Origin of the sequence: Sphaerisporangium perillae, from assembly GCF_023276435.1 — a bacterium.
In the GTDB taxonomy this organism is placed as follows: domain Bacteria; phylum Actinomycetota; class Actinomycetes; order Streptosporangiales; family Streptosporangiaceae; genus Sphaerisporangium; species Sphaerisporangium perillae.
The window spans coordinates 1-57,671 of record NZ_JALLPO010000051.1 but is presented as its reverse complement, the minus strand read 5'-3'; the positions used below and the strand labels follow the sequence as shown (position 1 = coordinate 57,671).

Genomic DNA, 57,671 nt, shown 5'->3' with positions numbered 1-57,671 from the left:
GCAGCACCGGTTCTCTTCCCTGGCGCCGGAAGCCGTCACAGTCGAGGAGGAAGACGCCGTGCGGTTCCGCCGGCTGCCACAACAGGTTCCGATAGGAGATGTCCCCGAGCACGATGCCATGCTTATGCAGCAGTTCGACGAGCTCGGTGGCCCGCATGGCAATGTGCAGCCGCTGCTGGATGCTCGGCTGGTACAGGTTCCGCCAGGCCTGGCCGGGCTTGTACAGCAGGTACTGCAGCTCGACGAGGCGGACGGCCCTGCCGATGGTGGCCGAGAAGTGTCGTGGTACCTCCGGCATGAGAAAGCCGGTGACGCGGTTACCTGCGACGACACGGGCAACCGGCCACGCGCACTGCCTCAGCACAGTCTGCTGGTCGGTAGCTGGCAGGGAACGTCCGAAATCCACGATTTCGGCAAGCGCTCTGCCGTCGACTGTGCCGGCCTGCGGCATGTACTCCTTGTAGACCAGCTGCTGCGGGCCGCGAAGCCGCTTGACGACGCCCTGACCGCCCGAACCCAACGGCTCGGGTTCCAGGTCGAGCGAGTCGCGCTGCCGGTCCAGCTGGTGCGGCACGAATGACATTCACACCATCCACACGCAGATCGCGGTCCGGTCGTCGTCATGCGACTTGGCCCGGAAGCGCATCTGCCAGAAGAACGTCGGGAGTGAGGGTGCGGCGGGCTGACCCCACCAGGCGGCGAGCTGGGCCTGCACCTCGTCGCTCGCCATGGGTCTTGCCAGGCCATCAGTGCAGAGCAGGAGCATGTCGCCGACTCGGAGGTCTACTACCTCGGTTTCCACGCGGCCCGTGTCACGGGGCAGCGAGTGAGTCCTCGACGAGCTGACCGACTCCTCCACCTTCTGCGGGAAGCATGCCTCCCACTCTCCCTCGCGCAGGCGCAGCGCCTCGCTGTCCCCGACGCGCATCAAGGTCGCCTGCCGTTGCGCGGTGTCGACAAGTGCCACCACCAGCGTGGTGCTGAGCTCTACGGCTGGCACCGGCTGCCCGTCAAGCCCTGACTCGGCGCGTTTCGCGAGGTCGTCGGCGATGTTCTCGAAATAGGCCTCTGGCCGGAGGTCCCACGTGATCGGCTCGAAGAGATCTTCGACATTGCAGTGCGCTGAGGCACAGGCCTCGGCGGCTCCGATGTGCGACAGAGCCTTGCTGCCGAGTCCGTCCGCGACGCAGGCGAGAAGCCTCGTCTCGTCGAGCTGCCAGAACCCCATCGCATCCTGGCGGGTCTGGCCGAGGTGCTGATGGAGTTCGCCACGGATCGATGCCCCGCGTACGACCAGCCCGGGCAGGTTGGCGCCGTCCAGCTCGCTGTCCGGGCGCCGTGCGACCACATCGGGCAAGCCTGTGAGCGCCGGGCGTACCATCGGCCTGCGGCCGATCACGAGCGGATCCGGGATGTCGGGCACTGTGTCCCCTGACGAGGCCTCGTGCATTTGCTCCACGTAAGTGTCTTCCTTTGGCCGGCGCCGAATCAGACGAGGTCGACGGGCAGGACGGTGTACCCCGTCACCTGATCGGGCACGACCAACTGGGGCTGCTCGTCAGGGCTGGAGGACGATGCCACCGCGGAGCTCACCACAGAGTTCAGCAGCTGCTTGGCGAATTCACGCAGTGCCTGAGTGGGGGACACGTCGCCGTTGGCGATGAAAGCGCGGAACGTGGCGACCTGCGTCAGGATCGCGGGCTGCGCCTCCCCGAATCCGAAGGCGAGGATGTGCGGGTGGGGACCGAAACCGGGGTCCACCAGCCTCTGGTGCTGGGCCTCCCACCCCTCGTCGGTGGGCTGGCCGTCGGTGAGGAAGAACACCGTGGGCCGGTACGGGGCGTGTCCGGCTTGCCGGAGGCTTTTGATGTCCAGCTCGATGGTGTCGCGAAGCAGCGAGAACGCGGCGCCATAGCTTGTCATTCCACGCGCGCTGAGCTGCGGGACCGCCTGGATCGCGTTGAGGTCGGCGAGGGGTAGCAGGACCTCGGCCATGCTGCTGAACCCGATGATGCCGAGCCGCGCCTTGTCGGCGACGATCGGGTTACTGGCGATCTCGTCGTAGATCGTGGGCAGCTCCTTGTTGATCGCGTCCAACGGGTCGCCGTCCATCGAGTACGACTCGTCGCAGACGAGGTAGAAGGGAAGTACCTGCTCGCTCATCGAAGAGATGCCTACGCTTTCTTGTTGTCCGGGGCACAGCCGTCCGTGACGAAGTAGATCTCCATGGAGATCGACCCGCTCGGTGCGGCAAGGTCGTGGAAGTTACGTGTCGCGGCGGTGCCGAAGATCTTCGGGTACGCCTTGCGTGCGGCCGTGTTGACGCGCGTGGCGAGGTGAACGCCGTTCCCCGCGTCACCGTTGGCGCCGAACGTCAGGACCATCCCGGCGTGGCGACCGGCGAGCCGGTCCTGGTGCTTGAGCAGGGAGCGCTTCACTTGGGCGATGAGCGCTCCGTCACCGGCACCGGGATTTACCCGGAAGGAAACCTCGACCGGCTTGGCCCGGACACCGCCGACCCTCGTGGCGCATGGCGATGGGGAGGGTGATGGCGTGGGCGTCGCGGTGCTGACACCGGCGCGCGGTCTGACCGGTATCGGCGGAGGTGCCTGGGCGCCCAGCATGATGATCGTGAGGCCGAGAAGGAGGTCGGCGAAAAGCCATCCGGCGAGCAGGATCGGGGTGGTCGGCCTGCGCCGTCGGGTCACGACGTCCTGCCTGTCAGGTCGCCGTTCGCAGCCGATGCGTCAAGGGAGCCAGGGTTCACGGCCGGGAATGCGGCGGCCATCTCCGGGGGCGCGAGGGGTGCTGGTGTGGCGAGCACCTCGGCCGCATGGCTGACCGCGGACTTCAAATCTATGATCGCGTGCCTAAGTTCGGCGAACTCGCTGTCGGTGAGCTGCTTCATCCTCATCGGAAGATCGGTAAGGACGCCGTCGAGCGCGGTCGGCAGACGGTCGAGCACCTCGCGCGTCTCGTCCAGCATGCTGATGGCCCGCCCGGAGGTGTCGGAGACCGTCTCGATGCGGTGCGCGTGAGCCCCGGCGATGGTAGCCCAGTCGCCGAGGGCTTCCCGGATCTCTGTGCTGGTCGTGCTGAATGCCTCGCGGATGTCGGTGCTGGTGCTGCCAAACGTGTGGCGGAACTCCGACGCCGTGACGGAGAGCGTGTCGCTCATCTGCCGCCCGAACAGCTCGGCGGCCTTCGTCGTCGAATTGCTGACCGCCGTCCGAGCCTCGTCGACGGCGACCTCGATGCGCGTCGCGGCGGTGGCGACCTCGCTCGCGCGCGTGCCCAGTGCGCCGACCCGGATGTCAAGGTCGCCCATGCGCATGTCGAGGGCAGCGATATGGGTGTCCAGCGCGACGACGCGCCGGTCCAGGGCACTGATCACGTCCTGCACCGCACGCGTCGACTCCGCGAGCTCATGGCCCACGGCTGTCCCCATGTCGAGGGTCGTCTTGGAGACGGTCGTGGAAAGGTGCTCGCCCACGTTGACCAGGGCCTGCTCGGTCTTCACGCCGGTGGCCTCGATGACGGTCGTCGTCTGCCGCACCGAAGCCGTCATGTCGACGCACGCGGTGCTGATGTGGCTGAGGTGCTTGTCGAGTGCCTCGACGGCTCCTTGTACGTCGGTCGCGCTGGCGATGAGCGTGTCCGATACCTTCTCGGCGGACTCCAGCGCCTGGATGAGCGCCTTGTTGAGATCGCTCTGCACCTTGCGCGTCGTCGAACCGATCTTCTTGACCTCGGCGGCCGCCTTGGTGAGCTCAGCTGTGAAGCGCGTCGGTGAGGAGAGCCGCACCTGGCCGAGCACCAGCGTGGCCTCTGTGAGGGCGGCGCGCAGCCGGGCGCGCAGCCGAGCCAGTTCCTGATCCGAATGATCTTCGGCCCGGCGGCCGCTGGTGCTCTCGTAAACCGTCCAGACGATGAGGCTGGCGATTACCACGAGGGTGCAGGCGGCGATGTTGTCGAACTTGAACAGCCAGAAGAGTCGGCCATCGAAACCCTGCTGCCACATCTCCAGGAACGGACGGCGTGCCACCTCGGGACCGCCGGCATCGAGAGCCTCACCGTAGGCGGAGGTGGCCATCTTGAGACCGAACCAGGTGATCAAGATGGGGACGAACACCAGTGCAGAGCTGATCGTCGCCTTGGCGCCAGTCGACATCCTCCGCTTCTTCCGGCCTGGCAGCGCTTGAGCCGATCGGCCCGCCGCGATCAGGGTGTCTTCTGGTGTGAAGGCGGCGAACAGGTCCACCTCGCACCAGTGTTCGGCCTTCGCGGTAGAAGGGCCGTTGGCACGTTCCGCCAGCGAATCCGTGAGGTTCACGCTCACGGATGAGAGTCGGGTCGACTCGGTGACGGCCTCCGCGAGGTCGCGCAATTGATGGCTGCGGGCCTCCACGTAGGGATGGTCGGCGATCTGCCGAAGCTCGTCGGCAAGCTCCTGTTCCGTCACGGACGACCGACGTCCTTTCATCGTTGGGGATGGGCGGCAAGGCTCGAATGGGTGCCTTACCGCAGTGATCTGCATGATTGTGGTGCATGATGGCGCAACGGGTCAGACGTGGCTCGATGGATCGAGGTTTACAGCTGATACGGAAGAGTGATGTGTGACCTGGGTTGCTCCCGCTGACTCATGCTGCTCCAGGTCACTCCCGCACCATCTGCAACAAAGCCGACCATACCAGTGATAGTCAGTGAAATCAGTACACAGGTACAAGCCTGTAGACACGTCCGCCGGTATCCACTACTGTCCGGGGGGCGATCAGTGTGGATGTGCGGAGCGATGTCTCTTAGGTGAGCCCTGGCACTCACGAAATGGCCCCATATCCTGGCCGGTCGTGATGTGTCGTTCTCCGATGTCGCCGGCGAGGTAGGTGGGCGTGGACGCTTTGGACCGCTCCGATCCCAAGCAGATCGGCGACATAATGCTGCGCGGGCGGCTCGGCAGTGGAGGCATGGGGCGGGTCTTTTACGGGGTGACCGAGACCTACGAGCCGGTCGCCGTCAAGGTCATCCGCGAGGACCTGGTCAGCCGGGCGGAGGTTCGTTCTCGCTTCGCCCGCGAGACCGATGCCCTCAGAGCGGTGCAAGGTCCCCATGTCGCCGCACTGGTCGACGCCTCCGGCGACGACGAGGATCGGCCCTGGCTCGCGGTGGAGTATGTCCGCGGCCTCAGCCTGAAGGAGTTCGTCGAGACGCGCGGCCCGTTGAGCCCGGAGAACGTCGCCACCCTCGGAGCACTGATCGCCGACGCGCTCAAGGACATCCATCGGATGGGCCTGCTGCACCGCGACCTCAAACCGGGCAACATCCTGCTCGGCCGGGAGGGCCCGAAGGTCATCGACCTTGGCCTGGTCGCCTTCGCCGACGGCCCCACCGATCTGACGACGACCCAGTCCACGCTGGGGACGCCGGCCTGCATGTCGCCGGAGCAGGCCAACACGCCCAAACAGCTCACCGCCGCGACCGACGTCTACTCCCTCGGCGCGACCCTGATGTACGCGCTGACGAAGCACTACCCCTATGACGGCGCGACCGTCGCGGCACTTTTCATGAAGATCGTCAGTTCCGACGTGGCGCCGAACTTGGACGGGCTTCCGGAGGAGTTCGTGCCGCTGATCTCCGCGATGCTCGCCCAGGATCCCGCGGCGCGCCCCACCGTGGCAGAGGCGTTCGACAGGCTGGAGGAACTGGCGACCAGGGGAGGGACTACCCTTCCGGTGGCCATCCGCCGGCTCGCCGTGGCCACCTACGTCGAGCGCGAGGACGACCCGGTGGATATCGAACCGCTTCCCCGGCCTCGACCGCGCGACCTGTCCCAAGTCGTGGTGCCGGGCTCGGTGGTAGCCCGGCTCGCCGACCGCCTCCGCGGCTCCTACGCTGCCAATGCCCGCTTCTAAGAGGAGAACCGTGGCCGAGACGTCCTACCCGCCCGGCGCCCGCATCGAGGTTCGGGACGCCGAGTGGATCGTCCGGACCTGCGCGCCGACCACCTACGACGGCTACAAGATCACAGCGGTCGGTGCGTCGGAGTTCGTCCGTGATGAGGAGGCGGTCTTCTTCACCAAGCTGGAGGAGGTCAGTCTGCTGAGGCCCGAGGAGACCGTCCTGGAGCAGGACGTGACCCCGCGGTTCGCCCAGAGCCGGCTCTTCCTCGAAGCGGTCCTGCGCAGGACGCCGCTGCCGCAGACGGAGAAGGGCCTCGCGCTCGCCGACCGGTTCCTGCTCGACCCGCTGCCCTACCAGCAGCGCCCCGCCGAGCTGGCGCTGAAGGGTTTGCGCCCGCGCATCCTCATCGCCGACGTCGTCGGTCTCGGCAAGACGCTGGAGATCGGGCTCATTCTGGCCGAGCTGATCCGGCGCGGCCGCGGCGAGCGCATCCTCGTCGTCACCCCGCAGCAGGTGCTGGAGCAGTTCCAGCACGAGCTGTGGACCCGGTTCGCCATCCCGCTGATCCGCCTCGACTCGGTCGGCATCGAGCGCATCCAGCGGGAGATCCCGGCAGGTCGCAACCCGTTCACCTACTACAAGCGGATCATCGTCTCCGTCGACACTCTCAAGAACGAGGGCAGGTACGGCCAGCACCTGGAGAAGATGGACTGGGACGCGGTCGTCATCGACGAGTCCCACAACCTGATCGGCGAGACCAGCCTGCGCAACAAGCTCGCCAAGCTGCTGGCCCGCCGCACCGACGCCCTGCTGCTCGCCAGTGCCACCCCGCACAACGGCAACAGCCAGTCGTTCGCCGAGCTGATCCGCATGCTCGACCCGGCCGCGATCGTCGACGACACCCGCTACGCGGCCAAGGACATCGACCACCTCTACATCCGCCGCACGAAGATCGACCATGAGGTGCGCGACCAGATGGGCGGCAAGTGGCCCGACCGGGGTCCGTCCGTCCCGGTAAGGTGCGCGGCCAGCCCCACCGAGGAGAAGATCTTCGAGGAGCTCACCCAGGTCTGGCTCGCCGGCGACGAGCGCACCGGCGGTCCCGTCGTCGGCAGCAAGAACCGCCTCTTCCCCTACACGCTGCTCAAGGCGTTCCTCTCCTCGCACAAGGCGCTCGCCAAATCGGTCGCCAACCGGCTGAGGAACGCCGAGGAGACCCGCGAGATCGACGCGCTGAAGACCCTCCAGGGGCTGGCCGCGCAGATCACCGATGACGACTCCGCCAAGCTCACCGCGCTGGTCCGGGAGCTGCAGTCGATCGGCGTGGGACCACGTAGCGCCACCCGTGCCGTGGTCTTCTCCGAGAGCGTCGAGACCGTCAGGTGGCTCGCCGAGGTCCTGCCCAAGCGACTAGGGCTGACCGGCAAGGGCGCGGTCGACATGATGCTTGGCAACGGCATGTCCGACCAGCAGCAGCAGGAGATCATCGAACGGTTCGGGCTCTCCGACAGCCCTGTCCGCCTGCTGGTCACCACTGACGTGACCTCGGAGGGCGTCAACCTGCATCGGCAGTGCAACCACCTGATCCACTACGACGTGCCGTGGAGCCTGATCCGCATCGAACAGCGCAACGGCCGCATCGACCGCTACGGCCAGACCCGGCAGCCGCAGTTCAAGGCGCTCATCCTCACTTCCGGCGTCGAGGGCGCCAAGGACGACCGGACCGTCGCCGAGAAGCTCCTGGAGAAGGAGGCGACCGCGCACCGCACCCTCGGCACCGCCGAGGCCGTCACCGGCGAGTACCGCGCCGAGCGTGAGGAACGCCGCCTGATCCAGGACCTCCTTGACGGCAAGACCGTGGAGCAGTCCATCGAGGACCGCCCGGTCGAGGACTTCCTCGCCGACCTGCTGGGCTCCGTGGGCGCCGACCCGGTCAACCCCGACCCCCTCCGCGCGGACGTGCCCAAGCTCTTCGCCGGCTCCGAGGCGTTCGTCAAGGAGGCCGTCGACACGCTGAAGCTGCTCGAGGACCTTGAGGACGACGGGCAGATGCTCGCCTTCGAACCCCCCAGGGACCTGGTTCACCGGCTCTCCGTGCTGCCTGCCGACTACCTGCGCACCCGCGATGTGCGCAAGCGGATGAAGGTCACCTTCGACCGTGACCTCGCCCAGCGGAAGCTCGCTGAGGCGCGCAAGACCGAGACGATGTGGCCGGAGATCGCCTACCTGTCCGACCTGCACCCGATGGTCGACTGGGTGACCGACAAGGTGCTGGTCCGGCTCGGCCGCCAGAAGGCGCCGGTCATCACGGCTCAGGTTGACGAACCGACTTTCCTCATCCAGGGCATCTACTCCAACCGTCTCGGGCAGCCGACTGTGGTCGAGTGGATGGCCGTGACCGCCGACGGCGTGCTCCCTCAGGTGATGACCGAGGTCCTCACCAAGGCCGGCGTCGGCCCTCAAATGATCAATACGGGCCGTCGGCTCGATCTCCAGTCGTTGCAAGATCAGGTCGCGGAGGTGGTCGCGACAGCCCAGGTGCACCTGGAGAGCCGGCGCGCGGCGTACGAGGCGCAGGTCGTCGAGCCGCTCGACAGCTACCAGAGGCGGCTCATGGAGTGGCAGCAGCTCACCCTCGACGGGGTGCACATCTCGCAGCGCGGGCGCAAGGAGCGACTCGTCCACGAGACCGTCGAGCGGCAGCAGCGCCTGCTCGACTCCCTCAAGATCACGGGTGAGCCGCTGCTGCGGGTCCTCGCCGTACTCGTTCCTCAGGATGGGCACCGATGAGCTTCGACTCGCTGGTCAACCGCGGCGACTACTTCTCGGCCCACTACCTGGCCGAGGTACTGCCCAAGGACCTCAAGAAGAAGGACGGCCTGCTCGCCCGGTGGACCGAGCAGGAGAAGGCCGGTCGCACGACGCCACGCAAGGGGCTGAGGGCGCTGGGCAAGCCGTACTTCGCCGACCGGCCGTTCTTCGCCGACCTCGACGCCCGGCTGCGCGAGGGCGACCAGCTCACCCCCGATGAGCAGGACGAGCTGCGCAAGGAGCTGGGTGAGCTGCACGGCGACGTGCTGCGCGCCCTCGGCTTCGACCCGCAGCCGCGCGAGCTGGCCATCGAACGGGGAGGTAAGGAGTACCTGGTCCAGGTCGCCTACGCCGACCAGCACCTGGTCGCCATCGAGTGCGGCTGGGCCGCGGACGTGGACGCCGCCCTCGACGACGACCTGTCCGGTCGGCTTCTGGCCCCGGTCCAGCTCGACAACCGCGAGCAGATCACGTCCGGCGTCAAGCTGGCCTCCTGGCTGCTGGCCACCGACGACCCGCCGCGCTACGTGCTCCTCCTCGCCGGTGGCGTGGTCATACTCGCCGACCGCGCCACTTGGGGTGAGGGTCGATACCTCGCGGTCAGCCTCGACGTCGCGCTGGGCCGCAACAACCCGGCGGAACTGGAGACCATCGCCGCTCTGTTCGGCGCCGACTCCCTGCTTCCCCCGGAGGAGGGCGGCTCCGAGCCGCTCGCCGACCTGCTCGCCAACTCCCGCAACCACGCCGTCGGGGTCTCCAAGGAGCTGCGCGACGGCCTCAAGGAGTCCGTCGAGCTGATCGCCAACGAGGTGCTCGGCCGCATCCGCGCCCATGACGTGCGGCCCGAGGAAGTCATGGAGCCCGGCGCGCTGGCCAAGGAGCTGGGCCGCGAGGCGCTGCGCTACCTGTACCGGATCCTGTTCCTGCTGTACGCCGAGGCCCGCCCGGAGCTCGGTATCCTGCCTACCGACGACGAGGACTACACCAAGGGCTACAGCCTCGCCCGCCTCGGCGACCTGGTCGTACGTGACCTGTCCGGCGAGGAGGCGCGCAACTCCTTCCACCTGTACGAGTCCCTCGACCTGCTGTTCCGCATGGTCAACGGCGGCCACCGGCCCCGCACGGGGGAGGAGACCTCCGAGACCTCCGAAGGCGAGGGCCTGCGCTTCGAACCCCTCCGCTCCGACCTGTTCGAGCCGAAGGCCATCAAGCTCATCGGCCGTAACGCCATCTCGCTCGACGAGGACGACCCGGACGCACCGAGGATCGACACCCGGCTGCGCAACGAGACGCTGTACAAGGTGCTGCGCAAGCTCATGCTCACCAAGGGGCGCCGCAAGGAGCGCGGCGGGTTCATCTCCTACGCGCAGCTCGGCATCAACCAGCTCGGCGCGGTGTACGAGGGCCTGATGTCCTACACCGGGTTCATCGCCACCGAGGAGCTGTACGAGGTCGCCAAGGGCGGCGACCCCTCCGGCGGCTCCTGGATGATCCCGGCCTCCAAGGTCGACGACTACCCGTCCGAGGTCTTCGTGCCCGCCGTCGACGAGGACGGCCACAAGACCGGCGAGTACGTCCGCTACCGCGAAGGCTCCTTCGTCTACCGCCTGGCCGGCCGCGACCGGGAGACCAGTGCGTCCTACTACACGCCCGAGTCGCTGACCCAGGTCACCGTCCAGCTCGCGCTCCAGCACCGCCTCGACCAGGACGAGACGGTCACCCCGGCGCGGGAGATCCTGGAGTGGACGATCTGCGAGCCTGCCTTGGGCTCCGGCGCCTTCCTCAACGAGGCGATCAACCAGGTCGCCGCCGAGTACCTCAAGCGCCGCCAGCAGGAGCTGGGCGTCTCGATCGACCCTGAGGCGTACGAGGAGGAGCTGCAGAAGGTCAAGGCGTACGTCGCGTTGCACAACTCCTATGGCGTCGACCTCAACGAGACCGCCATCGAGCTGGCCGAGGTCTCGGTATGGCTCAATGTCATGCACCCGGGATTGCAGGCCCCCTGGTTCGGCCTTCACCTGCGGCGGGGTAATTCACTCATCGGCGCGGGCCGCCGGGTGTACGGCACGGCGCAGCTCACCAAGGGCTCCTGGCTGAAGGAGGCCCCTGAGGACCTGCCGTTCTCCGCCGGCGAGCTGCCCTCCGGCAAGGTCCACCACTTCCTGCTCCCCGCCGAGGGCTGGGGCGCGGTCGCCGGAGCCAAGGAAGCCAGGGAACTCGCCCCCGAACAGGCCAAGAAGCTGGCGACTTGGCGGAAGCAGATCCACAAGAACGTCTCCGACAAGAAGAAGCAAGGCCATAAGCTCACCCAGCTCCAGCGCCTCCAGGCCCTGTCCGGGCGAGCTGAATACCTGTGGGACCTGGTCCAGCAGCGGCTGACCATCTCCGAACGCGAGATCAGCCGCAGGATCCACGTCTGGGGCGCCGACTGGATCGAGCAGCCGGAGAACGCCGTTCCTAAGGAGAAGGTCTACGACGACCTGACCGCGCCGGGCACGCCGTACTGGCGGCTGAAGAAGGTCATGGACGCCTGGTGCGCCTTGTGGTTCTGGCCGCTCGACAAGGCTGGCCTGCTCGACGGCTCCGACGAGCTCTACGCAGGACTCGCCGCAGAAACAGCGACTAACTACGGATCAGGCAGTGTATCGCCTGTCGTGGTGCAGGTCACCAAGCAGGAGGACACGCCGGCCGAGACTACCAAGGCGATCGAGGAGTCGATCGGCTTCGGACAGGTCTACGTCACTGAATCCCTGTTCAGCATCGGCGACAAGCAACTCGACCTCGCCGACTACGCCCTGGATGCGAACACCGCCAAGGCCGGTGGCCTGGCCAAGCCTGCGATCCGCAAGCCTCGCCCTACCCTGGAGCCGCTGCGCGAGACGATCCCACTGGCGACCCTAGACGACTGGCTCGACTTCGCCGAGGCCGTGCTCGGTCGTGCTGACATCCCCGAGGACTCCCTGGTTGCAAGCTTCGCGTCGCTGGCTGACCTGGAGGTCTACGAGGACGAGTTGCAGTCATGGATGGCCATGGACTCGGAGTTCAAGCTCGACGAGCGTTTCCCCTGGTTGGGCGCAGTACGCGACATGGCCGATCAGCAGGGCTTCTTCCACTGGGAGCTCCAGTTCGCCCAGGTCTTGAAACGGGGCGGCTTCGACCTCCAGGTCGGCAATCCTCCCTGGGTCCGCCCCACCTGGGACGAAGGTGCTGTTCTCGCCGAGCTTGAGCCGTGGTTCAAACTCGCGGACAAGCCGTCGGTCGCGGAGTGGCGAAAGCGCAGAGTCACGATGCTCGGTGCGGAGACGGCACGGAGGGTCTTCATCGCAGAGCTTTCCTCTCCGGCGGGCATGGCTGCCTTCTTCGGTTCATCGGCGACCTATGAGCTACTGGTTGGGACGCAACCCGATCTCTATCGGGCTTTCATGATTCGAGCTTGGGGAAATATCGGAGCGAGGGGGGCTGCCGGTCTGCTCCACCCGGACACGCATTTCATCGGAGATAGGGAAAGACGTCTTCGCGCTGCCTCCTATGCCCGGCTACGAGTTCATGCTGACTTTGTCAACGCCGGGAATCGCTTCTTCCCGCCGCCGGTCAACAGGAGTAGTCACTTTGGATTGCATATCTACGGCCGGCCTCAACAAATCGATTTCTCCCATCTAAGCTGGTTGTTCCATACGGGCACACTCACGGGGTCGCTGTTGCTGGCAAGCGTGAGTTCTGGCGATGGAGCAGTGCCCGGCGTCCGTTATCAAGGCGACTGGGATATCCGCCCTCATGCCGCCCGGGTCGTTCGGGTGGAAAAACCAATCCTCGAGACTTGGCGGTCTATTACTGGAGACGTAGATCTCCCCGTCGAGCAGACCAGGCTTCTGTATCCCGTTACTTCAGAGGAACAAGAAGCAATCGTTGCGCTAGGTAGTGTCCAACACCGTCTTGGCCGACTCGGGCCGAAGATAAGTGGTGGTTATCACGAGAAAGGTGCAAAGGAAGAAGGACTGATTCGCTGGGAGGTCAGTGAGCCAAGGGACTGGAGCGAGGTTGTTCTGAAGGGGCCGCAGTTCTCGGTGGCGACACCCTTTTTTAAGCAGCCGCCTGACACCGGTACCGGAGCCAGACCGCAGGATCTCACTTTGCTCCCGGTGGACGCGGTCCCCGGCACGAACTATCGTCGCGCCACCGATGTCGAGACCTATCGGGCTGCCCAAGACGACTGGGACGGCCAAAAATATACCGATTTCTACCGAGTCGCATGGCGGAAAATGATTCCTTCGGACACTGAAAGAAGCTTCTTTCCGGCGCTATTCCCGCCCGGACCTGCACATATTCACGGTGTGTTTAGCATGGCGCTCACATGTAATCGGTCGACGGCGCTGACTTCCGGATTTTGGGCGGGGTTGCCGATAGACTACATGGTAAGGATTGGGTCTCGGGCAAATCTTGAAGTATCGGAAGCGAAGATTCTTCCCGCGCCGGAGCCAGACCATCCAATGGCGGAGATGCTGCTGCTTCGTACTCTGCGCCTCAACTGCCTGACCGAGGCTTACAGAGACCTGTGGTCCGAGCTATACCAGGACATTTGGCGGGCAGATGAGTGGGCGGTCGCATGGCCGGGGCTCAGGTTGCTCGGAGACGTGGACTCCGAATGGGAGCGGGACACCCCTCTCCGCGCCGAGCAGGCTCGGCGAGCCGCGCTCGTCGAGATCGATGCGCTGGTTGCGGTCTGGCTGGGACTGACCGCCGAGCAACTTGTCGCGATCTACCGCGCTCGATTCCCGATCCTCTTCGACTACGAGCAGGAGATCTACTTCGACGCCGGTGGCCGAAAGGTCGCGCAAAACTGGAACACCTACGGTTCTGGCCAGACCAAAGACCACTACGAGCAGCTCATGGTTCATCTCGACCCCGAGATCGATGGCCCCGTGCCCGACGGCTACACCGCCCCCTTCTACAAGGCCGACCGGGAGGCCGAGTACCGCCAGGCGCATGCCGTCTTCTCCGAGCGGCTGCGCCAGTCCGGCTGGCAGGCGCGGGTCCTACCCGGTGGCGAGAGCGCGTCGTGACGAAAACCGTTTGCCCGGTCACGCAGGGTGCGGCATCCTCGATCATGCCGCACCCCCGGTGGGTGCCGGAAGTGGAGGCCGGGCCTCCCGATGGAATCGGGCGTCCGGCCTCTGCGCTCGTCTCGTCGGTCCGGCGTGGCGTGAAGATCACCCCTGTTACTCAAAGTGAGTTGACGGACACGTGCTGGCGTCGATCTAATAGTTCTCACTTACCGCCCATCCGTTCCCGCGGATGGGCCCCGGCTCGGTACCGCATTCCGTCTGGCGCTCTGGGTCGGTGTATCCCCCGGCTAAGCCATGGCCGTGGGGCAGCCCTACGGGACCCGTGCGCACGGGTTGGGCAATCCCACGCAGTCAGGGGGAGGGGGTGCGGGTGTCCGGGCGGATATGGACTCCCCACCCCTTGGACCACCTCTTGCCTCATGGAACTCGCTTGCGCGGCCACCTCGCATGAGCACATTGGGCTGTGCCGCACCCCCGGTGGGTGTTGGAAGTGAGGCCTGGCCTCTCGATGGCGTCGGGCGTCCGGCCTTCGCGCTGTCTCGCCTCCCCGATTCGGACCGGCATCAAGGCCGAGGACAGAATCGGGTGGACAGCAGGCACCGTCTGGCTACGATCTGTGGTGCATGGCTCGCTCCGAGTCATGAAGTGGAGCCGGGTTAACCTCCGCAGGTGGTGGCCCGGAATTCGCGTGTCATCAGGTCACGCGGGTTCGCAGCCGATGTGCATCATCACCCTCTCCAGCGGCCTGGCGAACATACTCGTGGCCAGGCCTGCTGCCCTCGACTGCGTTACCCATCTCGACGGGTGGCGCGGCGCCGCGTCCGGTCGCGCAGGCTTCTCGCTCATGCTCGTGGCTCAACGCGCTTGCCTGATCACTTCTAGTAAGACATACTGGATGGAGCCGCGCCCCTGGGAGTGCGGAAGTGAGGCCGGGACTACCGAGGGATATCGGGTGCCCGGCCTTCGCGTTGTTCCCTCACTCCAAGCAGATCACTCGGATCTGGTCGGCAAGCGCATCAAAATATCGTGGTTGTCCGTCAAGCCACCAGGTCGTAGCGCCCACCACGGCATCCGCCGCCCACAACAACGGCTCGTCGTAGGGCGACGCCCAACTCACTTCCATCGTCAGCGAAACGCGACGCGACCGGCGCAGGCTGGTCAGGAGACTCCTGTCGAGCCGGTCTTCGGTGTAGCGGCTCTCGAGGATCACTCTTTCGGCGCCTCCCGCATCGAGCTCGTAGAGCAGACGTTCCAGACAGAGCCGCCTCGCCCGCTCGTGTCGGACGTTCTTGTCATGGATGCGTACGGTCACGATGCCATGCAAGGGCAGCTTGGCCACGGTCTCGGCGATGTCGAGTCGGTGAGACGGGGATTCGTCACGCCAGTGCAGACGGCCGTGTTTGCCGAGACGGAGAGATTCGAGGGCCAGTCTGATGTCGTTGTGGTCGGCGGAATGTGTGATCACAGCGGCCATCGCGTAGACGCTGTCGTCGTGGGGGCGGCGACGAAGGCTCTCGTCGATATACGCGGTAAGCACTGCGTAAAGATATCGTCACTCAAGGTGAGATCTCCTAGGATCGCTCGAACGGGAGTGCGGGCGCAAGTCGTCTTTGCGGGCGTGCGGGCCGTACAACTTCACAAGGAGGCCGCGTGAGGCCGACACTGGCGGCGGAGGAGCTTCAGCGGAGTCTGACGCAGTACCTCACCACCACCTTCGCGCTCGCGGACCAGCCTGTCCGGGAAGCTTTGGAGCGGTTCCTCAACCACCCTGAGCAGGGCATCTTCCGCGGACCGTACCTGCGGATCCGCACGCCGTTCCGGCCGGCGGAGGACGGGTGGGAGCGGGCCGTGGAATGGGCGCCGCCCAATTTCACGCCGTACCGGCACCAGGCAGAGGCCTTCAAGCGGCTGAGCACGCTCGGCAAGAAGGCCGAGCCGACGCTGATCACGACGGGGACCGGCTCGGGTAAGACTGAGTCGTTCCTCATCCCCGTGCTGGACCACTGCCGCCGGGAGCGGGCCAAGGAAAAGCACGGGGTGAAGGCCGTGCTGCTGTATCCGATGAACGCGCTGGCCACCGACCAGGCGCATCGAATCAACGACTACCTCCAGCATCCAGACCTGCGCGACGTCACCGCCGCTCTCTACATCGGCGACACCCCCGAAGTCGGCTACCCCAAGGTGATGACGCAGCGGGCCGAGATCCGGCGAAACCCGCCGGACGTGCTCATCACCAACTACAAGATGCTCGACCTGCTGCTCCAGCGGGCCGACGACCTGCCGCTCTGGCAGGACGCCGCGCTCGCCTACGTCGTGGTGGACGAGTTCCACACCTACGACGGCGCGCAGGGCACGGACGTGGCGATGTTGCTGCGCCGGCTGGCCGCCGCGACCGGCCACTCCCGGCCGGGCAGGCCGCTCGGCGACATCTGCCCGGTCGCCACCTCCGCCACCCTCGGGGAGAACGGCGCGACCCCCGCCAACAGGAGCGGCGGCCCCGCGACCGCCCCGGGGCAGAGCGACGGTGGGAAGGTCATCCGCCAGGTGGCCGAGCAGGTCTTCGGCACGGCGTTCCCCGAGGACGCCGTGGTGGGCGAGGACCGGCTCACCGCCGAGGAGTTCATCGGGGACATCGACGTCACGCTGCCGCTGCCCGGCCCCGAGGACCTGATCGCCTGCGGTGACCCGCTGCGCGACCCGAGGGCGATGGAGCAACTCGCCGCGGCGGTCACCGACCGCAACAACCTCACCCCGCAGGAACTGGGGGAGGTGCTGAAGCGGCACATCCTCACCCAGGCCGTGCTCGACCTGCTCAGCGGTGGCCCGCAAACGCTCGACGAGATGCTGGAGCTGCTGCCCCGGCGCGGCGCCTACAACTGGGGTGCGTTCATCCGCGACAACCCGGTCCGGGCGGCGACCGCGCTGGCCCGCTTCGTCGCACTGCTGTCACATGCTCGCGACCCCGGCGACTCGAACCGGCCGTTCCTGCTGGTCGAGACGCACATGTGGGTGCGTGCGGTCTCGCGGCTGCTGCGCCTGGTGCACCACACCCCGGCCTTCGCCTGGATCGGCGAGCTGCCCGTCGTGGACGCCGACTCCACGTTGAACGTACTCGGCAAGACGTTGTTGCCGTCCGTCTACTGCCGCCACTGCGGCCGTTCGGGCTGGGCCGCGTTCTCGCCCGAACGCGACCCGTCCGAACTGGTCACCAGCCCGGAGAAGATCTATCGGGCGAACGTCGGGGCGGAGAAGAAGCGGGTACGCCCGCTGATCCAGGCGACCCAGAACGAGGTAGAGGCCACTGTCACCAACCTCGCGATCCTCGACGGCGAGCGGGTCCGGCCGTACGACCCCGCGAAGGACAAATACGGTCAGGGCGACATCGTCTTCGTCCTGACCAACCTGGACACCAAGCAGGAGGCGAACAACGCCGCCGAGCACGACCGCTGCCCGGCCTGCGAGCTGGATGAGGGCATCCGCTTCCTGGGTGCGGGCCTGGCCTCGCTCGCCTCGGTCGCCATCACCCAGCTGTTCGCCGGCAACCAGCTCGAAATCGAGCAGCGCAAGACGTTGCTGTTCAACGACTCCGTCCAGGACGCCGCCCACCGGGCCGGGTTCGTGGCCAACCGGTCCTACGCCTTCTCGCTGCGGCGGCTGCTGACCTCACGCCTGGACCCCGAGGCGCCGATCCTGCTGAACGACCTGATCGGCGACCTGGCGGCGGCGGCCAGCGAGGCCGGCGTACTGCCCGCGGTGGTGCCGCCCGACCTGCACGACCGGGCCGAGGTGGACGCCATCCTCGCCGGGGAGACCACCGGCACGCCTGAGGCGTGCAACCTCATCGGCGAGCGCCTGGCGTTCGCCGCCGTCATGGAACTCGGCCTGCGCTCCCGGCAGGGCCGCACCCTGGAGCTCACCCGCACCGCCGCCGCCGAGGTCGTGCTCGCGGACCCGATGAAGATCGCTGATCTCGCGCGGGACGCGCACACCGCCACCTCCGGCATGATCGAGACGCAGACCGACGAGCGGTACCTGGTGTTCGTGCTCGGCCTGCTGGAGCGCTTGCGCTACCGGGGTGCCATCAAGCACGCCTGGCTGGACCGCTGGCTCGGCAACGCCGGGACCAGCCGGTACAACGCGATCTGGGGCCGCCGCCCGGACGGCATGCCGGCATTCCCGCGCGGGCTGGGCGCGCCGACGTTCCTGCTCGACCGGTTCAAGAAGAAGTCCGAGTTCGACCGCATCGACGCCGACCAGGGCTGGCCGCAGGACTGGGCCACCCGCTGCCTGAAACTGAACCGGGGACAGGCCGGTGAGTACCTGTCGCGGCTGATGCCCATGCTCGCGGGCGAGGGCGTCGTCGCCAAGCGCACGGCCGACGACGGGTCCACAGGCGTGTACGGGCTGCAGCCGGGCCACATCCAGGTGCGTTTGCTGGAGGACGATCAGGTCAACGACGCGGGGATCGGTTGCGACCGGTGCGCGTGGGAGCAGACCGTGCCGCCCGAGCAGGTCGCCGACTGGTACGGCCAGCCGTGCCCCCGCTACCGCTGCGGCGGCTTCCTGACCGACCGGGGCACGCAGAACCACAAGGCCGACTACTACCGCCGCCTCTATCGGGGCGACGGGGTGTTCCGGGTGGTCACGGCCGAGCACACCGGCGCGCTGACCCGGCGCCAGCGTGAGCAGGTCGAGCAGCGGTTCCGCGATGGCACCCGCTACAGCGACCCGAACGTGCTCTCCTGCACCCCCACCCTTGAGCTGGGCATCGACATCGGCGACCTGTCCGCGGTCATCCTCGCCTCGCTGCCCCCAGGCCCCGCGAACTACGTGCAGCGCGTCGGCCGGGCCGGCCGCCGTACCGGGAACGCGTTCCTGGTCACCATGGTCGGCCGCTCGCCGCGGGACCTGTACTTCCTCAACGAGCCGCGCGACATGATCGCGGGGGAGATCGTCCCGCCTGGCAGCTATCTGTCGGCGGTGGAGATCCTGCGGCGCCAGTACGTCGCCCACTTGGTCGACCTGTGCGCCAGAGGCCGGCTTGAGCAGGGCGTGCTGCCGCTGCCCCGGCGGGCGTCTGCGCTGTTCGGGGAGACCGGGTGGCTGGCCGGGTTCGTGCCCGCCGCGCTCGCGTCGGGCACGGCGTTCGCCGACGGCTTCCTCGACCTGTTCGGCGGGTCGGTGAGCGCCGAGGCCGCCGCCGACCTGCGTGCGTTCGCCACCGCAGGGCTGGCGTCCGCCGTGCGCGACGCCGAGGAGTCGTGGAGCCTGCGCCTCGCCGACCTGCGCGAACGGCTGGACGTCATCGACACGGCGATCGAGGCGCTCGTGGAGTCCGACCCGAGCCAGCAGGTCATCAAGCGATCCCTGGCGGCCGAGCGGCGGGCCGTGTTCCGGCTCATGGGCGAGATCGGACGGCAGAACGCCCAGGCCGCGCTGGTCGAGCTCGGGCTGCTGCCGAACTACTCCCTCATCGACTCCGCGACCGCGCTGGAGGCGACGATCACCTGGGAGGAGGAGGAGCAGTACCACAGCGAGGTCCGCGAGTACAAACGGTCGGCTGGGGTGGCCCTCACCGAGCTGGCGCCCGGCAACTCCTTCTACATGCGCGGCTACCAGCACCAGGTCAGCGGGCTCGACATCGGCACCCCGTCTCGCCCGGCCTGGGAGCAGTGGCGGGTCTGCCCCGGCTGCGGCCACGTGCGGACGTTCCGCGCCCAGGACGACACCTCGCCGTGCCCGCGCTGCGGCGGGGCGGACATCGGCGAGCTGGGCTCCCTGCACAAGGTGCTGCGTCCCACGCGCGTCACCGCTCACGACCGCCGCGACGACGTGCAGATCCGCGACGACAACGACGACCGGCTGCGGCGTTACTACGAGACCGCCGTCGCCGTCGACATCGACGTGGCCGACATCGCGCCCGGCTCGTGGCGGCACGCCAAGGCGGTGTTCGGCGTCGACTTCACCCGCAAGGCCGTCATCCGCCGGTTCAACCTAGGCACGACCCGGTACGACCGGCCGGCGACCGACAAGTTCGCGGGGGAGGACGTCCGGCTCAACCCCTTCTACGCCTGCCCGTCCTGCGGCGGCACGACCGTGGACGGGCCGCCGGCGACGGGGGAGTCCGACGGGCTGGTCGCCACGTCCTCGTTCGACCAGTCGCGCCGGCACCACCGGCCGTGGTGCACCTACCGGCGCGCCGCACGCGACACCGAGCACGTCAAGCTCATCCTCGCCCATGAGCTGGGCACCGAGGCGCTGCGCATCCTGCTCCCCATCGCCACGCTGATGGCCGAGGAGCGCACGGCCTCCTTCCAGGCGGCACTGATGGCGGGCGTGGCCGCCAAGTACGGCGGTCACCCCGACCACCTGTCCATCGTCACCGCCACCATGCCCGACCACGACACCGGGCGCCGCCGGCGCTTCCTTGTGCTGCACGACAAGCTCCCCGGCGGCACCGGCTACCTGCACCGGCTCGCCTCCCCGGAGGGTTTCCGCGAGGTGCTGGACGAGGCGTACCGGATCGTGGCGGGATGCCGCTGCAAGGAGGACCGCGGCAAGCGGGCCTGTCACCGCTGCCTGCTCTCCCACGTTCCCGGAAACCTGTACGACAAGGTCAGCCGGACCGACGCGCTCGACATGCTCGACACGCTGCTGGAGGAGTGGGAGGTCGCGGCCGTCGCGACCACCGGCGACATCTCCCTGTGGGACCAGGTCGAGAGCGAGCTGGAAGCCCGGTTCCTCGGCGGCCTGGAGGCGTGGGCCCGCCGCGGCGACACGCCTGGCACGCTGGCCCGCGGCGAGATCGTGAATGGCAGGAAGACCGCCGACCTGCGCATCGAGGGCCCGGACGGGATGATCCGGCACTGGCGGGTGACCCTGCAGAACACCATCCAGGGGACCCGTCCCGACGTGCTGTTCAGCCTGGTGGACGCGGAGACGCAGCAGGTCGCGGTCTACCTCGACGGGTACGCCTACCACGCCTCGCCCGCGATCAACCGGCTCGCCGACGACGCGGCCAAACGCGCCCGGCTGCGCGCGCACCGGGGCCTCGTATTCCAGCTCACCTGGGAGGACCTCGACGAGTGGGAGGGGCGCGGCTTCGCCCCGAACACCTCACGCGAGCCGCTGCGCGCACCGTACTTGGGCAACGCCCAGAGCGCCGCGCGCGGGCTCTACCAGACGGCACAGCGTGGACGCGATCCCGACGAGCTGGTGCGCACGATGTGGACCAACCCCATCGAGACCCTGCTCGCCTTCCTCGGCGAGCCGGACCCGCTCCTATGGCTGCGCCGCGCCGAAGCGGTGTGCGCGGGAACGCTGCGGGTGGTCCGCGCGAACAGCGCCTCCGACGCGGGCGGCGTCCCCGAGCGGATAATGGCGTCGCTGCGCGGCTCGGCCCTTCCGGACGCCGCGCCGGGACAGGTGGCCGTCTTCTCTGCCGCGGACACGGTCGGCTGCCCGCTGACGGTCGTGCTCGACCAGCGTGCCGACCGCGCGTGGAGTGCGTTCACCTTGATCGACGACCGGATCGACACGATCCTCGCCGACGAGGAGACGCACCGGCGCCGGTGGGCGGCCTGGCTCTACTGGGGCAACCTGCTGCAGTTCCTCGATGCCGGCGCGGGCGACAGCGGGCAGTTCGCGCTCACCGGACTGGACGAGTTCGATCCGTCGCAGCTGGCCGCGGCGGACGGAGGCGGGTTCCTGACCGCGCTCAGCCTGCTGCCGCTGGACGACGACCTCACCGACGACACCCCGTTCGTACGGCGGCCTCCCGCCGACGTCACTGAACCCGTTGTTCGGCGTCCACTGGACGGGGACGTTCCCGGCGAGGAGACGCCCGCGTCGCAGCCATGGGAGCCCGTCCTCGACCTGCTGGATCCCGACGAGCCCGGGCTGGCGCTGCTCGCCCAGACCCTCGCGGAACGCGGCGTGCCCGCGCCGAGGGTCGGCTACGAGCTCGGCGAGCAGGCATGGCTCGCCGAACTGGCATGGCCCGCGCTGAAGGTCGCGGTCGTGCTGGCCGGAGACGACGAGGAGGCGCGCAGGCGGGACGCCGCCTACGCCGAGGCCGGCTGGGACGCGCGGCCCGTACCGGGCTGGACGCCCGAAGAGCTGACCGAGCGCATCGGAGGAGCCAAGTGAGCGCGCGTCGCACGAGAGTACAGCGGCCAGGCGAACCGGCCGACGAAGGCGGCCGGATCGGCCGGCGAGCCAATGAGTGCAGCGGTCAGGAGAGGGAGGCCGAGTGAGTCAGGCGACGTTGCGGCTGCTCGACAAGGCCGACAAGGAGATCCTCAAGCTCCCGAGGGCCGTCAAGGGTGCGATCTACGACTTCCAGCACAAGTTCCGCCAGGACCCCGAAAGCCCAGGGCTGCGGTTCAAGCAGCTGAAGGGGCACCCGCGGCTGTACTCCGCACGGGTGAACCTGGACTACCGCGCGCTGCTGCTGCACGCCGGAGGCAGCGACTACATCCTGGTCGCGGTCAAGCCCCGCCAGGAGGTCTACGACAACCTGGACAAGTTTGCCTACCAGATCAACCCGGTGACCGGCGGCATCGAGTTCCTCGACCTCCTGACCATCGAGGAGACGCTCGTCCAGGAGACGGCCGTCCAACCGGCCGTACCGGCGCAGCCGGAGCCGCTGTTCGCGAAGTTCTCCGCCGAGACCCTGCTGGAGCTGGGCGTCGCCGAGCCGCTGCTCGGACTGATCGCGAAGATCACCAATGAGGACGAGCTGCTCGGGCTGGCCTCCTACGCGCCGCAGCTCACCGGCGAGGTGCTGCTCGCGCTGTACTCCGGCAAGACGCCGGAGGAGGTCCTGGACCAGGTCACCACCCCGGTGGCGGCCGTCGAGGAGATCGACGCCGAGGACTACCAGGCGGCGCTCGCCCGCCCCGCCACGGTCGTCACCACCGAGGACGCCGCCCTGCAGGAGGTCCTGGAGCAGGGCGACTTCGGACGCTGGCGGGTGTTCCTGCACCCCACCCAGCGCAAGATCGTGGAGCGTGGCAACCGCGGCCCCGCCCGGGTCAGCGGCGGGCCGGGCACCGGCAAGACGATCGTGGCACTGCACCGGGTGAAACACCTGGTCGAGCGCCTCGGGCCTGGGGAGGGCAAGGATGTCCTGCTCACCACGTTCAACACCAACCTCGCCGCCGACCTCGGCCATCGGCTGATGGACCTCGCCGGTCCGGAGGTCGTCAAGCGTGTCGACATCCGCAACATCGACAAACTCGCCAGCGAGATCGTCTCGCAGACCCCGGCCGGTGGAGACCGGCAGTGGATCGACGACAACAGGGCCGTCAACGAATGGCAGGAGCTGCTCGACGAACTCCAGGAACGCCGGTGGGACGCCGAGTTCCTGCACGCCGAGTGGTCGCAGGTAATCCTCGGCCAGGGGGTCGTGACCAGGGCGGACTACTTCCGCGCCCGCCGGGCCGGACGCGGCCGTCCCATCAGCCGGGAGGACCGGGCGGCGATCTGGCAGCTCGTCGAACGGTACGTGATGCGCCTGGACGACAAGGGCCTGTGGACCTTCCGGCAGGTCGCCGAACGGGCCGCACGCCTGGAGATCGAACGGGCCCGGGCGATGGCCTCCTACGAGGCCGACCAGGCGAACGGGGTGAAGCTGCAGCGCGAGTCCGGCATCTGGCACCGGCCCCGCTACCGGCACATCGTCGTCGACGAGGCGCAGGACCTCAGCGCGGCACACTGGCGGATGCTGCGCGCGATGGTCCCCGAAGGCCCCGACGACCTGTTCATCGCCGGCGACACCCACCAGCGGATCTACGGCAACCAGGTCTCGCTTGGGAGCCTGGGCATCAACATCCGTGGCCGGTCATCGAAGCTGACCCTCAGCTACCGGACCACCCACGAGATCCTCGGCGCGGCCGTCCGGCTGCTCGGCGAGGAGGAATGGGACGACCTCGACGACGGCCGTGACGACCTCACCGGTTACCGCTCGGTGCTGCGCGGGCCGGAGCCGGTGTTCGCGTCGTACTCCACCTGGGCCGCCGAGCTCGACGGGATCGTCGAGCAGGTGAAGGCGTGGGACAGCGCCTCCATCGCCGTCTGTGTCCCCACACGGGAGATGGTGGGCAAGGTCGAGGAGTGGCTGGCCAAGGCCGGCATCCTCTCCTGCACCATCGGGACCAACGGGCCGAAGCTCCGCCAGGCGCCCGTCCACGTCGGGACGATGCACCGCTTCAAGGGGCTGGAGTACCAGCGCATGATCATCGCGGGTGTCGCGGAAGGACTGGTACCCGACCACCGGATCGCCGTGTACGAGAAGGACGACCCGCTGCGCTACCGCAGGGAGTTGCGGCAAGCCCGTTCGCTGCTCTTCGTGGCCGCCACCCGTGCGCGGGACAGCGTCCTGATCACCTGGCACGGCCGCAAGAGCAGGTTCCTCCCGTGAGGACCATCGCCGAGCGCTACCGGATCACCTCGCCCATCGGGCGGGGCGGAATGGGCGAGGTCTGGGAGGGCATTGACCTGCGGCTCAACCGGCCGGTCGCCATCAAGCTCATCAACTCGGCCGACCTGGCGTCGGCGAAGGACGCACGGCGCCGGTTCAACCGCGAGGCCCGGATCACCGCCCGGCTCCGCCATCCAGGGGTCCCGGTGGTGTTCGACTTCGGCGACGACGGCGACCTGTACATGATCATGGAGTCGCTCAGCGGAGACTCCGTCGGGAAGCTCAAGGACGAGCAAGGCTCCCTGCCCGTGCCCTGGGCGGCCTTCATCTGTGCCCAGGTGTGCGCCGTACTCGCCGCGGCACACGGGGCCGACCTGCTCCACCGCGACGTCAAGCCCGAAAACCTCGTGCTGTGCCGGGACGGAGCGGTCAAGGTCATCGACTTCGGCGTCGCGACCTCACCCGGCGCCAACGAGTTCTCCCGGATCACCCAGACAGGGGAGAGCCCGGGAAGCGCGCGCTACATGGCGCCCGAACTGGTTGAAGGCGCCGGCGCTAGCCGCGCCAGCGACCTCTACACCGTCGGCTGCGTCCTGTACGAACTCCTCACCGGCTCTCGACCGTTCGAGTCGCGGGACCTGATGACGGAGATCACCCGGGGCCTGAAGGAGGACCCGCCGGCGATGGAAAAGGTTCCTGGCGAGCTGGAAAAGCTGACGCTTCAGTTGCTTGCCAAGGACCCGGGCCGGCGTCCTGATAACGCCGTATCGGTCTACCGCAGTCTGCGTCCGTGGGCCCACGACCTTCCGCCGCTACCCGGCTGGGTCGCCCACGACCTGTCCAACGATCCCGTTCACATGTACTCGGCGGTACTCGCAAGTTTGGGATAAACCATGCACCACAGCCCCACGGTTACGGCGGCCGACATCGCACGGGTCGCAGGTGTCGGGCGCGCCGCCGTCAGCAACTGGCGCCGCAGGTTCGACGACTTCCCTTCGCCCGTCGGCGGGACGTCCAGCAGCCCGCTGTTCTCCCTGGAAGACGTGGGGGAGTGGCTACGTCGCCAGGGCAAGCTCGCCGAGGTGCCACTCGACGAGCGCGTCTGGCAGCAGGTTCGGGCGGGTGTCGAGGACCTTCAACTCGCAGAGGTCGTCGGACACCTGGGAGCGTTCCTCCTCTTCCTCGACAGATCACCGGCGAAATGGAAGCAGGTGGCCCGTCGGGGGGACGTGGAGATCTCCTCCCAGGAGTTCACTGCCGAGTACCTTCCGGGCACGTCGTCGGTGACGATCGAGCTTTCCCTGCTGCGTGCGGTCGCCGAACTGGCGGAGCGGCGAGGCGCGCAGGCGACCTTCGATTTTCTCCACGCCCGCTATCTCGAAGCCCACTCCCGGCGGGTCGCCGTCCTGCCGCCCGAGGTGGCCGGCCTCATGGCGGACCTGGCCGCGGCCGAGGGCGGCACGATCCTCGATCCCGCGTGCGGAGTGGGGAACCTGCTGCTGGCCACGGCCGCCGCGGGTGCGACGAGGCTCCTCGGCCAGGACCGGGACGAGGCCGCGGCGCGGATCGCCGCCGTACGGCTCCTGCTGCACGGGCATGAGGCGTCCCTCCGAGCCGGAGACTCCTTGCGTGAAGACCGATTCGGCTCTTCGTTCGCCTCTGCGTTCGGTTCCCTCCAGGCTGACGCCGTCGTCTGCGGCCCGCCCTTCGGCGAGCGCAGCTGGGGATATGAGGAACTGGCCGGTGACGTCCGCTGGGAGTACGGCGTGCCGCCACGCGGAGAGCCTGAGCTGCCATGGGTGCAGCACGGGCTGTTCCATGTCCGGCCGGGCGGACACGTCGTCGTGCTGATGCCGGCGGCCGCCGCGGACCGCCGCTCCGGCCGCCGGATCCGGGCGCGACTGCTGCGCACCGGTGCCCTGCGTGCCGTCATAGCACTCCCCGCGGGCGCGGCGCCGAACGCTCTTGGAGCGCCCCACCTGTGGATCCTGCGTAGACCGCAAGCCGGGGACCCGGTCCCGTCACGGATTCTGATGATGGATGTCACAGAGCTGCCTTGGACGCAGCTCCGCGAGACGGTCCTGGAACGATGGCGCGACTTCCACTCCTCTGCCGAGGTGGACGGCATCGTCCCTCTTATCGATCTCCTCGATGAGGACCTGGATCTGACCCCCGGGCGGCACGCCGGCAGGCGGTCGGGCGGTAGTAGCGGACCAGGGTTCATGACGTCCCTCGACGCTGTCGGTTCCTCTGCCAACGCACTCCAACGCGCCCTGGAGGACCTACGCACGTTCAGGACCTTTGATCGGGACGGCCTGCCTACATTGAGGGCCGGTGGTGGTGGGGAACTGTCCAGGACCACGATCGCGGAGCAGGCTCGGGCCGGGGCCCTCGGCGTTCACCAGGCGCCTAGATCCGAACCGGTGTCAGGGAACATCCCCATGCTGACAGTGGAGGATGTGATCGCCGGCAGGGCGCCGACCGGACGTGTCTCCACCGCCCCGGACATGGTGGTCGTCGAGCCCGGTGACGTGGTCTTCCCCCTGGGTGGCCGGGCCTTCGCCGCACGCGTGGTGCATGAGGGCGGTGCCGTACTCGGCCCTGGACTCCTTCTCCTACGCGTGGATCCGGAACGCGTCGATCCGGTGTGCTTGGCAGGGTTCCTGAGAATCGCGGGTGATCAGGCGAGCGACCGCGGCCACACGGCAACCTCGCGATCCGAGATCCGCCGGGTGGAGATCCCTCGGCTCCCGCTGGAGGAGCAGCGCCGGCTCGGCGAGGCATTCCAGCGCTTGCAAGCAGTCGAAGAGACCGTCAACCAGGTCACGAACCAGGCATCCGCCCTGGTCAAAGCAGGGCTGGCCGCGCTCGGCAACGGGACTCTCGGGGCGCCCTGATGAACCTCCTGTGTGAAGACGCTGGGAGGGATCCATGGCGGGTTTGAACTGGGACAGGTCAAAGCGGCAAGTCATGATGGCGACGGCCGCCACAGAGCAGCGGTTGGAGGAGGCCACGCTCCAGGACGCGGCGGTCTTCGGCCACTCCGGTTTCGGGGGCGACCCCCTTGCCCGTGACGACTATCGCGATTTCCGTGAGTCGCTCAAGGAACAGCTCTACGGCGCGGCGTCGACGGAGACGCGTGCCAGCGGCCCTGACCAAGTGAAGCCACCGGCGAACCGCCAGCCCACCGGTCGTACGCAGCCTGCGCCTCCCGCGAAGCGCGTCCCTTCCGCACGCGTCACCTCACCACGTCCCGCGGCGCCGTCCAAAGGCCCGGATGCCCGCTTGACCCGGTTGGTGGAGGAGATCAATAAGGCGAGACAGCAAAACAACACAGCGCGCGTGTTTGGCCTGTGCAGCACAGGATTCGGTCTCCTCGGTCAGGCCAAGGTGGAACGTGCCGACCAAGTCCGCCCGATTCTGAAGGAGCACCTCGCCTGGGCCAAGGAGAAGATGAACGCCGAGAACGGTAATGAGCCCGCTCCCCGCCCTGGCCCTCCGTCTGCGAGGTCGAGGTCTGCGAACGGTAAGACCGTCCAGGTCAAGGCCCAGATACCGAAAAGGCGGCAGCCGAAGACTGCAACGGTGGCCCCGGAAATCATCACCACTCCCGAACCGGTACCCCGGAAAATCGTGAAGATTCCCGGACCCGTGCCCCCGCGGACGGCCACTCCGGATGATCTCAAACGACTGGCGAACTGGTTCAACCAGCGCCGCTCCCTCTGACGGCCATTCTGCGGGCTATTGGGGGAACCATCTTTGGCGGCACGAGCGGACGCCTTGCGCGGCTCTTGGCCGGCAGCGGATTCAGCACTACTGCTTGAGACGTGATCACCCCGAGGACGCCTGGCACCAGAACTGCGGCGTCTTTCCGGAATGCGAAGTATGTGTACTTGGTGGCTGGAGTGAGGGATTCAGAGTTCCCTTTTCGGGTGTTCCATTTACTCAGACCAATGGAACGTGCGAAGATCGTTGGTCTTGCTTGGGTTCTGCATTTCCAAGGGGTCGGTGTGAAGGCCAACGAGACGACGCTGCGCGGACTCATCGGTGGCGAGCAGCAGTTGCTCGTGCCGCTGTACCAGCGGCCGTACTCCTGGGAGCGCGAGCAGCTCGCCACCCTGTGGAGGGACATCGAGATCCAGGCCGATCGGATCGAGCAGGGCAAGGACAACAGCCATTTCCTCGGCTCGGTGGTCCTGGCTCCCGGTCCCAACAACTCGCCGGGTAATTACGAGTGGTTGGTGGTCGATGGTCAGCAACGTCTGACCACCCTGATGGTGGCCCTGTGTGCTTTGCGCGATCACCAGGCTGCTGAGGACCCGCTGCACCGGGAGCGGATCAATGAGACGCACCTCATCAACAGGTTCCGCCCCGGCGATGCGCGATACCGCCTGCTGCCGACCCAGGTGGACCGGCAGGCGTTCAAAGATTGCGTGGAAGGTCAGCCGTTCGGCGCCACCGGCAGCCTGATCGCAAGCGCTTACCAGTTCTTCCGTACCAAGCTCGTCGAGGTCGACGATCCGGCCGATCCGCATGACATCGCCCGTATCGAGAGCGTCGTGCTGAACCGGCTGAACGTCGTCCAGATCGTCGTGGAGGGCGACGACAACGCCTTCCGGATCTTCGAGTCGATCAACAACACGGGCACGCGGCTCAGTCAGGTCGACCTGATCCGCAACTACGTCTTCATGCACCTGCCCACCAAGGGTCAGTTCGTCTACGACACCTACTGGCTGCCGATGCAGAAGAAGCTCGGTCCCAAGGGGATGGACCAGCTGATGTACCTGGCTCTGGTCCTCGACCGGGGTGACGAGGCCCAGTACAACGACACCTACCGCGGTCACCAGGAACTGCTCCGGTCCGTGACCATGGACAAGAGGCACGTCGAGGATCACGTCGAGGAGTACGTCAAGAACCTCGCCCGCCGCGCCCGGTACCTGCAGCGGATCTTGGAACCGAACGGCGGATCGGAGATCGATGCGCGGCTGCGTTTCCTGAACGAGTGGAAGGGCAACACCGCCTATCCCGTCATCATGCGCTTGCTCGAACTCCACGACGGCGGCGAGGTGTCTGAAGACAAGGTGGTGGAGGCGCAGAGTTACATCGAGAGCTTCCTGGTCCGCCGTCTCATCGGGGGAGTCACGACCGGTAACCTCAACAAGATCTTCATGCGGCTGACCTCCGAGCTGACCGGTGAAGAGCCGGTGGCCAATGTCGTGCGTGCGAGTCTTTCGCCGGCTCGGCTGTTCTGGTCCTCGGACGAGCAGTTCCGTTCCGATGTCCGCAACCGGGCGTTCTACTGGCAAGGGCGTACCGCACAGCAGAAACTCGTGCTTCGGAGGCTGGAGAAGTCGTACGGCGGCAAGGAGTCGGTCGAGCTCTCGGACAAGAAGATCACCATCGAGCACGTGCTTCCACAGTCGCCGACGGCTGAATGGCGAGAGCAGCTCGCCACCGAAGGGGATGCCGAGCGGATCCACAAGGAGCTCGTGCACACCCTCGGCAACCTGACGCTCAGCGGCTATAACTCCGAGCTGAGCAACATGTCCTTCGCGAAGAAGCGTGACTTCCTGGCCCACACCAGTCTCGTCATGAACCAGGAGATCGCCAAGCACGAGCGCTGGGGCAAGGCGGAGATCCACTCCCGCGCCGACGAACTCGCCTCGCGGGCTATCGAGATCTGGCCGAGTCCGCTGGACGTCGGTCCGGTCGGCCCATCCCGTGATTGGACGCTGCTCCACTCCGCGCTCGCGGCACTGCCTGCGGGCACGTGGACCACTTACGGCGATCTGGCGGAGCTGATCGGGTCACACGCCGTCCCCGTCGGTGTCCATCTGTCCACGTCGCAGGTGCTTAACGCCCACCGGGTGCTCACTGCGACAGGGCAGGTCTCGCCGGGATTTCACTGGGTGGATGAGAACGATGATCGCGACATTCATGAGGTTCTCCGTGCAGAGGGCATCAAGTTGGATGACGCCGATCGGGCGGATCCCAGCCAGCGGATCTCGGCGCGAGAGCTGGCCGAGCTGCTGGAGCTGCCTGGGGCGGTGGACCTGGGTGAGGCGGAGCTCGCCGGAGACGACGGTTACGTCCAACTCGGCGAACACGAGCAGCGCTTCTTCCAGCAGTTGGGTGAGACGAAAGGTCCGCAGGCGGCCGGGGCAGTATCCCGTTTGTTGGAATGGTGGCGCGGCCGTGGCGGTGAGGTGCAGTTCGGCCGGGCGGCAGGGGCATCCTGCGCCCCTATCATCAAGCTCGGCAAGGACATCCTGCCCATCGTCCGCTTCTACGCCAAGACGGTAGAGGTGCCCTTCGCCACGCTGAAGAAGCGAGTCCCGTTCAACGACCTCATCCTCCGCGACGAGCTGCGCCGAAGGCTAAACGAGGCGCCGGGTGTGGAGCTGCCCGCGGCCAAGTTGGACCTGTACCCCTCGTTCGACATTGACCTGTTGGCGAACGACGCCGTTTGGGATGTAGTGGTTTCGGCGCTTGACTGGTCGGCAAGCCACGTCAAGGGAGCGCAGGACCCAAATTGAAAGGGCCGTGGCTTCTCGCCTCTCGTGCGTGTCGTTGTAATGGCATCTTGGCAAGAAGCTCGGCGACAGAACGGGCCGTCTGGGTTAGGGCGACAGGAATATCTCGTCCAAGTGCCACTCGAGGCCTTCGCGGTTGGGGCGGTCGGTGCGGTGCTCGGGTACGGCTATGGGTTGTCCGGCTCGCCGGTAGAACTCCTCGCCGTTTCCGAACTCGTCGCGCAGCCGTGGGCTGACCCGCAGTCGGTAGTCGGGGTCCACCGCCAGGTATCCGCGGTCGAAAAGTGTGTGCACGTCCGAGCGCAGCAAGAGGCCGTTGTCGAGGCGGTGCTGGCCGCCCGCTGAGAGGGGACGGATGTGGGCGGCCTGCAGGACTGGGCGGATCTTCTCTCCCGTGATCGCGCATCGCCGGTTGTAGGCGCGCAGGACCACGGCCTGGAAGGACTGCTGGCCGAGACGGCGGGGAGCCAGACGGGGATCGCCGTATACCGGGCCGTCACGGTGCCACGGTTCGGTGAGGTCGATCTCCATGCGCGCTCCTAGCAGGCGCGAGAGCAGATCCTGGAAGTAGCCGGCCTGCGGATGAACCGCCAGATCGTACCCCTTGCCCTGCACGATGTTCGGGGCGAAGTCCGGGGGAGGTCCGGCGGGATCGTTGAGCGGGAAGAAGCGTGTGTCGCGGATGAAGACGCATCCGATGATCGGGTCCTCACCGGGGGCGATCGGCTGGCTTCGGTATTTGCCTATCCGCCGGCGCATCTCTTCCACGTCAGCCGCACCGTTGGCCTGGCCGAAGAACTCCCAGGCCTCGGACACGCGGAGCTGGGCGAAGCCGCTGTAGAACCCGCCACCGATCACGCGGTTGTGCGGGTGGTGACTTTTGAAGAAGAACGGCTCACCGGGGCTGAGAACCCGGAACTCGCGCGCTCCGGACGGCCGCCAGAAGTTCACTTCGGTCAACGCCGGGCGATCAGCAAGGAACCGGTACCACTCACCATCGGTCACCCCGACGTATGCCTTCATACAGGGAATTGTCTATCTCGTTGATCGTCCCCGCCACTCGATCGCCCTAAAAGACCAATCCGCTGGCCGCGCCGGAGTCGGCTTCTTGCGGCACCGCATGCGTCGATGGGCCGCTCCGGACAGATTCTGCCGTGACCGAATCCGGGTGGCATTCGTATCCCGCCGCGACACCGCGGAGGTACGCGGCGGCGGCTTCTGCGCTGAAGTCGTCGAGTTCCCGGAGGGCATCGGTGATCGACTCTGCCGCTTCCTGGTAATCAGTTGTCGGCACAGACCTCAGGATCCACGACCGCGGCATGTCACGTCCGATCAGCTCGGCCAGCCGTCGTAGCCCCACCGGACCTATTCGCTCGACGGCGTCGGTCGCGGCCGCCTCGAAGCGGCTCATGATCTGCGAAACGTCTGTCATCACGGAATCTCCCTGTCAGAGCGCAAGACCGGGAATGTCGATCGGTAGAGCCCTGCGGAACTAGTCAAAGTGCGCTGGCTTCCATTCGAGGTAACCCGTCGTCCTACGGAGTGGCCCAAGCGCCGCCCATGCTGGTCGGTAATCTTGTGCCCTCCGTCCCCAGAGGCTCGCCTGCGTCAGTTGGGGACCGAGGCCCTGATGGTCGCGCGGTAGTCGCCGAGCGCGGGGAGGGTGGCGCGTTTCTCGATCGGGACGGTGTCGAGCACCATACGGGCGGTGTGCAGGATCATGTGCGTGCGGTAGGCCGGTTCCACGTCGGAGATCACCTGTGTGGCGAGCCGAAGACCCTCGTCATGACCGCCGTTCTTGCTGATGTTGATGGCTTGGTGAAGGCGAACATTGATGGCGTTCTGGTACGTCAGGCAGTCGACGAGAAGCCTGTCTCCGGCCTCTCGTGCGGTTTCGAGCCCAGCGCTATGGGCGAGAACCCACGAGGTGGTGAACCATACGGCTGAAGCTCCTCCCCAGCCATAGTTCGTGCCTACTGGAGTCTGACCGGCCAGTACATGGAGATGGTGGAGTCGTTCTCGCGCCTCCTGATGCTTCCCGATCAACGCCAATGCTTGTGCCTCAGCGCACATGGCCTTCATCAGACCGCCGGTAACCCGCCCTCCGGCTAGCGATTGAGCATTCCGGGCGAGGGTCAGCACAGCTTCGATGGAACGAGAAGAATAGAGCCCAAAGACTGCCTCGGTGCCACGCACCCATACCTGCATGTCAGCGTCGCAAGAGATGTCGGCCGCGTGGCGGGCCGTGGTCCACCATCGACGTGCTGCTCCGTACTCGCCGAGCCGCGTGAGCACATTGGCATGCAGCGCGGACAACCATGCAGTTACTCTCTGCAGTTGAGCTACCTGGGCCGGGATTCGTTGCGTAAGCAGTTGCTGTACGGCAGCCAGGTCAACGACAAGATCATCACGGACTGTGGCAGGAGGACGAGTGACGACGGCATTCAGGTGGTCGGCGCAGGCGAGTTCCCAGTCCTCCGTGGTGAAGCTATCGGCCGTGTTGAGGGCGCGTTCGAGCATCTGCCGTATGGGCTCGCCGTTGCTGAAAAGCGGCGTCTGGGCGAGCAGGCCGAGCCCGGCCAACTGGAATAGCTCTCGACGTTCCACATCGTCTCCCTGGGGGAGTGCGCTGCTGCCGTTTTCACGGTAACCGGCAATAGTCCGGTTTGTCGCTGAGGCGAGCTCGTCGATAGTGCAATGCCCGAGCCGTTGCACCACCGGCCACAGTGTTCTCAACTGACCGTCCGCGTGAAGGGCGTCGTCGATGGTCTGGACGCGTAGGCCGGACTCCGGGAGGCTTTCGCCCCGTTCGATCGAGCCAAGCATGGAGGGGGAGTAGCCCGTCCTCGCGGACAGTTGGGCGACGGTCAGGGGTTCGCCGACCCGCAGCTCGTACGAATCGCGGAGATCGCGGATGAGCGCGCCGAAATAGTGCGCCATCGACTTGTACCGATCGGTGCTCTTGCGTGGTGCGGGCATGCCGAAATCACCTCCGGGGGTCGCCGGAATCGCCAGCCGATCACCGAAGTGGATCAGCTCTTGCTCCGGGCGCTGACTGGACGCCAGCCTCAAGGTAACCCTAAATGATGGCTTGATTACAGAGCGCCAGTTCTGAAAGTCGGCCCCGATCCGATCAGGAGTGCGATCCATGCCGCACCGCGAACCCCCCGTCAGCGGATGGCACCGACACCAGGAGATCTCCCGATGACGGCCCCGGACATGCGCGGCCTCGGGCCCGGAACGCCCGGCCGCCTGCCCCGCATGCGCCGTGCGCCCGCCGGACGACACCGCCATGGCCGGCTGGTCAGCATGCCGGACCGCCGGGAATGGGATATCGCCCAGAAGGCCCGTGCTGCCCAACTCGACCTGCTCGAACCGGGATGGCTGGTCCTGTACGGCCCGTACTACCGCCGCTTCTATGCCATCGCCCGCATGAACGCGGTCACCGAGCCGCTGGTCGAGGCGTCCGGTCCCGAGGAACTGCGCAGCCTGATGCGCCTGGCCGAGGCGGCCCCCGCCGACATGAGCCGCGAGACAGGCTTGGGGAGGCCCCGCACCGAGGTGAGACCCCCACATACCGGCGGCTTCGCCAAGGTGGCATCGATATATGCCGGCCGGTTCGCCCAGGCCGTACCGTCGCAGTCCGGCGGGAGGTGGCAGGCGTGACCGGAGTGCTGATGTTCGGGATGCCCGAGGACCGGGCTGAGAGCCACCGCCGCGCCCTCGGTTACCTGCGCAAGGGGCTGGAGTGCTATGACCTGCGCTGCCGCCCTGTCGAGCGTCTCCATCTCCCAATGCGCGGGTGGTACTACGAGCCGATCCTGCTGCCGCCGGAGATGGACGTGTACGGCGGCGGGCGCCTGATCGCGACCGTCACCGTGGTCGACGTGCCAGGTGGCGGCGGCGCCTGGTTCCTGGTCAAGGAACCAGGCGGCCTGCCCGTCGAGGCGCATAGCGTAGACAACTTCGACTCGGCCGCTCGTGATATCGCCGCCCGTCGCGAACGGACGGAACTCGAGCATGCCGAGCATTCACCCCCTAGTGAGCCTGGCTTCGCGCGCCTGGAGGACGCGGACTCAAACCGGCCGGCGCCGGAGAGACGGGAGTATGCCTCCTCGGACGACCCCGGACAGTGAGGTCGAGGTCCGGGGGGCAGGTAGCGGAAACCGCCGCCCGCAGCAATGCCGGGGATCGGCATGTGCGGGCGGCACACCGTCAGCGTTTCCGGTCGGTCTGTTTTGGATGCCCCGTGCCGGCCCGTGTGATCCACAGGGTGCGGTGTTCGTCGTCAATGGCGTACCAGATCCGACCGCCTGAGGTCGCTTCGTACTGCCACTGCTCCAGCGAATCGCCGCCTACCTTTACCGCGCCAAGGCCCCCCTCAGGGGATGCTGGCGGCTGTCACGTGGCGCGGATCACTGGTGATCGCCACCTATGCTCGGTCGAGGTTCTCCAGCGCCTGGGTGAGGAGCTGGTTCCAGCCCTCGGCTGCTCTGCGGTCGGCGAATCGTACGATCCAGGGCTTAGGGCGGGGAACATCCTGTCCCCGGCCGGTCATGCCGACTCGCCGAGAGGCCGTGGAACCTCCGCGCCATCGCCGGGGAACGGCCCTTGGAGATCCCGTGCGAGTTGGGGGTCGCTCCATGCGACAGCGGTGGATCGCCAGGAGGTCAACGCCCGGCTGAAGGGCACCAACTCGCCCGTATCCGCCCCGGCCATCAAGTGTCCAAGCAACTCGCGCACGCAGGCGTGCCGCTCGCTCTCCGGTAGCCATGTCGTCCACGGCAACTCCTCGGCCAGCACCTCCTCGGCGAGATCACTGTTACGCCGGGCGAGGATCGCAAGCGCGCGAGCCGCGATGCGCAACGTGGCGGCGCCGGCTTCGAAACGCTCAGCGCGCATCAAGACGAGGTTCTCATCGTCCCTCCGCTCCAGCACGACGTCAGCATCGTCCAGCGAGGGCAGCACCTGAGAAGGTCCACGCAAGAACGCGCTGTATGGAAAGCTCTTCGTCGCCATGACTATCATGCTATCTGAACTACTTCAGATAGCTGCTCGGCGCCACAGGATCAGCACGCTGGCGCTCCAACCGCCGTGCGTCATGTTGTGGGTCGAGTGGTACGACGAGCAGAACCTCGTCCGGACGAACGCGGCTCTGGCGGGGGTCCTCTTAAAGGGTGCTCCCGGTGCGCTTGCCGCAGTGCACCGTCAGCCGGGAGGTCCGTCCTGGCCACCGTTCCTCGGATGCGGAGGGGAGTCCGGCCAGACCGGTTGGGGAGGTCGCACCGCGGCACTGGCGGTTGATTGCGGCGGGCCGTACGGATGCTCCGGCGATGGAATCGGCGCAGTGGCGGGCGCACGTCGTTTCCCGCGCCGACGAACCATCGCCACTGCCGCGGTGACGAGAGAGATCAGGAACAGGAGGAGCCCGGCGCCCGCGATGAGGCCGTAGCGGGTCAGCTTGGCCTCATCCCACTTCACCGCCTTGACGGGGGTGGCCGGGAGGCCGCCGCCGAAGTGAGCGTCCTTACCGACTCTGCCCTTTCCCGCGGTCGCCGCGCCGGCCGGCTTGTTCAGACGTTTGGCCTCCTTGAGCGCTCCGATCGGGCTGACCAGGCCGTTCCCCAAGGTGGTGCTGTAACCGCCCTTGGGACGGTGCCTGGTGGAGAGAGCAAGGGCCTGCGCCACCCGGCCAGGAGACATGTTCGGATACTGCTCCTTGATGAGCGCTGCGGTGCCAACCACCCACGCGGCGGCGACGTCGGGCCCGATGATGTACCAACCTGCCCGATTGCCGTCGCCTGTGGCGTTGACCCTCGTCCCCGGCGCTGCCACGGTCACGGTGGAGTTGCGTCCGGATAGCTTGCTGAGCCATCTACCCCGGTTGTCCGTGGCGCCGACGGCGATGACACCCGGAATCGCCGCGGGGTAGGCGAGCGCCTCCAGCGGGGCCGCCTGGCCGTTGGCATTCTCCAGACGAGAAGCCGCGCTCACCATGACGACCTTTTTGTTCACGGCGTAGTTGACCGCTTGCACCAGTCTGGTGTTGGACCCGTCGCCTCGCGCGTCTCCGATGAAGATGACCTTGGCGCCGTGATCGGCGGCGTATCGGATGCCCTGGGCGAGCTTGCCCAGCGAATCTGTCCGGGTGAACTTCTTGTAAGCCGATGCCGACGAGGGCCGGACGCGAACAGAGAGGATCTTCGCGGAGGGAGCGATGCCCTTGATGGGCGTTCCTTGAGGCGAGCCTTTCCCCGTGATCATCGAGGCGAGCAAAGTGCCCGCGCGCTGATCGGACTCCGTCCTCCTGACCAGGTCGGGAGCCACCCGGAGCCGGCCCGCCAGTTCACGGAGCCCCGGATCCACACCGTCCGCGAGCATGGCGATCGTGACGCCTCGGCCCTTGGCGACCTTGTGTGCGGCCTGGAGATCACGTGCCAGCTCTCCCAGAACGTCCTCGGCCGCAGCCGGGCTCGCAAGAGCGGAAACGAGAGCCGAAGCCGCTACCACCCAGGTAAGCGCTTGCCTCAGCATGTGACCACTCCCCGCACGGTGCAGGGATCGATGCGTTGGTCCAGCAGGCTGCTCACCTGGACGGCGATGCGGCTGCTGAACAGGAAGATCGCTGGGCGGTCTGACTTGACCTGCCGTCGCCCGTCCGCGTAGCCGCCGGCGACGAAGATCAGATAGTTGCCGGTGTCCGTCGAAGTGAAATACTGCCGTGCCGCGTCACGGAATCGAGCGGATCCGGTACCGGGGAAGGCAACCGCGCGTACTCCTCGGCGAGGAGTCGGACTCCAGATGAGCACCGACGCCTTCGACGCGGCTCCCCCGTTGGCCAGCACAGCCACGCCTACCGTGCTCACGAGGGTCTCGGTCGCGTCCAGATAGGTGGCGCGTAGTACCGTCTTACAACCGTATGACGCGACGATCTTGTCGATCGTCGCGTCCAGGGCCTTCGCGCATGGTGCCTCCGCGGCGATTCCCACGCGCAGGGCCAGGTCCTTCTTCCCACCCGAGCCGTAGTCGACCGTTGCGGGGAAGATGTCACCCGCTGCTCGAGTGCGCCATCGGAGCGCGATCTCCTGGAGCGACGCGGCGTCCTTCTCGGGCCGCGTCGGCGGGCGGTCGAGCTCGCGCTTCACCTCCAGCCCCCCGTACGCTCCCGCGGCCAGGCCCAGGAGCGCGACCAGGCCTATGCCGGACCACAGCAACCATGATCTCGTCTTCCGAGGCGGGCGTTCTAATCGCGTTCCAGGGGCGATTTCATGCATGAAGGACGACACTATCGATCAGCTATCGGCAGCACCAGCCAGTCAATGCCCGGAACGCCCTGGGGCGTTCGTTGTAGTCCGCCGGCAAGTCACCCCTAGCGCGACTGGGCCTTTGGCATCGCCGGTGGCTCGGCAGAACGCGAAAAACGGAGCCTCAGATCCCGGCGCCGGTGAGCTCAGAGGTCTTCAGCGCCACCAAGATGAGCAGGAGCAGGAGTATCCCTCCGGTTGCCGCAAGGTGCTGCCTGCGCGGCAGATGGGCGAGGCCCAGCGCGACCGCTCCGCCTGCCAGCAGGCCACCGATGATCTCCGCCGCGCTGCGGAGCGGTTCGCCGGTCAGTCCGGGCGCAACTCTCACACCTTTCGTGGTCGCCGGGAGGTCTTGCGGCGGCGGCCGATGCCGTACCGGCTGGGCACGGTCTGGCGGTCGTACAGGGTGCCGGAGTCGACGGGCTTGCCCATCGGCCCCTCGGCGGGGCTGCCATGGCAGATGTCGCAACCAAGGGCGGCGAGCAGGCAGGTGCGCCGGTCGTTCCAATCCCTGGCGTACTGCATGGACCTGCTCGTCCACGGACCGCCTGGGTTGCGGCAGACCTCGCTGCGCGGCTGGCCGGTCATCGGGCAGGGGCGCTGCTGCAGCCGGGTGACCGTGACCGGCTCGCCGGTGGTGAGGGGTTCGCGGGTGGTGGTGCTCAGGACGACCATCAGGCCCGACGCCCAGCGGAGCACGGCCGGCTGGTTGAACTCCCGAGCCAGGGCCAGCACCTGGTCCTCGTCGGCTCCGACGACCACGACTGATTGCTCGGCCCAGGCGAAGTCGGCGTGGTGACAGGCGGCCTTGTCGGCGACCTGCCAGCCGCGGTCCCGCACTCGTGCCAGAAGGGTCGCATGCGCGGCCCGGTTCCGGTCGAGCTTTCCTGGCCGGCTACCTGGGGTCCACGCGGTCAGCACATGTGCCACGGTGGCCAAGGGGTGGCCGACGATGTCGGAGCCCGGGATGAGGTCGGCCGGTCGGCGGACCTCGTAGTCCTGGCCAGCCAGGGTGAGGCGGAGCACGCCGTGCGACCAGGCGGCGACCAGGTCCGGCTGATCGACCGGGCGCTTGGCAACTTCGGCCTCGGCCCGCTCACGCTCCGGGGTCCCAGGGCGGTGGACGTGCCAGCGCACCTCGCAGTGAAGGCAGCGGGCGTAGTAGACGCCGGGCGCGGCTTCGGTGATGGGCTCCTCGGGACCCAGCCCGTGAACATTGAAGAAGATGTCGCAGCCGGGGCAGTGCTTGTGGCGCAGGGCGTAGGCGTCGTTCGGGGCGGGCATGACGGTTTCCTCCGGAGTCTTGGACCCCGGTGGTGTCACACCCCGGTGATCCGCGGTTCCCCACACACCTTGTGCGAGGCGGGTCGTCACCCGGGGCACCCGCAGCGGGCGGGATGCCGTCCAGCAAGCCGGGGCTGAACGCTGGAACTCGTGACCTGGCGAGCAGTCGGCAGTCTGCCGGACAAGGCACCAGATGCGGAGCCGCACCCCCTCAGGTGCACGGCCTTTCGACGCGTTTCACGCGACCATGGACAGGGCCGCTTCGTCCACGGCGGGGCCGCGGGTGACCCAGCCGGTGCGGCGTGCCGTGACCGCCGCGTGCCACATGGCCGGGCGGATCAGCCCGTACTGGAGCAGGAGCAGGAACGGGGTGCCGATCAGCCAGGTCGCGAAGCGGGCGGGCGCACTGACATTTGGCCGCCGGAAGGCGTAGCGCGAGCCGATGATGTAGGTCAGGCCGAGCCAGTACAGCGCGCCCTCCCACGGGAAGGGCTTGCCCAGGGCCGGGGCGACGACGAGCAAGTAGAGCAGTGCGATCGGGTTGAGCGCGCTCATCGCCATCGCGTAGATCCGCCAGGCGGTCGGAAGCGGCCGCAGGTTGGTGATCTCCCACAGGGCGTAGATCCAGTAGGACCGGTACCAGCGGGTGCGCTGGCGGTAGGCGGTGCGGATCGTCTCGGGCATGTCGGTGAACACCCACGCCTCGTCGACCGCCACTGTCTGGCCGCGCTGCAGGGCGTAGTGGGTGAGCCTCCGGTCGTCCCCGACGGTGCCGCTGTTGAGGTAGTCGTCGAGGTTGTCCAGGACCAAGTCGGCCCGGTACAGGGACAGGGCTCCCGAGCACGGGGCCACCACGCCCATCCGGGACCGGGCGGCGCGCTGGGTCAGGCAGGCGGACACCATCTCCAGGTCCAGCAGCCGGGTCAGGATGTTCTTGGTCCGGTTGCGCAGCATGGGCAGCCCGGTGGCGGCTTGGACCTTGGGGTCGGACATGGCTCGAAGCAGGTGCCGGATCGCGCGCCGGTCGACCACGCTGTCGGAGTCGACGGTGAGGATGAAGTCGGCTCTGCCCCGTCCGTGGTCGCGAGCCCACTTCAACTCGCGGAGCACGAACGCCTGAGCCTCGCGCTTGCCTCCATTGTCGCGGCGGTGCCAGTACACGAATGGGTGGGCGAACCGGGTGGCCGGGGTGCTGGACCCGTCGTCGACCACGTGGATCTCATCGGGTGGCCGGGCCGAGTTGAGCAGTGCGGCGATGGTGGAGTTCAGAGCCTCAGTGTTCTCGTTGTACGACGGGACGATCGCTACGATGCGGCCCTTGGCCGGGGGCAGGTGGGTGAACCGGCGCGGATAGACGGTCGACCCGAGGATGGCGATGAGCACCCCGGTGGTGAGCAGATAAACGCCAGCCGACTGCCACTGCCCGGGATCGCTGATGAAGGAGCGGAAGATGACGATCCAGGCGACCGCTGCGCCGAAGACGAAGAGACCGGCCGTCGCGATTCTGAACTTCTCGTTGTCTTTGCGGCGCTTCAACGCGACCGCCTGTGACGCGACACCCAGCGGTAGATGAGCAGCGCCACCACGACCAACACCGCGACGGCCGTGAGGATCAGCCCAAGGTAGGCGGAGCCGCTCGTGGCTGGAACCGCAATGGTCAGGGGGTGGGGCATGGCACGTTCCTTCCAGCCGGCTGAGCGGCCGCGATCAAGTAGTAGGTGGCGGGGGTGGCTGTTGGAACGACGCAGAAGCTGCGGGACAGTCGCGACGTTCCAGGCTTGAGGCCGCCCGCGTCCGGGAGGTCACGGATCCGGGATCTGCCCTGGTCGGGGCAGGGTTCCTTGGGTTGAGGGAGAGACGAACTCCACAAACAGCGACGCTGTGAATCATAGTCACATGTATTACTCTAGTGCCAACGGGTTTTGATGGACACCGAGGCTCTGGTCGCTCCGAGGGGTTGGGATGTGCGCAACGAGGCTCGGCGCCTTTTCGGCACCGTCGTCTCCTCAGACCGTGAGGGGGACTTCGAAAGCCGGCTGGGCCGACGGCTGAAACCGGCGTTCTATCGCGACTCCGACGGCGGCCTCCACCTGCGTGGCTTCACTGGCTCCGAGCAGCCCTGGAACAGGATTCTCGGCACGACGCTGCGGGCTTCCCTGGTGGGGACGTACTGGGATCCGGCCTGGGCTGAGAACATCGCGGAGCCGGTCGACGAGGAGGACGACGATGATCCGCCATGGCGCCTGGCCGAAGTGGAGATCGCAGGCATCGACGGCACGTACGCCGGCGAAATCGGCCGGGGGTCTTGCCACCCGACAGGCGAGGAATATCCGGTCGTGCGCTTCACCGCTGAGGTGGCCTCTGCCATCGCCGCCGCGTTCGAGGTCAGGAGCGAAGAGCAGTTGGACAACATCGATTCAGAAGACGCGATGTCCGACTTGTGGAACAGCGAAACGTACTGCTCCTTCCGCCCCCGCGCCCATTTCGGTCCCGACAAGTTCCACGTGGTGACCGGTGACGGCGAGTGGGACTCGATCTACCCGGACGAGGACGGGATGTACCAGATCGACTTCGACGGATTCAGCTGGGCCGAGGTGAAGCAGCCTCCCGGCTCTTCTCTGCGTATGCGAGGCACGCGCACACGGTCGTGATGTCCCTGGTCCGGTTCCACGGTGCTCATCGGGCAAGTGTTCAGGAGTGGTCTCAGGTGATGGGTGCTCGATAGTAGGAGAGCCGTACTTCGACTCCCGAAGCATGACCTCCTTCGCTGAGGGCTTCCCCTGAACTGGCTGTAGTCCACACCCACGGCCGCACATTGGTGACGGCATCGTCACCGTTGGCGGCCCTATGGACGAGTTCCTCCCGGAGCGCAGAGCGGAAGTCTTCCGCCTCGCTCTTGCTGGTGAACTCGTACGGCAGGGCACGTTGCTTGCGGTCGGCCTGCACAAGTTCGGCGATCCGCATCGCTTCCGACAGCGCATCGGCATCGCTTGGTGCTTCGACGGATGGAGGGGGCGTCATCGGTACATCCGTCTTCCAGGGCTTGCCTGCCATGAGCTCGACCTGGATCCATTCAACGAACTGGGACGCGTGCAGTCCGCCGTCGCCGTCGAGGCTGCCCCATGCGGTGTGAATCGCCTGGGCCACGTGTTCCCAGGTGGTCGTGCTGTAATTCGTCCGTTCCGGAAGATCTGATGGGGGACGCGGAACACGGTCACGGGTGATGTAGAGGAAATCGACCCGGATGTCTGGATAGTGATGAAGGCCAAGCTGGATGTACTCGTCTACCTGGCGTTCCCGGACGCTGCCCGCCTCAGTCTTGAGTTCGACTATCAGAAGCCGATCAGGCCAGTGAAAAGCGAGGTCAGGCCAGCGGTTCTCCTGGCCTGGCTGTAAGGCGTTCAGCTTGAACTCCCAGTAGACCCCTGGGTCGCCGTCGATGTCGTCGGCCGCCGGATCGAGCAGGCTCAGCAAATGCCGGCCACGTGGACTCAGCTTGTAGGGAGTGTTGAATCGTCGAGGACGATGGCCGAGCAAAAGGCTGGTCAACATGACGTCGGCAAACCATTCGCGGCCTGCTCGGGCAAGCTTGACGCGCTCGACCGCCGGATCGGGAATGGCCATGGTCACCTCTCAGCGCCGGACCGTGGTTGTCAACTTCACCATGAACCCACAGGGCAATCAAGGCGGCGGGTTCCCTGTCGGCTTGTTCGGACTTCGGCAGAGCCGGCGGTGGTCGACAAGGCGTTCTCCGTCGGTGTCTGTTCATCGTCGCCGCCTTGGTGGATCATGACGCCACATCCCCATGCGCGCGGGTACGAGCTGAAGCAGGTGAACGGTGAGCAGGTCCATCGTCATGTCATCACTGGCCGTCACGACGCTCGTCGCCCTTGTGTGGGCACCGGGGCCGGCGGTAGCACGGACCGCGGCTCAGCCGGCCGGGGTGCGCGCCGTCGGCGTGGCCCCGGTATCCGCTGAGCCGGTGGCCGCCTGGACTCCGCCGCTCAGCACCCGGGGTCGCTACGTCGTCGACGCGAACGGCAACCGCTTCAAGTTGAAGTCGGGGAGCTGGCACGGTGCCAGTGGCACGTGGACGGGATCGGGTGACGTCAACGACGCGGCGAACCACCACGCCGGCGAGAAGTCCGACCAGATGCCCCTGGGCCTGGATCGAGCGCCCATGTCGGAGATCGTCGCCGGCTTCAGGGAACTGGGGCTGAACAGCGTCCGCCTGCCGTTCTCGAACGAGATGATCCACGACCAGCGCCCGGTGCCGGAGGCGGCTGTCGCGGCGAATCCCGAGCTGAAGGGTAAGACTCCGCTGCAGGTCTACGACGCGGCGGTGAAGGCGCTCACCGGGGCGGGACTGGCGGTGATTCTCAACAATCACACGAACACCTCCCGCTGGTGTTGCGGGGTGGACGGCAACGAGCGCTGGAACGCGAGCCAGACGGTGGACCAGTGGGAGAGCGACTGGCTGTTCATGGTGCGCCGTTACAAGGACGACCAGCGGGTCGTGGGCGCGGACCTGTACAACGAGGTGCGCCGCTCCGTCCTGGACGACCCCAACTGGGGCCTGGGCGACAGCCATGACTGGTACAGCGCCTCCCAGCGGATGGGCGACCGCATCCTGCGGGAGGCCGATCCCGACTTGCTGGTCATCATCGAGGGCATCAACTGGACGGGCATTCCGGTCGACGGGTTCGCGCACGAGCGTCCCACCCTGGAGCCGGTTCAGCGGCTCTCGCACACGCTGGTGAAGTCCAACAAGCTGGTGTACTCCGCCCACTTCTACGGTTACACGGGCCCGAGGCACAGCGGGGCGACGGGTCTGGGCGAGACCTCCGACCCGCGCTACCAGGACCTCAGCCGGGACAAGCTGTACGACGTGCTCCGCCGGCAGGCCTTCTACGTGGCCTCGGAACCAGACATGCATTTCACCGCGCCTGTGTGGATCAGCGAGTTCGGCGTCGGAGGCCGCGACGAGACCGGGGAGAAGCCGCTCGCCTGGTTCACCAACTTCGTGGACTACCTCATCGCCACCGACGCCGACTTCGCCTACTGGCCACTCGTCGGCTGGCACGAGAACCGCAAAGGCAACGGCTGGGCCCTCCTGCACTGGGACGCCGCGGGCAGGCGGATGGGCCTGTTCGACGGCGACGACTGGCGGGCCGGGGCCTGGACCAGGCTGATCAACGCCACCGGCCTGACCGGGCAGGTCGCGCCGGTCAGCGACTGGTCCATGCTCACGCTCGACTACACCGACTTCAACCAGTCTCTACGGATGCGCGCACAACCGGACTGGGATTCCGGAGCCCGCAAGGCGTCGTGCCCGGACGGCCAGCGGCTCGCGGGCCTGAGCCACACCGGCAACCGGGGCCTGTGTACGGACGCCTCCGCCGGCGACCCGTGGGCGTCTTCCGGCGGCTACGAGGTCGTGCGCGACGAAAGGCACGTGCTGCAGGGCGACTGGGCATCGGGCTACACCAAACTCCAGTGCCCGCCGGCTCACTTCCTGATCGGCTACAGCGTCCGCGGCGCGGCCGTTTCCAGCGCTCTGTGCGCCCGGACCTCGGCCCAGCTCGGCACGGCGGGGCGCACAGTGTGGTTCGACCGAGGCGACAACCGCCCTTCTGCCGCCAATGGGGGAGACTTCGCCTACGGGAACTACAAGGGGCAGTGCGCGAACGACGAGTACGCGGCTGGCATCGCCTACACCGGTCGCCTCGGATCCAGGAGAACACCGGACGCGCTGCTGTGCCGCAAGCTCGCCTGACGACCAAGGATCGAAAACGGTCGCCGGGTTGCTCGCCGTACGGGGGCGCCGGTATCGCCGTATCCCACTTCGCCGACGCGGCGCCCAGTACACGGCACATCACTGGGCGGTAGGGGCAGGCACTCGGCGAACGCCGGCGGTCACCGTAGCCCGCCGGTTGCCAGGGCGAGCACGCGGCATCCGGCGGCACAGATCGGTGTCCCCGGCTGTCGCCTCGTAGTTGAGTCGGTGGGTTCGTCGGGGTGGGTGAGGGCGACCGCTCACTCCCGGCGCATGGAGCAGAGTGAGCATGAAGAGGAATTCAGGCCGGTGGGCTGTCGGCCTTTCGAGTCGCCAGGTGGGCGCGTTTTCAGGGGAGAGGAGGGGCTTTCTTGGCGGAGCCCCGGTAGGTCTCCGCCGGGTAACGCTTGTCGCTCTGGTCGAGCTTGGCGTGGGCCGCCTGGACGAGGTCGATGCCCAGGACGTCGGCCAGGCGGACGAGGTAGAGCGTCACGTCGGCCACTTCGGAGCGGATGCGGGCGGCCTCCTCAGGGTCCTCCATGACCCTGGAGGACTCTTCCGGCGTCAGCCACTGGAACTCGGCGAGCAACTCGCCGGCCTCTCCTGCCAGTGCCATGGCGAGATTCTTCGGCGTGTGGAACTGTTCCCAGTCCCTTGCCTGCGCGAACCGCCGCATCCGGTCGGTCAGTTCCCCGAGTTCGGTCATGGCAGCACGCTACTGGCGGGGCTCGCCCCCGCACACTTACCAAGAATCCCGCCGGGTTCGCCGGTCCCGTGCCGGAAGATCCGCCTCACGGCTGTGCCGGGCCGGCCCGGCTGCCCGCCGGGGGAGGCTCGCGGGATCACCCGGGTTCCGCTGAGGAGGTCGTACGGCGTCCGGGCGGAGGGCAGGAACAGGGAACCGAGCCAGCCGAACATGATCATGTAGACCAGGACGGTCAGCACCATCACGCCTTCAGGCCTCCGGCGCGGTCGACGGTGGCCGCCTCAGGTGGTGTCGCTGCCGAGGTGCCGGGTTCGTTCCCGGAGGGCCGCCGCGTCCGCGGCGTTGAGGTCGTCGAGGATCGTCAGTGCGGACTCCCAGCGGTCGCGGGCCTGGTCGATGTCACCCGCTGCGGCGTGTGTATCGCCGAGGTGGGTGAGGGCGGCGGCTTGGAACGAGCGGGCGCCCAGTTCCCGGAACAGGGCGAGGGCCTGCTCGAAGCAGTCGACCGCCTCGTCGAAGTGGCCGAGGTGGTGGTGGGCGTAGCCGATGCTGTCCAGCGTGCCTGCCTGGCCGTATCGCGAGCCGATCTGCCGCTGCAGGAAGAGGGCCTGTTCGCCTGAGGCGAGGGCCTCGGCGTAGTCCCCCAACCGGGTGCGGCACCAACCGACCATGTTGAGGGCGTTCGCCTGCCCGGTGACGTGGTCGGCCGATCGGAAGAGAAGCAGGGCCTCTGAGGCGTGCTCCAGCGCCGTGCGGTAGTCGCCCTGCCCCTCCAGTGCCAGCGCCAGACTGATGTGCACGTTGGCGCGAGCGCTGTCGTCACCGTGCCCGGTGGCCAGCTCCAGTGCCTCCGCCAGGTGGGCGCGCCCCTCGTCGAAGCGGCCCAGCTGTGCGCAGGCGGTGCCGAGGACGCGGAGCACCCTGATCTGACCGGTCCGGTCGTCGAGCCGCCTTGTCGCCTCCAGCGCTATGCCCTGTACGGTCAAACGGTCGGTCCAATGCCCCCGGCGTTCCAGGAACTCGGTCATGGTCCAGGCCAGTTGCCAGGCGTGGACATCGAATCCTGATCGGTAGGCGTGCCGCGCGGCCGCGAGCAGGTTCTGGTGCTCCGCGGTGAACCAGTGCGTCGCCCGCTCGGAGTCCGGCACGTCACCCCGCGTCACCCCCGGTCCGGGTTCCGCCACCACCACCGGGTCGCGGTGCGGGTTGAGCGACATGGCCGCCGTCTGAGCGGTGTGCAGGTAATGGTCGAGCAGCCGGCGCGTCGCCGCGTACCCCTCGGGAGCGTCGTCCTGCCGAGCGAGTTCGGCGCTGTACGCCCGGAGCAGGTCGTGCGAGGCGAACCGGCCCGGCCGATGCTCCGTGACCAGGCCCGCCACGGTCAGCTCGGCGAGCAGGCCACGCGCCGCCTGCGGGGTGACGCCGGCGAGGCTCGCCGCGGCCGCCGTGGCGATGTCGGCGCCCGTGGTCAGCCCGAGCAGGCGGAACATGCGTGCCGCCGCGGGACTCAGTGTGCGGTACGACCAGGAGAAGACCGCGCGGACCTCGCCGGCCTCATCCCCTGCGCTGAGGAGGTCGAGTCGCTTGCGCTCGTCGCGCAGTTCGCCGGCGAACACGGCCAGCGGGAAGGCCGGATGTCCGGCGGCTCGGGCGGCCACGATCGCCAGTGCCAGGGGCAGTCGTGCGCACCAGGTGATGATCTCGTCCATCGCCTCGGGTTCGGCGGTGGCGCGTTCTGGGCCCAGGCGGCGGGCCAGCAGTTGCCGCGCTTCGGCGATGGCCGGCGGGTCCAAGGCGAGCGGGTGGGCGCCTTCGACGGCGACGAGGCTGGTGAGCTGGTTGCGGCTGGTCACCAGCACCAGGCTGCCGGGCGCCCCGGGCAGCAGGGGCCGTATCTGCTCGGCGTCGCGGGCGTTGTCCAGCACCACCAGCATCCGCCGCCGGGCGAGCAGGCTGCGGTAAAGCGCCGTCTGCGCGTCCACGTCGGGCGGCAGGCTCGTGGCCGGTACGGCCAGGGCGTGCAGGAACCCGCCAAGCGCCTCGCCCGGCGTCATCCCCGGCCCGTCCGGAGCGAATCCGCGCAGGTTGACGTAGAGCTGGCCGTCGGGAAACCGTGCGGCGACGCGATGGGCCCAGTGCACCGCCAGCGCCGTCTTTCCCACGCCCGCCGTGCCCGACAGTGTCGCGATGAGGACCGCGGTGGGCTGGTCGGCACTGCGGGCGAGAATCGCATCGAGGTCGGCGATTTCAGCGCTGCGCCCGGTGAACCCGCGCACGTCCAAAGGAAGTTGCGCCGGTGAGGTGGTCCGGACGTCCGCGGTCGCCGATGGAGCGGTGCCGGTTTCCGCCGCCGTCGACGGTGCGGGAGCCGATCCGGCTTCGCCGGTGTTCCCGTTCAGGATCGCCCGGTGCAGTTCTCGCAGTTCGTTTCCAGGATCCAGGCCGAGCTGATCGGCCAGCCGTCGCCGGAACGTCGCGTAGCAGTCCAGAGCTTCCGGGGTGCGTCCGGCGGCGCGCAGGGCACGCATCAGCGCCGTGACCAACGGCTCCGCCAAGGGGTTTTCCAGCAGCAGGTCGGCGAGCGGGCCGATGACCGCGGCGGCTTCACCCAGGCGCAGTTCCGCCTGCGCCCAGCGCACCGCCGCGTCGAGGTGCTGCTGATGCCAGGTTTGCCGTACGCGGTCCACCCAGTCGCCTTCGATGCCGCCAAGGGGAGTGCCCCGCCACAGCCCCAGAGCCTGCCGCAGCAGCCCCGCCGCCTCCGTCTCCGCGCACTGTCCGTCCCGCGCCTGTCCGACCAGGCGCCTGAAGCGGTGCACGTCGATCCTGTCGGGATCGACGTCCAGCACGTACCCTCCGCTGCGGCGCCTGAGCCTGGCCGATCCTTCCGCACCGGGGCTCACCTGCTCCAGTACCCGCCGCATTCTGGCCAGGTAGACATGGAGCGCGTGCCGTGCCCGCTCCGGCGGAGTCTCGCCCCACACCCGGTCGACCATGGTCTCCACCGGCACCGGCCGTGGCGTGTCCACTGCCACGGCCGCCCACACGGCCCGCTGCCGTGGAGGTCCGAGATCCACCGGCCCGCCTGCCGTCCATAACTCCAGCGGGCCCAGCATGCGTAACTCCACGATGGTCTCCCCCGTAGCGCGAGTTCTGCCTGATCTCTCGTTGACCAGGTGATTGAGAAATCTGCAGGGTTTTGGCCACTTTCCTGGCTGATGCTGAACCCGTGATCAACCCCGTGTCAACCGGGTTGACGGGGACGAAGCGCGGACCGGACCGTCCGAGGAGCGTGATCGGCGACTTCGGTCCAAAACGCGAAGGAGAAATCGTGAGCCGTCTCATCGATCGGATGATCGACCGGATCGTCCCGAAGGCCACCGTGTCCGCCTGCCAGTACACCGACGTGTGCAACGCCGCCGGCCATCCAGGCCTGTGGTGGCGCGAGTGCTGCGCGCAGACCGGGTGCCACTGGACCTACGTGGGGGGCTGCTGACCGACCGCCGGGACGACACCGGGTGGCGGCACCGCGCCGCCGCCCGGCCCTCCCACGAGGAGTGACATGGGCATGGAGTACGTGAGGGCGGCCTGCGCCACTCTGATCGTCCTGGTCTTCGCGGCCTCGGCGGTGTCGAAGCTGCGGGACTTCGACGGGTTCGCCCGATCCCTTCCCGCGCTCGCCCCGGTCGGAGCCGGCCTGGTCCGGCCGCTGGCCCTGGTCATCGTCGCCGCGGAGACGGCGACCCCGATCCTCCTGGCGGTGCCACCGGCGACCTCGTACGGCTTCGCGCTCGCCTGCGCCCTGCTCGCCGCGTTCACCGCCGCGATCGCCGTCGCCCTGCGGCGGGGACGGCGGGCTCCGTGCCGGTGCTTCGGCGCCTCGAGCGTGCCCGTCGGTCACCGTCACCTCGTCCGCAACGGCGCACTGTTGATCGTCACCGTACTCGGCGGGCTGGCGCCCCAGGGCCTTCCGGCGCCGGCCGGCCTGGCGGTGGCGGCCACGGCCGGCGTCGTCGGAGCGGTCCTGATCATTTCCTTTGACGACGTCGTCGACCTGTTCGCGAGGAGTTCCTGATGCCCTACCTTGCCGCCGCCGTGGTGCTGCTCGGCGTGCTGTGCCTGCTGAACCTGTCGCTCACGATCGGGATCCTGCGCCGGATGCGAGCGCAGGCCGTTCAGACGGGCGGGCCTGCCGGGGCGCTGTCCGCGCTGGGGCCGGGCTCTTCCGTCGGGGAGTTCACCGCCGTCACCACCGACGGCGAGCCGGTGTCCCCCACCACCCTGACCGGGGTGGTCGGCTTCTTCTCCTCCGGCTGCGAGCCCTGCCATGAGCTGCTACCGCGCTTCGTCGAGCACGCGCGGAAGCTGGGGCGCGAGAACGTGCTGGCGGTGTTCGGCGGCGACGACGAGGCGGCGGTGCGGGCCCTCACCCCGGTCGCCCGGGTCGTCGTGGCCGACCGTGACGGCGGGCCGGTGGCGCGCGCGTTCCAGAACACCTGGACCCCCCAGCTGTACCTGATCGGCGACGACCACAGGATCGTCGCCGTGGGCGGCCGGATGGAGGAACTGCCGCTCCCGGACCGGCACGACAGTGTCGCGGGCAAGGGGATCCGGTGAGCGGTGAGCGGGAGCGGGACCTGCGCATCGGCGTGCGCGAGCTGCGCACCTCCGTCGCGGAGGCCATCTCGATCATCTGGCGCTCGGCACCGCGGGACGTGGCGGGATCACTGCTGATCACCCTGGTCTCGGCCGCGGCGCCGGTCGCGACCGCGTGGCTGACCAAGCTGGTGCTCGACCGGTTGACGGCTCCGCACGGTGCGGTCGGAGGGCTGGCACTCGCACTGATCGCCACTGGGCTGGGAGCCGCCGCCCTGCCGGCGGTGCTCCGCTACCTGAGGGGGCACATCGGCCGGTCCGCCACCCTGGTCGCCACCGAACGGCTGTTCGCCGCAACGGAACGCCAGGTCGGCCTGCGCAGCTTCGAGGACCCGGCCTTCCAGGACCGGCTCCGGCTGGCCCAGCAGGCCACCGGTCGCATCGCCGAGCTGGTGGACGGCATCGGCAGCGGTCTCGGCGGTGCGCTTTCCCTCATCGGTTTCGTGGCATCCCTGCTGATCCTCAGCCCCGTGATGACCATCGTGGTGCTGCTGGCCGCCGTTCCCGTGCTCGTCGCCGAGCTGTATCTCGCCCGCCGCCGGTCGAGCATGGAGTGGAGCATCGAACGGTACTACCGGCGGGAGTTCTTCTACCTCCAGTTGCTCACCGGGGTGGCCGCGGCCACGGAGATCCGCCTTTTCGGCATCGGGGCGTTCCTGCGTGCCCGGATGATCGACGAACGGCTGTCGGCGAACGCGGGGATCCGGCGGATGGACCTGCGGGAACTCCGCGCCCAGGCGGGACTGACGGTGCTGAGCGCGGCGGTGGCCGGGGCCGGGCTGTGGTGGGCGATCGCCGCGGCGCGGCGCGGGGAGCTGAGCATCGGAGACGTCGCCATGTTCCTCGCGGCCGTCGCCGGCGTGCAGTCCGCTCTCGGGACGCTCACGTCGTCGATCTCCGGCTGGCAGTCGCGGCTGCTCGCCTTCACCCACTACGTCGCCGTCGTCACGGCCGAACCGGACCTGCCGCGTGCGGAGCGGGGGCACGCACCGCCGCTGGGACAGGGCGTCGAACTGCGGGACGTGTGGTTCCGCTACAGCGACGACCATCCCTGGGTCCTGCGCGGGGTGAACCTGACCATCCCCCACGGATGCGCCGTCGCGCTCGTCGGGCTGAACGGCGCGGGAAAGAGCACGCTGGTCAAGCTGCTGTGCCGGATGTACGACCCGACCCGAGGCCAGATCTCGTGGGATGGCACGGATCTGCGCGACATCCCCCCGGCCATGCTGCGCGAGCGGATCAGCGCCGTGTTCCAGGACCACATGAACTACGACATGACGGCCCGCGACAACATCGGCCTCGGCGACCTGAGCGCACGGGACGACCCGCGGCGGATCGAGGAGGCGGCCGCGCGTGCCGGGCTGCACGACAAGCTCGCCGGGCTTCCCCGCGGCTACGACACCCCCCTCACCCGCGTCTTCATGATGGGGGACGACCAGGACGACCCGGTGACCGGCGTCGTCCTGTCCGGCGGGCAGTGGCAGCGCCTCGCGCTGGCCCGGGCCTTCGTGCGGAACGACAGGGATCTGATGATCCTCGACGAACCCAGCTCCGGCCTGGATCCGGAGGCCGAACACGAGATCCATACCCGCATGCGGGAGCGCCGCGCGGGCCGTACCAGCCTGCTGATCTCCCATCGGCTCAGCGCCGTCCGCGACGCCGACTACATCGCGGTCCTCGGCGACGGGCGGATCATCGAACACGGGTCGCACGACGTCCTGCTCGCCGCCGACGGCGGCTACGCCAGGCTCTTCCGCCTCCAGGCCGCCGGCTACCAGGAGGCGCTGTGACGCTCGCCCTTCCGGCCGCCGGCTACCAGGAGGCTCCGTGACGCTCGCTCTTCCGGCCGCCGGGATGCTGCTGGCCATCGGCCTGCTGACGCTCTGGGTCCGCCGCGGCTTCCTGGCCGCCACCGTCCGCGGTACGAGCATGGAACCGACGCTGCGACCCGGCGACCGCCTGCTGGTCCGCAGGACGAAGCGCGTCCACGCGGGACAGGTCGTCGTCTTCGTGTACCCCGGCCCGCCGCACGCCGGAGAGCCTGTACCCGAGCGGGACCGTACGCTCCTCATCAAGCGGGCCGTGGCCGTGCCGGGCGACCGGGTGCCGGTCGCATGGGAGCTCCCGGATGTGCACCATGTGGCCGGCACCGTGGTGCCGCGCGGATCCCTCGTCGTGCTGGGCGACAACCGCGCGACCAGCTGGGACTCCCGGCACTACGGCTACGTGCGCCACGACCGCTTCATCGGTGTCGCGGTCCGGCGCCTGCCCAGACGGGAAACCTCCGAAGTGGACATCGTGCACGGGGATCCCTCGCGCGCTTCGATCGAGTGAGGAGGTCCCGCCTTACCTCGGTGGTAATCGACGGGCCGCGCCCGGACCACCCGCTACCACATCGACGAGGACAGCCTCACGGTCGCGCGGGCCCTCAGCGCCTAAGCAAGATCGCAGGGGCATGCCGAGCGGTTCGACCGGCACCGGGCGCTGCGGCGTCACCGTCGCTGCGATCGATCCGGCCGACGCGGTCACCGTCGGCCTCGCTGACCTGCCAGCGAGAAAGTTTTGGGTTGCGTACAGAGTGAGTACGTCGGTGCCGCCGGGTAGCAAGGCGGCATGGTTACGTCCGACAGGGCCGTGGTGGGGGCGTTGCTCGAGGAGCACGGCCGCACTTACGCGGAGGAGGCGGGGATCCGCCTCTCCGACAAGCCGGGACCGTTGTACCAGGTTCTGGTTCTGGCCACCCTGCTGAGCGCCCGTATCTCGGCGGAGATCGCGTCGGCCGCTACGCGGGAGTTGTTCGCCGCGGGGTTCCGTACGCCGGAGGCCATGGAGCAGGCCGCTTGGCAGGCTCGCGTGGACGCCTTGGGGCGTGGTCACTACCGCAGGTACGACGAGCGTACCGCCACCCAGCTCGGTGAGGGGGCCTGCCTGTTGCGGGAGAGGTGGGCGGGCGACCTCCGCCGGCTGCGCGACGAGGCGAAGGGGGACGCCAAGCGCATCCACGACCTGCTGACCGGGTTTCCCGGGATCGGCCCGGTGGGTGCCGACATCTACCTGCGCGAGGTTCAGGCGGTGTGGCCGCAGGTCGCCCCGTACTTCGACAAGCGTGTTCTGGAAGGTGCCCGAAGGCTCGGCCTACCGCACAGCGTGGATGCGCTGGCAGGTCTGGCCGGTTCGGGCGAGGATCTGGCCCGGCTCGCCGCCGCGCTGGTCCGAGTCTCGCTCAGCAAGCAGGCGGCCGAGATGGTGAAGTCCGCCGCCGAGTCGTAGAACGAGCCGTGGACATGGTCGGCCGGCTACTCGCCGCCGCGCGTGGCTGTGGGATGAGACCGCAAGTCGTATGACCGCCGCCGCTGTCGTGAACGCCCCGAGATAACCCCGGGTGCGACTAGGGCCTGTACGGAGTTCAGATCAGAAGGATTCGCCTGCGCGCCGGTCTCCGATCCTGGTACGCCATCGCCATGGCGCGTGGAGACCTCACCGATGACGAATGGACTTTGATCGGACCTCACCTGCCCTTGGGTGAGCGAGGCCCGATCCCGGACCTGCGGCAGCGGTTCAACGGCGTGATGTGGCGGTTTCGTACCGGCAGTCCGTGGCGGGACATGCCCGCCGAGTACGGACCCTGGTCCACCGTCTACGACAGGTTCCGGTCCTGGGCCACGGCCGGCGTCTTCGAGCAGCTGATGCAGGCCGTGATCGCTGAGGCCGCTGCCCGCGGGCAGGCCGACCTGGACCTGGTCAGCGTGGACTCCACCACGGCCCGCGCCCACCACCATGCCGCCGGAATGGTCCTGGACGGCGAGCTGGTCAAGGCGCTGGAGGAAGCCTCCGAACGAGAAAAGGGGCTGCATCAAAGGGGCAAAAACCTCAGAACGGCGACGAAGACGGCAAAGACGGGGACGGGGACGGGGACGAACGCCGGCGGTTACGCCGGCGGCGCCGGATACGGCTGACGGCAGCCGGGCTGGGCCGCTCCCGGGGCGGGCTGACTAGCAAGGTCCACCTGTCCGCCGACCGGCGATGCCGTCCGCTGTCCTTCGTCCTCACCCCGGGCCAAGCGGGAGACAGCCCGCAGTTTCGCCCCGTCTTGGCGCGCATCAAGATCCGCCTGCCCGTCGGCCGCCCGCGCACCCGCCCGGCCGCGGTGGCCGCCGACAAGGCCTATTCCTCCCGCGGCAACCGCATCTATCTGCGCCGGCGCCGCATCAAGGCCGTCATCCCCGAAAAGAGTGACCAGGCGGCCAACCGCAAGAAACGCGGCTCCCGCGGCGGCCGCCCGGTCAGCCATGATCTAGATCTCTACAAGCAGCGAAACACGGCGGAACGGTGCATCAACCGGATCAAAGAGTGGCGCGGGCTGGCCTTCCGCTTCGACAAGACTCCCAAGAGCTACCTTGCCGGCCTTCATCTACGCGGAGCCATCTTGTGGGTCCGAAGCCTCCAACCCATCTAAATATCCGAAGTTCGTACAGACCCTAGCCGAGGAAGGCCGCCCGGTGCTCCTCGGCCCACGAGGCGAAGGTGCGCGCGGGCCGCCCGGTCAGTTCCTCGACCACTGGGGTGAGCTCGGCAGGGCGGCCGTCGCAGCTTTGCCAGTAGTCGAGGAGCGCGTCGCCGAAGGGCCCGTCGATGTACTCGGCCATCTCCGCCTTCCACTCCTGCCTGGTGATGTGCTTGACGGCGATGTCACGCCCGGTGACGCGGGACAGGACGCCGATCTGGTCGGTGAATGTGAGCGACTGCGGTCCGGTCACGGTGTACGGCCGGGCGCCGAGCGCGGGGTCGGCGAGGACGGCGGCGGCCACCGCGGCGATGTCGGCCTCGTGGACGGCGTCGACGTGCGCGTCCGGGTACGGCAGGCCGATCGGCATCCCGGCTTTGATCGGCCACGACCATCCCATCGCGTTGCCGCAGAAGGTGCCGGGCCGCAGCAGCGTGCTTCGCACGGGCGAGGCGGCCAGGGCCCGTTCGGCGTCGATGTGAGACTTGGCCAGTGGGCTGGCGTCGGGGTCGGGCGTGAGCACGGCTGCGGAGGACAGCAGCACGATGTGCTCGACTCCGGCCGCTGCGGCCGTTTCGGCGAACTCGTCCGCGTGTGAGGGCTCGGCGTACAGGAACACCGAGGTCACACCGGCGAGGGCGGCGGTGAAGGTGGACGGGTCGCGCAGGTCGCACCTGACGGCCGACGGGTCGGTGGGGGCTGAGGAGGCCGGACGGACGGGCCGGCCCTGCTCGCGCAGCAGGCCGATGAGCGCGGTGGCGACGGCGCCGCGAGCGCCGGTGACAAGAGTGGTCATGTCGGTAGATCCCTTCTAGTGGTGGTTCTGCGGCCTGCGCGGCAGGAGCCACACCAGGCCGCAGCAGGTGAGCGTGGCGGCGATGACGACCAGGAGGCTGCGCGTGACGGCCTCCGCCTGGCCGGTGGTGTGGAAGTAGACGGTGGTCACCGCGGCGGCGCCGGCGGCGTTGGCGAGCTGCTGGGTGGCGCTGAGCACCCCTCCTGCGCTTCCGGCCTGACGGGGGCCGAGGTCGCCCATGGTGACGTCGTAGACGGTGGCGAAGCAGGTGCCGAGGCCGAGTCCGATGACGAGCACCGGCGGCACGAGGGCCCATGCGCCGCCCGGAACGACGGCGAGCAGCCAGATGGCTCCGATCAGGGTGATGCCCAGGCCGATGGCGATGAGGACGCGGCCCAGCCGGGCGACGAGGCGGTGGCAAGCGATCGAGGCGATGACGATGCCCAGGGCCACAGGGGCCAGGTGCAGCGCGGCGCGCACGGGCGAGTAGCCCAGGCCGACCTGGAGGAACAGCGACAGGACGTACAGCAGCCCGGATACGGCGGCGAAGAACACGACGCCCAGCACGAGCCCGGCGGTGAAGCCGCGGTGGCGCAGCAGCGACGGCTCGATCAGCGGGCTGCGGGCCGTCCGCTGGCGCAGGCAGAACAGCCCGGCGAAGGCCAGCCCGCCGCCCAGGCACAGGAGTGGGCGCGACGACCAGCCACCGGCCGAGCCGTCGATCAGGCCGTAGAGCAGTCCGAGCATGGCCGCCCCGAGGAGCGCGGCGCCTGGGCCATCGACGGCCGTGCCGCGGTCTCCGTCGTCGGGGGGCAGCAGCCGGACGGCGGCGAGCAGCGCGCCGCCACCGAGCACGATGTTGATCAGGAAAATGGCGCGCCACCCGAGGCCCAGCAGGTCGGCCTGGATGAGGAAGCCCGCGAGCACCGGCCCGCCCACGGAGGAGGCGCCGAGCGCGGGGGCGAAGAGGCTGAACGCCCTGCCGAGCTGGTCGCGGGGGAAGACCGCGCCGAGGATGCCGAAGCTCTGCGGGATCATGAGCGCCCCGAACGCCCCCTGGACGATCCGCCCGGCGATGATCGTGCCTGGGTTGCCGGCCAGGCCGCAGGCGATCGAGGCGAGGGTGAAGCCGGCGAGGCCGGTGAGGAAGACCCGGCGGCGGCCGTACCTGTCGCCGAGGCGTCCGCCGGTGACCAGCAGGACGCCGAGCGCGAGCGCGTAACCGGCGCCGAGCCATTGGACGAGCGCCTGCCCCCCGCCGAGGTCGGCGGCGATGGTGGGGGCGGCGAGGTTGGTGATGGTGCCGTCGAGCAGGTCGAGGACGGCGGTGGCGAGAACGACGGCCAGCACGGCCCACCGTCTGCCGGTCGTCTCAGGCGACGCGCGGATGAGCATGGACGCCTCCGGATAGAATGAAGGCGTGGCGCAAAGATTGCGCTACGCAAAGATTGTGTTGCGCACATAAATGTGGAGTACGGAGCCGCCTGGTGTCAAACCGAGCCGAGACGTTGAAGCGGATCACCGACGAGAGCCAGCGCCATTACGCGGCCTACACGCTGTTCAACCAGGCCATGGCCGACCGGCTCGGCATCCACCCCACCGACCTGCAGTGCGTGGCGCTGCTCGACCTGGAGTCGGGCCCAGTGAGCACCGGCGAGATCGCCCGTCTCACCGGCCTCACCCCTGGCTCGGCCACCCGCCTGGTCGACCGCCTGGACAAGGCCGGCCTCGTCGTGCGGCAGACCGACCCCGACGACCGCAGGCGCGCCCTGGTCGCCCTCGCTCCCGACGCCCGCGCGCGGATCAGCTCGGCCTGGGAGATCCCGGGCAGGGCGTTCGGCGAGGTGCTCGACCGCTACGACGACGCTGAACTGGCTCTGATCGCCGACTACCTCCACCGGGCCGCCGCGGTCGGCC

At 68.0% G+C, this 57,671-nt stretch carries 42 protein-coding genes, 1 pseudogene and 1 riboswitch (1 of these 44 running past the window's edge); of the genes and pseudogenes, 21 read left to right on the top strand and 22 right to left on the bottom strand.

Annotated elements, in window-relative coordinates; all coding sequences use genetic code 11:
• From MYF83_RS36220 to MYF83_RS36200, 5 genes are all read right to left on the bottom strand, one after another.
• On the bottom strand, positions 1-583 hold the 5' end (the start) of the coding sequence (locus MYF83_RS36220; protein WP_248965318.1) for a hypothetical protein. Its footprint begins 908 nt before the window's first position; only the first 583 of its 1,491 coding nucleotides appear in the window; it begins with the start codon at positions 581-583; its stop codon lies off the left edge, out of view.
• Complete coding sequence (locus MYF83_RS36215; protein WP_248965317.1) at positions 584-1,423, bottom strand: protein phosphatase 2C domain-containing protein; 840 nt, start codon at positions 1,421-1,423, stop codon at positions 584-586.
• Positions 1,424-1,488: 65 nt separating this feature from the next.
• Positions 1,489-2,163: a vWA domain-containing protein gene (locus MYF83_RS36210; RefSeq protein ID WP_248965316.1), complete on the bottom strand. Its 675-nt coding sequence runs from the start codon at positions 2,161-2,163 to the stop codon at positions 1,489-1,491.
• A gap of 11 nt (positions 2,164-2,174) precedes the next feature.
• On the bottom strand, positions 2,175-2,708 hold the full coding sequence (locus tag MYF83_RS36205) for a hypothetical protein (RefSeq protein ID WP_248965315.1): 534 nt from the start codon (positions 2,706-2,708) through the stop codon (positions 2,175-2,177).
• Entirely contained in the window at positions 2,705-4,462 is a 1,758-nt protein-coding gene (locus MYF83_RS36200; protein WP_248965314.1) for a coiled-coil domain-containing protein, read from the bottom strand. The genes MYF83_RS36205 and MYF83_RS36200 overlap by 4 nt, the downstream gene beginning before the upstream one ends.
• 427 nt (positions 4,463-4,889) lie before the next feature.
• Here MYF83_RS36200 and MYF83_RS36195 point away from each other — a divergent pair, with 427 nt between their 5' ends.
• The 3 genes from MYF83_RS36195 to MYF83_RS36185 are packed head-to-tail and all read left to right on the top strand — an operon-like array spanning position 4,890 to position 13,769.
• Positions 4,890-5,909 (top strand): serine/threonine-protein kinase, encoded by a 1,020-nt coding sequence (locus MYF83_RS36195; RefSeq protein WP_248965313.1) that lies wholly within the window; start codon positions 4,890-4,892, stop codon positions 5,907-5,909.
• A gap of 10 nt (positions 5,910-5,919) precedes the next feature.
• The gene (locus MYF83_RS36190) at positions 5,920-8,688 is read left to right on the top strand and encodes a DEAD/DEAH box helicase (RefSeq protein WP_248965312.1); all 2,769 of its coding nucleotides are present in this window, start codon (positions 5,920-5,922) and stop codon (positions 8,686-8,688) included.
• On the top strand, positions 8,685-13,769 hold the full coding sequence (locus tag MYF83_RS36185; RefSeq protein WP_248965311.1) for a DNA methyltransferase family protein: 5,085 nt from the start codon (positions 8,685-8,687) through the stop codon (positions 13,767-13,769). The genes MYF83_RS36190 and MYF83_RS36185 overlap by 4 nt, the downstream gene beginning before the upstream one ends.
• A 979-nt stretch (positions 13,770-14,748) precedes the next feature.
• On the opposite strand, the gene MYF83_RS36180 is transcribed toward MYF83_RS36185, so the two are convergent.
• On the bottom strand, positions 14,749-15,309 hold the full coding sequence (locus MYF83_RS36180; RefSeq protein ID WP_248965310.1) for a hypothetical protein: 561 nt from the start codon (positions 15,307-15,309) through the stop codon (positions 14,749-14,751).
• A 113-nt stretch (positions 15,310-15,422) separates the two neighbouring features.
• Here MYF83_RS36180 and MYF83_RS36175 point away from each other — a divergent pair, with 113 nt between their 5' ends.
• From MYF83_RS36175 to MYF83_RS36150, 6 genes are all read left to right on the top strand, one after another.
• Complete coding sequence (locus tag MYF83_RS36175; RefSeq protein WP_248965309.1) at positions 15,423-21,920, top strand: DEAD/DEAH box helicase; 6,498 nt, start codon at positions 15,423-15,425, stop codon at positions 21,918-21,920.
• Between the two features lie 103 nt (positions 21,921-22,023).
• On the top strand, positions 22,024-24,195 hold the full coding sequence (locus MYF83_RS36170) for a UvrD-helicase domain-containing protein (RefSeq protein ID WP_248965308.1): 2,172 nt from the start codon (positions 22,024-22,026) through the stop codon (positions 24,193-24,195).
• Positions 24,192-25,085 carry a serine/threonine-protein kinase gene (locus MYF83_RS36165; protein WP_248965307.1) on the top strand — a complete coding sequence of 298 codons (894 nt, stop codon included), beginning with the start codon at positions 24,192-24,194 and terminating at the stop codon, positions 25,083-25,085. The genes MYF83_RS36170 and MYF83_RS36165 overlap by 4 nt, the downstream gene beginning before the upstream one ends.
• A gap of 3 nt (positions 25,086-25,088) precedes the next feature.
• Positions 25,089-27,092: an N-6 DNA methylase gene (locus tag MYF83_RS36160; RefSeq protein ID WP_248965306.1), complete on the top strand. Its 2,004-nt coding sequence runs from the start codon at positions 25,089-25,091 to the stop codon at positions 27,090-27,092.
• Between the two features lie 34 nt (positions 27,093-27,126).
• On the top strand, positions 27,127-27,921 hold the full coding sequence (locus MYF83_RS36155; RefSeq protein WP_248965305.1) for a hypothetical protein: 795 nt from the start codon (positions 27,127-27,129) through the stop codon (positions 27,919-27,921).
• Positions 27,922-28,205: 284 nt separating this feature from the next.
• Positions 28,206-30,731: a GmrSD restriction endonuclease domain-containing protein gene (locus MYF83_RS36150; protein WP_248965304.1), complete on the top strand. Its 2,526-nt coding sequence runs from the start codon at positions 28,206-28,208 to the stop codon at positions 30,729-30,731.
• A gap of 84 nt (positions 30,732-30,815) precedes the next feature.
• Here the strand turns inward: MYF83_RS36150 and MYF83_RS36145 are convergent, their stop codons facing one another.
• From MYF83_RS36145 to MYF83_RS36135, 3 genes are all read right to left on the bottom strand, one after another.
• Positions 30,816-31,751, bottom strand: coding sequence for an HNH endonuclease (locus MYF83_RS36145; RefSeq protein ID WP_248965303.1), 936 nt, complete (start codon positions 31,749-31,751; stop codon positions 30,816-30,818).
• A gap of 46 nt (positions 31,752-31,797) precedes the next feature.
• Positions 31,798-32,163 (bottom strand): hypothetical protein, encoded by a 366-nt coding sequence (locus tag MYF83_RS36140; protein WP_248965302.1) that lies wholly within the window; start codon positions 32,161-32,163, stop codon positions 31,798-31,800.
• Between the two features lie 173 nt (positions 32,164-32,336).
• Positions 32,337-33,878: a helix-turn-helix domain-containing protein gene (locus tag MYF83_RS36135; RefSeq protein WP_248965301.1), complete on the bottom strand. Its 1,542-nt coding sequence runs from the start codon at positions 33,876-33,878 to the stop codon at positions 32,337-32,339.
• Positions 33,879-33,932: 54 nt separating this feature from the next.
• Between MYF83_RS36135 and MYF83_RS36130 the strand changes: the two genes are divergently transcribed.
• Positions 33,933-34,394 (top strand): hypothetical protein, encoded by a 462-nt coding sequence (locus tag MYF83_RS36130; RefSeq protein WP_248965300.1) that lies wholly within the window; start codon positions 33,933-33,935, stop codon positions 34,392-34,394.
• Complete coding sequence (locus MYF83_RS36125; RefSeq protein WP_248965299.1) at positions 34,391-34,864, top strand: hypothetical protein; 474 nt, start codon at positions 34,391-34,393, stop codon at positions 34,862-34,864. The genes MYF83_RS36130 and MYF83_RS36125 overlap by 4 nt, the downstream gene beginning before the upstream one ends.
• A gap of 418 nt (positions 34,865-35,282) precedes the next feature.
• Here MYF83_RS36125 and MYF83_RS36120 read toward each other — a convergent pair whose 3' ends face one another.
• The 7 genes from MYF83_RS36120 to MYF83_RS36090 all read right to left on the bottom strand — a co-directional run bounded on the left by MYF83_RS36120 (position 35,283) and on the right by MYF83_RS36090 (position 40,989).
• Positions 35,283-35,747, bottom strand: coding sequence for a hypothetical protein (locus MYF83_RS36120; protein ID WP_248965298.1), 465 nt, complete (start codon positions 35,745-35,747; stop codon positions 35,283-35,285).
• 189 nt (positions 35,748-35,936) lie between these two features.
• Positions 35,937-37,262, bottom strand: a complete 1,326-nt coding sequence (locus MYF83_RS36115) for a S8 family serine peptidase (RefSeq protein ID WP_279340536.1) — start codon at positions 37,260-37,262, stop codon at positions 35,937-35,939.
• Positions 37,256-37,942, bottom strand: a complete 687-nt coding sequence (locus MYF83_RS36110; RefSeq protein WP_248965297.1) for a hypothetical protein — start codon at positions 37,940-37,942, stop codon at positions 37,256-37,258. The genes MYF83_RS36115 and MYF83_RS36110 overlap by 7 nt, the downstream gene beginning before the upstream one ends.
• A gap of 214 nt (positions 37,943-38,156) precedes the next feature.
• Positions 38,157-38,360, bottom strand: a complete 204-nt coding sequence (locus MYF83_RS36105) for a hypothetical protein (protein ID WP_248965296.1) — start codon at positions 38,358-38,360, stop codon at positions 38,157-38,159.
• Positions 38,357-39,316: a DUF3293 domain-containing protein gene (locus MYF83_RS36100; RefSeq protein WP_248965295.1), complete on the bottom strand. Its 960-nt coding sequence runs from the start codon at positions 39,314-39,316 to the stop codon at positions 38,357-38,359. Before MYF83_RS36100 ends, MYF83_RS36105 begins: the two co-directional genes overlap by 4 nt.
• Positions 39,317-39,363: 47 nt before the next feature.
• Positions 39,364-39,472, bottom strand: a riboswitch (SAM riboswitch).
• An 81-nt stretch (positions 39,473-39,553) separates the two neighbouring features.
• Positions 39,554-40,852, bottom strand: a complete 1,299-nt coding sequence (locus MYF83_RS36095) for a glycosyltransferase family 2 protein (RefSeq protein WP_248965294.1) — start codon at positions 40,850-40,852, stop codon at positions 39,554-39,556.
• On the bottom strand, positions 40,849-40,989 hold the full coding sequence (locus tag MYF83_RS36090) for a hypothetical protein (protein ID WP_248965293.1): 141 nt from the start codon (positions 40,987-40,989) through the stop codon (positions 40,849-40,851). Before MYF83_RS36090 ends, MYF83_RS36095 begins: the two co-directional genes overlap by 4 nt.
• A 252-nt stretch (positions 40,990-41,241) precedes the next feature.
• Here MYF83_RS36090 and MYF83_RS36085 point away from each other — a divergent pair, with 252 nt between their 5' ends.
• The gene (locus tag MYF83_RS36085; RefSeq protein WP_248965292.1) at positions 41,242-41,967 is read left to right on the top strand and encodes a hypothetical protein; all 726 of its coding nucleotides are present in this window, start codon (positions 41,242-41,244) and stop codon (positions 41,965-41,967) included.
• A gap of 52 nt (positions 41,968-42,019) precedes the next feature.
• Here MYF83_RS36085 and MYF83_RS36080 read toward each other — a convergent pair whose 3' ends face one another.
• Positions 42,020-42,940 carry a hypothetical protein gene (locus tag MYF83_RS36080; protein ID WP_248965291.1) on the bottom strand — a complete coding sequence of 307 codons (921 nt, stop codon included), beginning with the start codon at positions 42,938-42,940 and terminating at the stop codon, positions 42,020-42,022.
• A gap of 214 nt (positions 42,941-43,154) precedes the next feature.
• Here MYF83_RS36080 and MYF83_RS36075 point away from each other — a divergent pair, with 214 nt between their 5' ends.
• Positions 43,155-45,092 carry a glycoside hydrolase family 5 protein gene (locus MYF83_RS36075; RefSeq protein ID WP_248965290.1) on the top strand — a complete coding sequence of 646 codons (1,938 nt, stop codon included), beginning with the start codon at positions 43,155-43,157 and terminating at the stop codon, positions 45,090-45,092.
• 349 nt (positions 45,093-45,441) lie between these two features.
• Here the strand turns inward: MYF83_RS36075 and MYF83_RS36070 are convergent, their stop codons facing one another.
• Genes MYF83_RS36070 through MYF83_RS36060 form a run of 3 tightly spaced genes read right to left on the bottom strand, consistent with a single transcriptional unit; the run spans position 45,442 to position 48,926 of the window.
• Positions 45,442-45,798: a nucleotide pyrophosphohydrolase gene (locus MYF83_RS36070; protein ID WP_248965289.1), complete on the bottom strand. Its 357-nt coding sequence runs from the start codon at positions 45,796-45,798 to the stop codon at positions 45,442-45,444.
• Positions 45,795-46,040, bottom strand: coding sequence for a hypothetical protein (locus MYF83_RS36065; protein WP_248965288.1), 246 nt, complete (start codon positions 46,038-46,040; stop codon positions 45,795-45,797). The genes MYF83_RS36070 and MYF83_RS36065 overlap by 4 nt, the downstream gene beginning before the upstream one ends.
• Positions 46,041-46,079: 39 nt before the next feature.
• A complete protein-coding gene (locus tag MYF83_RS36060; RefSeq protein ID WP_248965287.1) occupies positions 46,080-48,926 on the bottom strand; it encodes an AfsR/SARP family transcriptional regulator in 2,847 nt (948 codons plus the stop codon).
• Between the two features lie 203 nt (positions 48,927-49,129).
• On the opposite strand from MYF83_RS36060, the gene MYF83_RS36055 reads away from it, so the two are divergent.
• The 7 genes and pseudogenes from MYF83_RS36055 to MYF83_RS36025 all read left to right on the top strand — a co-directional run bounded on the left by MYF83_RS36055 (position 49,130) and on the right by MYF83_RS36025 (position 54,910).
• A complete protein-coding gene (locus tag MYF83_RS36055; RefSeq protein ID WP_248965286.1) occupies positions 49,130-49,294 on the top strand; it encodes a hypothetical protein in 165 nt (54 codons plus the stop codon).
• A 72-nt stretch (positions 49,295-49,366) separates the two neighbouring features.
• Positions 49,367-49,873: a MauE/DoxX family redox-associated membrane protein gene (locus MYF83_RS36050; RefSeq protein WP_248965285.1), complete on the top strand. Its 507-nt coding sequence runs from the start codon at positions 49,367-49,369 to the stop codon at positions 49,871-49,873.
• Positions 49,873-50,415 (top strand): TlpA family protein disulfide reductase, encoded by a 543-nt coding sequence (locus MYF83_RS36045; RefSeq protein ID WP_248965284.1) that lies wholly within the window; start codon positions 49,873-49,875, stop codon positions 50,413-50,415. The genes MYF83_RS36050 and MYF83_RS36045 overlap by 1 nt, the downstream gene beginning before the upstream one ends.
• Complete coding sequence (locus tag MYF83_RS36040; protein WP_248965283.1) at positions 50,412-52,244, top strand: ABC transporter ATP-binding protein; 1,833 nt, start codon at positions 50,412-50,414, stop codon at positions 52,242-52,244. The genes MYF83_RS36045 and MYF83_RS36040 overlap by 4 nt, the downstream gene beginning before the upstream one ends.
• Before the next feature lie 37 nt (positions 52,245-52,281).
• Positions 52,282-52,788: a S26 family signal peptidase gene (locus MYF83_RS36035; RefSeq protein WP_248965282.1), complete on the top strand. Its 507-nt coding sequence runs from the start codon at positions 52,282-52,284 to the stop codon at positions 52,786-52,788.
• 279 nt (positions 52,789-53,067) lie between these two features.
• A complete protein-coding gene (locus tag MYF83_RS36030; protein WP_248965281.1) occupies positions 53,068-53,724 on the top strand; it encodes an HhH-GDP family DNA glycosylase in 657 nt (218 codons plus the stop codon).
• A 191-nt stretch (positions 53,725-53,915) separates the two neighbouring features.
• Positions 53,916-54,910: pseudogene (locus MYF83_RS36025) on the top strand (IS5 family transposase).
• A gap of 22 nt (positions 54,911-54,932) precedes the next feature.
• Here MYF83_RS36025 and MYF83_RS36020 read toward each other — a convergent pair.
• Together MYF83_RS36020 and MYF83_RS36015 are read right to left on the bottom strand one after the other, a co-directional pair.
• Positions 54,933-55,754, bottom strand: coding sequence for an NAD(P)H-binding protein (locus tag MYF83_RS36020; RefSeq protein WP_248965280.1), 822 nt, complete (start codon positions 55,752-55,754; stop codon positions 54,933-54,935).
• Between the two features lie 15 nt (positions 55,755-55,769).
• Entirely contained in the window at positions 55,770-57,149 is a 1,380-nt protein-coding gene (locus MYF83_RS36015) for an MFS transporter (protein WP_248965279.1), read from the bottom strand.
• A 92-nt stretch (positions 57,150-57,241) separates the two neighbouring features.
• Here MYF83_RS36015 and MYF83_RS36010 point away from each other — a divergent pair.
• A partial coding sequence (locus tag MYF83_RS36010) for a MarR family winged helix-turn-helix transcriptional regulator (protein ID WP_248965278.1) occupies positions 57,242-57,671 on the top strand: 430 nt, incomplete at its 3' end.

Bases quoted from the DNA above. Each gene is read 5' to 3' on its own strand.
- MYF83_RS36045 (WP_248965284.1), top strand. From the start codon at position 49,873: ATGCCCTACCTTGCCGCCGCCGTGGTGCTGCTCGGCGTGCTGTGCCTG.
- MYF83_RS36185 (WP_248965311.1), top strand. From the start codon at position 8,685: ATGAGCTTCGACTCGCTGGTCAACCGCGGCGACTACTTCTCGGCCCAC.
- MYF83_RS36050 (WP_248965285.1), top strand. From the start codon at position 49,367: ATGGAGTACGTGAGGGCGGCCTGCGCCACTCTGATCGTCCTGGTCTTC.
- MYF83_RS36070 (WP_248965289.1), bottom strand. From the start codon at position 45,798: ATGACCGAACTCGGGGAACTGACCGACCGGATGCGGCGGTTCGCGCAG.
- MYF83_RS36020 (WP_248965280.1), bottom strand. From the start codon at position 55,754: ATGACCACTCTTGTCACCGGCGCTCGCGGCGCCGTCGCCACCGCGCTC.
- MYF83_RS36130 (WP_248965300.1), top strand. From the start codon at position 33,933: ATGACGGCCCCGGACATGCGCGGCCTCGGGCCCGGAACGCCCGGCCGC.
- MYF83_RS36030 (WP_248965281.1), top strand. From the start codon at position 53,068: ATGGTTACGTCCGACAGGGCCGTGGTGGGGGCGTTGCTCGAGGAGCAC.
- MYF83_RS36135 (WP_248965301.1), bottom strand. From the start codon at position 33,878: ATGGATCGCACTCCTGATCGGATCGGGGCCGACTTTCAGAACTGGCGC.
- MYF83_RS36145 (WP_248965303.1), bottom strand. From the start codon at position 31,751: ATGAAGGCATACGTCGGGGTGACCGATGGTGAGTGGTACCGGTTCCTT.
- MYF83_RS36120 (WP_248965298.1), bottom strand. From the start codon at position 35,747: ATGGCGACGAAGAGCTTTCCATACAGCGCGTTCTTGCGTGGACCTTCT.
- MYF83_RS36115 (WP_279340536.1), bottom strand. From the start codon at position 37,262: ATGCTGAGGCAAGCGCTTACCTGGGTGGTAGCGGCTTCGGCTCTCGTT.
- MYF83_RS36065 (WP_248965288.1), bottom strand. From the start codon at position 46,040: ATGGTGCTGACCGTCCTGGTCTACATGATCATGTTCGGCTGGCTCGGT.
- MYF83_RS36160 (WP_248965306.1), top strand. From the start codon at position 25,089: ATGCACCACAGCCCCACGGTTACGGCGGCCGACATCGCACGGGTCGCA.
- MYF83_RS36210 (WP_248965316.1), bottom strand. From the start codon at position 2,163: ATGAGCGAGCAGGTACTTCCCTTCTACCTCGTCTGCGACGAGTCGTAC.
- MYF83_RS36155 (WP_248965305.1), top strand. From the start codon at position 27,127: ATGGCGGGTTTGAACTGGGACAGGTCAAAGCGGCAAGTCATGATGGCG.
- MYF83_RS36085 (WP_248965292.1), top strand. From the start codon at position 41,242: ATGGACACCGAGGCTCTGGTCGCTCCGAGGGGTTGGGATGTGCGCAAC.
- MYF83_RS36090 (WP_248965293.1), bottom strand. From the start codon at position 40,989: ATGCCCCACCCCCTGACCATTGCGGTTCCAGCCACGAGCGGCTCCGCC.
- MYF83_RS36100 (WP_248965295.1), bottom strand. From the start codon at position 39,316: ATGCCCGCCCCGAACGACGCCTACGCCCTGCGCCACAAGCACTGCCCC.
- MYF83_RS36080 (WP_248965291.1), bottom strand. From the start codon at position 42,940: ATGGCCATTCCCGATCCGGCGGTCGAGCGCGTCAAGCTTGCCCGAGCA.
- MYF83_RS36015 (WP_248965279.1), bottom strand. From the start codon at position 57,149: ATGCTCATCCGCGCGTCGCCTGAGACGACCGGCAGACGGTGGGCCGTG.